Source organism: Ruegeria sp. HKCCD6428 (assembly GCF_013110595.1).
In the GTDB taxonomy this organism is placed as follows: Bacteria; Pseudomonadota; Alphaproteobacteria; order Rhodobacterales; family Rhodobacteraceae; genus Ruegeria.
Genome location: NZ_WVQX01000008.1, coordinates 55,361 through 109,603, shown reverse-complemented (window position 1 = coordinate 109,603; position 54,243 = coordinate 55,361). Strand labels below are relative to the sequence as shown.

Here is a 54,243-nt window from a genome sequence, read left to right as displayed (position 1 = left end):
TGCGCCACACCGACCCCGAAACCCCGGTCGAAAGCTTTGGTCTTTATGGTCTGTCGGGGCGCGCGACCGCTTTTGCGGCCCCGTTGTTGATCGGGATTGCAACAACCGCAACCGGCAGTGCGCGTCTAGGGGTGTCACCAATCATTCTGTTGTTTATTCTGGGTCTATTCCTGATGCGCTGGGTCAGACCTGAAGGGGATCAGAGCAGATGATTTTACTACGTTTTTTGGCACTATTGGTAATAACCGCGCTGGCGAATACGGCATCAGCGCAGCCCTTGGCAAAGCAGTTGTTCGGGGCACAGAAGGTAAGCTCGCAACAAAAAGCAGCGGCGTTCGGCAGTTATTCGCGCGGATGTGCGGCCGGATCGGTTCAATTGCCCGAGACCGGGCCCACGTGGCAGGCAATGCGGCTGTCGCGCAATCGCAACTGGGGGCACCCCGAAGCGATCGATTACGTGCAGGACCTCAGCCGGTTTGCAGCGAAACAGCCGGGTTGGAACGGTCTCTATATCGGGGATATCAGCCAGCCGCGGGGCGGGCCAATGACTTCGGGCCACCGCTCGCACCAGCTGGGGTTGGATATCGATATCTGGATGCTTCCGGGTGACAACATGCGCCTGTCGCGCAAGGCGCGCGAGAATATTTCGTCCATATCGCTGCGCCGCTCGAACGGTGCCTATGTCAACAGCAACTGGACCAAACAGCACCACGCGGTACTGCGCGAAGCCGCCAAGGACAAGCGCGTGGCACGTATCTTCGTTTTCCCCGGGGCTAAGGTACAGATGTGCAACGATGAAAAAGGCAACCGGGCCTACCTGCGCAAGATCAGGCCCTGGTGGGGGCATCACTACCACTTTCACGTACGCCTGAAATGCCCAAGAGGATCAAAGGGATGCGTCAACCAGGATGCACCACCCAAGGGCGATGGCTGTGCCGAGGCTCAACAATGGGTGCGTAACATCCTGAACCCGCCGCCGCCAGACCCGAACGCGCCGGCGCCCAAGAAACGCCGGGAATATGTGCTGGCCGATTTGCCGAAACAATGCGCCTCAGTCTTGCAATCCAAGTAAGTGCGGCACTGTTTTTGGCCACGGCGGCCCCTGGAGTGGATGTAAAAACCGCCACACATCAAAGCAGTTTTGCATGGCGTGACAAGGCGGATTGGTTCGGTGGATTCTCCGCGCTGCTCATTTCGGACAATGGGCAGCAGATGATGGCGCTGAGCGACCGGGCACGGTTGGTGACGGCGCGCATTGACCGTCTTGATGGCGAGATCACCGGCATTCGCATTCTGGGGCAATGGCCGGTTCTGTCCAGCAACGGGCATCTCATGTCCGGCGGCGTTGGCGATTCCGAGGGGATTGCGGCGGCTCCTGACGGTGGATTCTATATCTCATTCGAAGGGGTGCACCGCGTCGCCCATTACCCCGCACCGGGCACGAAGGCGCGTGTATTGCCACGCCCGCAGGCATTTCAGCATCTCGCCGACAACGGGTCCTTTGAAGGTCTGGCCATCGACAGGCGCGGGCGGCTGTATACGCTGCCGGAAACGAACCGCACCTCGGACGGAGATATTCCCGTCTATCGCTGGAATGGCCAAACCTGGTCGACCCCATTTGTTCTGCCCCAGCGTGGTTGGTTCAAACCGGTTGCCGCTGATTTCGGTCCTGATGGGCGGTTCTACGTGTTGGAGCGAAACCTCACGGCAATCGGATTTCGCTCGCGCCTGCGGCGATGGGATCTGACAGGCGACGTGCCAAACGCCGAGGAAACCCTGTTCGAAACCGGAACCGGCGCGCATGACAACCTCGAAGGCTTGTCGATCTGGCGGGATGATCGGGGACGTTTGCGGGCCACGATGATCTCGGATGACAACTTTCTGGCACTGCAACGGACCGAGTTGGTCGAGTATCTGCTGCCCGATTGACACGCGGCAGATGAAGGTCTAAACGCACAGCCTGCCTTGGGACGGTCCCTTGGCCAAGTCGCCGCTACCTTGTCAAAACGGGCATCAAAAAATGCAACGCAACTTTATTCCCGGCATTCTTGCCATGGCCGCCATCGTCGTGGCCTCGAACATCCTGGTCCAGTTCCTGATCTTTGACGGGCTGTTGACCTGGGGTGCCTTCACCTATCCGCTGGCCTTTCTGGTCACCGACATCATGAACCGCGTCTATGGCGTGGGCCCGGCCCGCAAGGTCGTGTTCGCCGGCTTCGTAACCGGCGTGATCTGCTCGCTGATCGGCAGCCAGATCATGCTGCAGGGCGACGGCTTCACCTACGCCGCCGTGCCGTTGCGCATCGCCGTGGCTTCGGGAACCGCGTTCCTGATCGCGCAGCTGACCGACGTCACCGTGTTCAACGCCATGCGTGAAGGCCGCTGGTGGCGTGCGCCGCTGGTGTCCACACTGGTCGGGTCGGCGCTGGATACAGCGATCTTCTTCACAATCGCGTTCTCGGCCTCGGTCACCTTCTTTGGTGCCGATGCAGATGCGGCCATCAATTGGGCGTGGGAGCCCGTGCCCTTCATGCTGTCAGGCCCCGAGGCGCCCCTGTGGGTGACGCTGGCCTTTGCCGACTGGCTGGTGAAGCTGTCGCTGGCCCTGGTCGCGCTGATCCCCTTCAAGGTGATCGTCGCGCGCCTGACCGCACGGCCCGCGTAAAAAAACGCTTTGAGAGTGGCACAAGTTGTGTCACCATCCTTTTCAACCGCAACAGATAGAAAAGGAGGTGATCCAGTGTCGAGAAAGAGATTGGAGAGAGGTGTCGGAACAACCGGGGGGAAAGCCTGCTAGGGCAGCCCTTGGCGGAGCGTTCGCTCCGGCTGGTCGATTGATCTAACCGACCCGACCTCCTGAACTTTCGAAGGGCCGTCCCAAAAGGGGCGGCCCTTTCTGTTTCCACCCGTGCCCTGTAAGGTCGGGCCCATGTTGCGCATCACCGACGATATCATCTTGCAAGACTGGGAAATGACCGAAAGCTTCATGCGTTCCTCCGGTCCAGGTGGGCAGAATGTGAACAAGGTCTCGACCGCGGTCGAGCTGAGGTTCGAGGCCGCGCGCTCACCCTCGCTGCCCGATCCGGTCAAGGCGCGGCTGAAACGGCTGGCCGGGCGCCGATGGACCAAGGATGGCGCGATCATCATTCAATGCGAAGAAACACGCTCCCAAGCCCGCAACAGGGAAATTGCGCGAACAAGGCTGGCCGAGCTGATCGGCAAGGCGCTGGTCAAACCCAAGCGGCGCATCGCGACGAAACCCACCTATGGTTCGGTCAAACGCAGGCTTGCGGCGAAAAAGGCGCGGGGCGACGTCAAGGCGCTGCGCGGCAAGGTGTCCGAAGATTGATCTGGCATCTCGTCCGGGCGTTGATAGTCTGGCCTGCAAAAGGTGCAGGAGAGTAACACCATGAGGCTGGAGGGAAAAACCGCAATCGTCACTGGCGGTGCATCCGGGTTTGGTGCGGGGATCGTAAGGAAGTTCCTGGCCGAAGGCGCGCGTGTCATGATCGCTGACATCAATGGCGATGCTGCGCATGAACTCGCAACCCGGCTTGGGTCCGAGGCGGTTGCCCAGCAGGTCGATGTAGGCGAGGGCGCTTCGGTTCAAAAGATGGCGGATGCGGCTTTCTCAACCTTCGGCCATCTGGACATCCTTGTGAACAATGCCGGTGTGACCCACCTGCCAACGCCGCTGGAGGAGGTCAGCGAAGCGGATTTCGACCGTGTTTTCAACGTGAACATGAAATCCGTCTATCTGACCGCCCGCGCATTGGTTCCACCCATGAAGGCGCGCGGGGCGGGTTCAATACTGAATGTTGCTTCAACCGCGGGCCTGTCACCGCGCCCGAACCTGAACTGGTACAACGCTTCCAAGGGCTGGATGATCACCGCAACCAAAACGATGGCGGTCGAGCTCGCCCCGTCCGGCGTGCGGGTGAACGCGATCTGCCCGGTTGCCGGGGAAACGCCGCTATTGAAATCCTTCATGGGCGAGGATACGCCCGAAATCCGTGCCAAATTCCTGTCGACCATCCCGTTGGGCCGCTTCTCAACCCCCGAAGATATGGCCAATGCCGCCTGTTTCCTGTGTTCGGACGAGGCCAGCATGATCACCGGCGCCGCGCTCGAGGTGGACGGAGGCCGATGCATCTGACCCGCTCTTCATCTGGCCAAAAATATCCCCGCCGGAGGCAGCGCGCGCCAGCGCGCTTTCCCGCTCAACCGCCGAGGCTTGCATGATCCCCGGACCCAGAAACCTGATCACGGATGTCCCCGGCCTGAAGGTCGGCAACGCACAGAACGCAACTTTGAAATCAGGCGTCACCGTCCTGACCGGCGCGCAACCACTCCGAGCCTCGGTGCATGTGATGGGTGGCGCTCCCGGCACGCGCGAGACAGATTTGCTGGCCGCCGACAAGACCGTTGAAAAGGTGGATGCGATCGTGCTTTCGGGCGGGTCGGCCTTCGGGCTGGATGCCTGTTCGGGTGTCATGGACGCGCTGCATGCCCAAGGCCGCGGGTTTCAGGTGGGTTCCGCCGTGGTGCCGATCGTGCCCGGGGCGATCCTGTTCGACCTGCTGAATGGCGGCGACAAGGCGTGGCACGAGAATCCCTATCGCGCATTGGGCCGTGCGGCGTTCGAGTCCGCGTCGGACCGGTTCGAACTCGGAACAGCAGGTGCAGGAACCGGGGCTTTGACCGCGATGCACAAAGGCGGGTTGGGTTCGGCCTCGGTTGTTTTGGACAGTGGTGTTACCGTTGGCGCATTGGTTGCGGTCAATCCGCTGGGCAGTGTCACCACGCCGGGTGACAGGCATTTCTGGGCAGCCCCCTTTGAAGTGGACGGCGAATTCGGCGGGTTGGGGCCTGATTCCAATGCCGGACTTGGCCAACCAACGGTCAGTCGCAAGGCGCAGGTGATGCAGTCCGCGAACCCGGACAAGGCCAATACCACGATTGCCATCGTTGCGACGGATGTGGCCCTGACCAAACCGCAATGTCAGAGACTGGCCGTTGCCGCCCATGACGGTATTGCCCGCGCCATTGTACCCGCCCACACGCCGGGGGATGGTGATCTGGTATTCGGGGTCAGCACGGGCGCGCGGAGTGTCGCCACCGACACCGAACCAGGTGTCATCGGGCATGCGGCCTCGCTGTGCCTGGCGCGAGCTATTGCGCGCGCCGTGTATCTGGCGACTCCGGCCGCGGGCGATCTGTTGCCTTGCTGGTCCGAGGTACATGACAAAAGTTAAGGACATCGTATTTGTCGCAGTGGCACATTAAGCGCGCGCGGCAATCTGCGCGTTGACTCTTTTTTGCGCCGACGGTCCATTCGGTGCAGCCAATTTCTATCGGAGCAAAAGCTATGAATCGCATCCTCGCTACCGCAATCGTCGGCCTTCTGGCCCTTCCTGCTTATGCTGAAGGTGACGCTGAGGCGGGCAAGAAAACCTTCAACAAATGCAAGTCCTGCCACATGATCGCCGACCCGGCAGGCGAAGTGATCGTCAAAGGTGGCAAGACCGGCCCCAACCTCTATGGAATCGCGGGCCGCACCGCCGGTACCGTTGAGGGTTTCAAATACGGAGACAGCATCGTTGCCGCCGGTGAGAAGGGTCTGGTCTGGGACGAAACTACTTTTGTCGAGTATGCTCAGGACCCCAAGGCATTTTTGAAAGCCTATCTGGATGACACATCCGCCAAATCGAAAATGACCTTCAAGCTGAAAAAGGGTGCCGAAGACGTCTATGCCTATATCGCAAGCGTGTCGGGTGAATAACACCTGATACTGTGCACCACTGCACAAGGACCAAAGGCCGCAGCCCCTGCGGCCTTTGGTGCGATTGATAACAGTGTGGAACAGCGACACTTTGAAGTCAGACGGCGGATTGCCAAGCAACGTCGCAAAGTCAAGCCGGTCCGGCAACAGCTATAATCAAAATCAGGGCTCGTCAGGCGGATTGGCAGCAGGAGAGGACAGATGGGTATCATGATCCCAGCTTGGGTCGATGGTGAGTTGACCCCTGTAGACAAGCTTGAAGTTCACGAGAAGGGGCTCAAGCACAAGGCTGTGTCGGTTTTTGTCGTACGGGGGACCGAGATCCTGTTACAGCGTCGCGCATTGGGCAAGTACCACACACCCGGCCTTTGGGCGAACACCTGCTGCACGCATCCCGATTGGGACGAAAGCTCGTCCACCTGTGCCGTGCGCCGCCTGCGTGAAGAGCTTGGGATCACGGGCCTGTATCCAGAATACCGACACCGGCTGGAATATCACGCCGATGTCGGCAACAGCATGGTGGAAAACGAGGTTGTCGACGTCTTTCTGGCCCATGTCCGCGGCCCGCTGAAAATCGCGCCCAACCCGGATGAAGTCATGGATATCCGTTGGATCGACTATCACGATCTGTTGGCCGAGGTGAAACGCCACCCGGACCGGTTTACGCCCTGGTTGAAGATATATCTTCACAACCACGCGGACACGATTTTTGGCCCGGATCTGATCATTTCTGCCAAATCATGACCTCGGCTGGAAATCCGTGCCTTGCAAGGGCGGCGCAAGCCGCCTAAATCAACGCGTCATGGCCAAGCAGAAGACAGACCCGAATTACAAAGTGATCGCCGAAAACCGGCGCGCCCGCTTCGATTATGCCATCGAGGACGACATCGAATGCGGTATCGTTCTGCAAGGATCCGAGGTCAAATCCCTGCGCGCGGGTGGCTCCAACATCGCGGAAAGCTATGCCACCGTCGATGATGGCGAGCTGTGGCTGGTCAACAGCTATATCGCGCCATACGAGCAGGCCAAAGTGTTCAAGCACGAAGAACGCCGCCGTCGCAAGCTGCTGGTGTCCCGCAAACAGATGTCCGATTTGTGGAATGCAACCCAGCGCAAGGGCATGACGCTGGTGCCGCTGGTTTTGTATTTCAACCACAAGGGGTTGGCCAAGATCAAGATCGGCATCGCCAAGGGTAAGAAAACCCATGACAAGCGCGAAACCCAGGCCAAGCGCGATTGGTCACGGCAGAAACAGCGTTTGTTGAAAGACCACAGCTAGAACGCCATCGCAGCCTGTACCGCGCGTTGCCAACGCTCATAAGCCGCATCGCGTTCGGCTTGTTCCTGCGTTGGTTCGAACCGGCGATCCAGCGCCCATGTTTCCGCAAACCCGGCCTGATCCGGATAAATTCCGGCTTTCATGCCTGCCAGCCATGCGGCGCCCAGGGCTGTCGTCTCTTGCATGACAGGGCGGTCCACAGGCGCGCCAAGACAGTTCGACAGGCCTTGCATGGTCCAGTCAGACGCGGCCATCCCGCCATCGACGCGCAGGATGACATCGGCATCGGCGCCCCAGTCGCCCTGCATGGCATGCCACAGGTCGCGGGTCTGGAAGGCGATGCTTTCCAGCGTGGCGCGGGCAATCTCGGCCCGGCCGGAATTGCGCGTCAGCCCGAACAGCGCTCCGCGACAGTCAGGTTTCCAATAAGGCGCCCCGAGGCCGGTGAAGGCGGGCACAAGCACCACATGCTGGTTCGGATCGGCCTGAGCCGCCAGTTCGCCGCTTTGTGGCGCCGCATCAATGATCTGCAACGCGTCGCGCAGCCATTGCACTGCGGCCCCCGCGATAAAGATCGAACCCTCCAGCGCATAAGTTCGTCGGCCGTCCAGTTGATACGCGATCGTCGTCAGCAGGCGGTTATTCGACTGAACCGGCTGCGCGCCGGTGTTCAGCAGCGCAAAGCAACCCGTGCCATAGGTTGATTTCATCATACCGGGCTGGAAACAGGCCTGCCCGATGGTGGCGGCTTGCTGGTCGCCAGCAACGCCCAGAATGGGAATGTCGCCCCCGAGCAAAGTGGTGGTTCCGAAATCCGCGGCGCAATCCTTCACTTCGGGCAAAAGGTTCAGGGGCACATCCAGCAGGTCGCAAATCTCGGCGCTCCACGTGCCCGAGTGAATATCGAACAGCAGAGTACGGGCGGCGTTGGTGGCATCGGTTGCATGAACACGGCCTTCGGTCAGCCGCCAGATCAGGAAACTGTCGATCGTGCCGAACAGCAGGTCTCTGGCTTCTGCGCGCTCGCGGGCGCCCGAAACGGTATCCAGCAGCCATTTGACCTTGGTGCCCGAGAAATAAGGATCTAGCAGCAGACCGGTCTGAGCTGTGACGTCATCCTCGCACCCGGCCTGTTTGTAGCGCGCGCAGATATCGGCGGTGCGGCGGTCTTGCCAGACGATGGCATTGTGGATGGCCTTGCCGGTCTGTTTGTCCCAGACGACCGTCGTTTCGCGCTGGTTGGTGATGCCGATACCGGCAATCTGATCCGCTGAAACACCGGTGGTTTCCATCACCTCGCGGCACACGTGCAGAACGCTGGACCAGATATCCTCGGGGTCGTGTTCAACCCAGCCTTCCTGCGGAAAGTGCTGAGGAAACTCCTGCTGGGCGGTGCCAACAGGCCGCATCTGCGCGTCAAACAGAATGGCGCGCGAGGATGTGGTGCCTTGATCGATTGCCAGAATATGGGTCATTTCCGCTCTCCCCCGGTATCGTTTTGCCGGACTTTAGCGCAAACAATGGCGAAGGGGCCAGTGCAGAAATCAGGCCGGATTGACAGGAATATTGTCGATCAGGCGGACACCGTCGGCCCAGGCCGTGACGAACAGGCGGGCGGGTTGACTTGCGTTGGACAGGCTTTCCAGCGTCTCGGCACAGCGCAGGTCGACATACTCGACTTCGGTGAACCCGACCTTCAGCAGGGTTTCCTTGGCATCCTGCGCCAGCATGGCAAAGTCTGCTCCCTCAGCTAGATCGTCCGCCACCTGCCGCATGACGCTGTTCATTTGCTCTGCGATCTCCAATCCTTGGGGGGAAAGAAGAAGGTTGCGCGACGACATCGCCAGGCCCGAGGGTTCACGCACGGTCGGGCAGCCGATCACCTCTATGGGGATATTCAGATCACGCGCCATCCGGCGGACAACCAGCAGCTGTTGATAGTCTTTTTCCCCGAAATAGGCTCGATCCGCCTGTGTTTGCAGGAACAGCTTGGCGACCACCGTGGCCACGCCTTCGAAATGTCCGGGGCGGAAGGGGCCTTCCATCACGTCGGTCAGACCGGCAACCGACACCGTCGTCGAAAAACCTTCCGGATAGATTTCCTGCGGGTCCGGCACATAGATCGCATCCACGCCATACGGGGCCAGCTTTTGGGCGTCTTCATGTTCGGTGCGGGGGTAATTTGCCAAGTCTTCGGGATTGTTGAACTGCTTGGGGTTCACAAAAATCGTCACGATCACCCGGTCGCAGCCCTGTTTCGCAGCCTGCGCCAGTGACAAATGCCCCTCGTGCAGCGCACCCATGGTCGGAACCACGCCGATCACCTCACCGTTTCGGCGCCATGTGGTGGTGTTGGCACGCAGCTCGGTCAGAGAGCGCAGAATCGGTGCGGTCATGTCTTTTGTCCTTTGGCCGGAGCCTGATCGGCAAAGACATGTTCGTCCGCCGGGAAGGTCCGCGCGCGGACTTCGGCCGCGTATTCCGCAATGGCCGCTTCGGCCAACGGACCAAGCTCGGCATAGCGTTTGACGAATTTGGGTTTGAATGCGGTGAAAAAGCCCACCATGTCGTCCACGACCAAAATCTGCCCGTCACAGCCCGCAGATGCACCGATGCCGATGGTCGGGATCGCAATCTCTTCGGTGATCTGGTTCGCCAGACCTTGGGGCACTTTCTCCAGAACGACCGAGAACGCACCAGCCTCGGTTACGGCGTGGGCGTCTGCCATGACGGCTTCAGCCTGCTCGTCCCGGCCCTGCACCTTGTAGCCGCCCAGCGTATTGATCGACTGCGGCGTCAGTCCGATATGAGCCATCACCGGAATGCCTCGTTTCACCAGAAAGCGGATGGTTTCAGCCATTTCGACTCCGCCTTCCAGTTTGACCGCGCCTGCATTTGTGTGCGCCATCAGGCGTGCGGCGTTGCGAAAGGCCTGTGCCGGGCTTTCCTCATAGCTTCCGAAAGGCATGTCGATGACCATCATCGCACTTTCCAGGCCGCGTGATACGGCCTGACCATGCAGGATCATCATCTCCATCGTGACCCCCAGCGTGGATTCCAGCCCGTGAATCACCATGCCGACGCTGTCACCGACCAGCACGAAATCGCAATGGGCGTCCATCAGGCGCGCCATTGGCGTGGTATAGGCGGTCAAAGAGACCAGAGGTTCGCCGCCTTTTCGGGCGCGAATGTCCTCGGCGTTCGGGGCTTTCTTGCGGGCGGTGGCGCTCATGGATCGCTCCTGCAGTATTATGTTGCAGTGCGGCATAGCAGATCGGGAGGGGCCGAAGAAACCCCGGTTGCGCGAACATTCCCTTGATTGACCTGAGGTTTACAGGAAGACTGTCAGTAAAATGGCCCTGAAAACAAGGGCACAACCCATTTCAGTAGGGAGAATTCACATGACAAAATTCCTGTTCCGGACATTTGCATCGACCCTGGCTGTAGGGGCCAGCCTGCTTGCCACGCAGGCTTTGGCCAAGTCGGACATCATTATCGCGATGCAGCTTGAGCCTCCGCATCTGGATCCGACAAGCGCCGCGGCGCAAGCCATCGACTCGGTGGTTTACACCAATATCTTCGAAGGTCTGACACGTTTCATGGGCGATGGTTCGGTCGTACCCGGCTTGGCGGAAAGCTGGGAGATTTCCGAAGACGGGACGGTCTATACCTTTAGCCTGCATGACGGGGTGATCTTCCATGATGGCACCACCATGGACGCCGAGGATGTCAAATTCAGCCTTGACCGCGCAACCGCGGAAGACAGCGCCAACGCGCAGAAGGCCCTGTTTGCCGGTATCGAAACCGTCGAGGTCGTCGACCCGTTGACCGTGAAAGTCACCCTGTCAGAGCCGAACGGAAATTTCCTGTTCAACTTGGCCTGGGGGGATGCGGTCATCGTCGCGCCGGAAAGCATAGACAACATCAAGACCAACCCGGTTGGTACCGGTGCCTATACCTTTGGAAACTGGGTGCAGGGCGACAGTATCACGCTGAACCGAAACCCCGATTACTGGGGCGAACAGCCCGAACTAGAGACTGCGACATTCAAGTTCATCTCGGACCCGACTGCCGCTTTTGCCGCCATGATGGCCGAGGATGTCGACGTGTTTGACAACTTCCCGGCGCCGGAAAACCTGCCTCAGTTCGAGGCCGACCCGCGCTTTCAGGTCCTTGTGGGGTCGACCGAAGGTGAGACGATCCTGTCTACCAACAACAAGCAACCTCCGTTTGATGATATCCTTGTTCGTCAGGCATTGGCCCATGCCATTGACCGGCAGGCGATCATCGACGGCGCAATGTTTGGCTATGGCACGCCGATCGGAACCCACTTTGCGCCGCACAATCCGGCTTACGTCGATCTGACCGCGCAATCCGCTTACGACCCCGAAAAAGCCAGAGAGTTGCTGGCAGAGGCGGGATTCGAAAATGGGTTCGAGACGACATTGCATTTGCCTCCGCCGTCTTACGCCCGTCGTGGGGGCGAAATCATAGCGGCGCAGCTGGCCGAGGTTGGCATCACGGCCGAGATCATCAATGTGGAATGGGCCCAATGGCTGGAATCCGTGTTCAAGGGCAAGGAATTCGGTCTGACCATCGTCAGCCATACCGAGCCTATGGATATCGGTATTTATGCGCGGCCTGATTATTACTTTCAGTATGACAGCACGGATTTTCAGGCGCTGATGGACACTCTGAACACCACCACCGACCCCGAAGAACGCACCCGTTTGCTGGGTGAGGCGCAGCGCCTGATCGCAAGCGACTATGTCAATGGCTACCTGTTCCAGTTGGCCAAACTGGGCGTTGCGAAAGTCGGCGTTCAGGGCCTTTGGGAGAACGCGCCCACCGCCGCAATCGATCTGACTCAGATCAGCTGGTCCGAGTGATGTTACAGCCCGGGCCGCGCCGGGCGGCCCGGACCTTCCATTGTGTCAGGGTGTTCTCACGTATGTTCTTGCTCCGTGCCATTCCCGTCTTGGTTTTAGGTTTTTTCCTGGTGCTCGGTTCCTCTGTCGCGGCCACGGCGCAGAATGTGTTGGGGGGGCGGCTGGATGCCCTGCCCGGAACGCCCGAGAATCCGTTGAATGTTGGGATCGGCATTCGCATCGACCAGATCACCGGTGTTGATCAAAAGGCCGAAAACTATGGCGCGGTTGTGGTCTTGCGGGTGGAATGGACCGATCCGGCGCTGGCGTTTGATCCTGAGGAACTGGGGAGGGATATCAGGGTCTTCAACCCGCCCGACCTTGCCAATCATGCGGCAAGTATCGGGTCCGTTCTGCCGGCTTTTGTCATTCACAATCAGCAGTCCAACAAGTGGATCCACGAATCCGCCGCATCCCTGCGTTACGACGGGCGGGTGCTGTATGTCGAAAAATCGTCTCTTACACTCCAGGCGCCTCATTTCGATTTCCGAAAATACCCGTTCGACACGCAGGAGTTTCATTTCGAGGTCGTTTCGGTCTTTCCCTCTGAATACGTCACTTACCATCCGTTGAACGAATTCTCGGGCCTCGGAGATCAGCTGGGCGAAGAAGAATGGATTCTGAACAATGCACGGTTGGAAACATCCAGGGTCTTGGGTCTATCCGGCAAAGAAAGCGATCAGGTCGCGCTTGTTTTTGAGGGCAATCGACATCTGACCTATTACGTCATTCGGGTTTTCCTGCCGATGCTTGTCTTGATCTCGGTCGGCTGGGCGCTGTTTTTTCTGGATGAATACCGCCGGAGGATCGAGATTGCGGGCGGCAACCTGCTGGTCTTCGTCGCGTTCAACTGGGCAATATCCGCAGATCTGCCCAAGCTGGGTTATCTGACTTTTCTGGATTTTGTCCTTCAGTGTATGTTCCTGATGACCGGGGCGCTGATCGTGTTCAACGTCGCGCTGCGACGATTGAAAGTGTCCGGCAAGGAGGGGGCGGCGCGCACTTTGGACAATTATGCGATCAAGTGGATCTATCCACTGGGCTATGCCGCGATCGTTGCCTATGCGGTTTCCGCTTTCCTTCTGGTGCCTTAGACGCTGGACCCGTGCCTGATGTGACCCTAACGTGGTGCCAATGCTCCGCTACGTCCTCAAACGACTGATTTCCTTGCTTGTCAGCCTGGCCGTCGCCTCGGTGGTCATCTTCGCCGTGATCGAGGTTGCCCCGGGTGATCCGGCCTCGTTCATGCTGGGCGTCAATGCGCAGGAGGACACGCTGGCGGCGCTGCGGGCCGAGCTGGGCCTGGATGGGTCAAAGATACAGCGCTATTTCCACTGGGTTGGCGGCATGCTGGTGGGCGATTTCGGCACCTCATACACCTATCGCACACCGGTGTCGCAGATGATCGCTGACCGGCTGTGGGTGTCGTTGCCCCTGGCACTTTATGCGCTGACGCTGTCCACGTTGATCGCCTTTCCCGCCGGAATCTATGCCGCTGCGCGTCGGGGCAAACCGGGGGACCTTGCAGTGATGGGGGCGACGCAGCTTGGCATCGCAGTCCCGAACTTCTGGTTCGCGATGATGCTTGTGCTGATCTTCGCCATCAATCTGCGCTGGTTCAATGCGGGCGGGTTTGCCGGTTGGAACGACGGTCTGTGGGTCGGCCTGCATTCCCTGACCCTGCCTGCCGTGGCTCTTGCCTTGCCACAGGCGGCGATTCTGGCGCGCGTCATGCGGTCGGCCTTGCTGGACATTCTGGGTGAGGATTTCATGCGTACGGCTCGGGCCAAGGGTCTGTCCCGTCGTCAGGCCCTTTGGCGGCATGGGGTGCGAAATGCGCTGATTCCGGTGCTGACCATCATCGGCTTGCAGTTTTCCTTTCTGCTGGCGGGATCGATCATCATCGAACAGGTGTTCTATCTGCCGGGCCTCGGGCGGCTGGTGTTTCAGGCCATTTCTGCCCGAGACCTCATCGTCGTGGAATCGGTCGTGATGCTGCTGGTCTTTGCTGTGATAACGGTCAATTTCCTTGTCGATCTTGCTTATGCGGCCGTGGACCCACGACTGAGGAGCAGGACATGAACCGGAACCTGATCCTTGGGGCCTTGTTGTCGTCGCTGGTGGTTCTGGCCGCGTTGGTCTCGTTCATCTGGACCCCCTACGACCATGCCGCGCTGGACATTCCCAATAAATTGCAGCCACCAAACGGGCAGCATTGGTTTGGGACCGATCATTTCGGCCGCGACATGTTCTCGATGATCATGGTCGGTGCGCGTACGTCAATTGCGGTGGCGCTGGTGGCCGTCGGCATCGGCATGGCAATCGGCGTTCCTCTTGGACTGGCGGCGGCCGCGCGCAAAGGCTCATGGCTGGATGAGGTCATCATGCGTGGCAACGATCTGGTCTTCGCTTTCCCTTCGCTGGTGATCGCCATCCTGATCACGGCCGTCTATGGCGCCGGAGCGATCAACGCCATTGTTGCGATCGGTATTTTCAACATCCCCGTCTTTGCCCGTATCACCCGCGGGGCTGCTTTGTCGCTTTGGGAGAGAGAGTTCATCCTCGCCGCCCGTGTGTCGGGCAAAGGGGCCGCGCGGATATCGGCTGAACATATTCTGCCTAACGTGGCCAATCTGCTGATCGTGCAGGGGACCATCCAGTTCAGCCTTGGCATTCTGGCCGAAGCGGGCCTGTCATATGTCGGTCTGGGCGCTCAACCTCCGACGCCCAGTTGGGGTCGGATGCTGGCAGACGCGCAGACGATGGTCAGTTTTGCCCCGCATTTGGCTCTGATTCCGGGTCTGTCGATCATCGTCACGGTGCTGGGTCTGAACGTGTTGGGCGACGGAATGCGGGACTGGCTGGATCCCCGGATCAGGGTGGCGCGGGCATGAGTTTGTTGCAGATTGAAAACCTGTCGCTGACGATCCACGGGAGACCGATTCTGAAACAGGTCAGCTTGTCGATCGACCCCGGCCAGATCGTGGCGGTGACGGGTGAAAGCGGCTCGGGCAAATCGATGACCGCATTGGCGGTGATGCAACTGCTGCCGCATGGGGCCAGCACGGAAGGTGCGATCTGGCTGGACGGTCAGGATCTGTTGACACGGTCAGAGCCCGATTTGTGCGCCTTGCGCGGCGCGTCCGTGGGGATGGTGTTTCAGGAACCGATGACAGCGCTCAATCCGGTGAAAACCATCGGTGATCAGGTGATGGAGACGATCCTGATCCACAAGGCGATGCCCCCGACCCAGGCCCGAACATGCGCCAAAGAGGTGCTGACCCGCGTCGGCCTGCCGCCTGATCGCTTCCCCCTTTCCCGCTATCCGCACGAACTGTCCGGCGGGCAACGGCAACGCGTGGTCATTGCCATGGCCATCGCTCTGCGCCCCAGGCTGCTGATCGCGGACGAGCCGACGACAGCGCTGGACGTCACGACACAGGCGCAGATTCTCGACCTGCTCAAGGGGCTGGTGCGCGAATACGACATGGGGCTGCTGATGATCACCCATGATCTGGCTGTTGTCTCTGACATGGCCGACCAGATCATCGTCATGCGCCACGGAGAAGTGGTTGAAAGCGGGGCCACACAGCACCTGCTGCGTCACATGCAACACCCTTATACCCGAATGCTGTTCGAGGCGTCTGGCCATCAGGTCACTTTGCCGGAACCCGCGCAACCGCAAACGTTGCTGGAGGTAACCCAGGTTGTCCGGGCCTACCGATTACCCCGAAAAGGCCTGTTGGACGCGCCGCGCCATCACCGGGCGGTGGATGGTGTCAGCTTCTGCCTCAACCGAGGCGAGCGGTTGGGGCTGGTCGGGGAATCCGGATGCGGAAAATCGACCCTGACACGGGCAATTTTGGGCTTGGAGGAGGTTCAGTCCGGTCAAATCCAGCTGGGTGGTCAGCCGGTATTCACCGGTCACAAACCCAACCTTGCCGTGCGTCGGAGGATGCAGGTTGTGTTTCAGGACCCATATGGCAGCTTCAACCCCCGCCACCGCGTCGCGCGCCTGATCACCGAGCCTTTCCACCTGCTGGACACCCCGCCCACCGGATCAGATCGACAGGATCGGATCTCGGAAATATTGACGGCCGTCGGCCTCGGCCCCGACGACGCGGGCAAGTACATCCACGAATTCTCGGGCGGGCAACGGCAACGGATCGCCATTGCGCGCGCCCTGATCATCCGGCCCGATCTGATCCTGTTCGACGAGGCGGTTTCGGCGCTTGACGTTTCGGTCCGTGCTCAGATCCTCGATCTGCTCGCTGAACTGTGCGACGCCTATGACCTGACCTATCTGTTCATCAGCCATGACCTGAGCGTTGTCCGCACGATCACCGACCGTGTGCTTGTGATGCAGTCCGGGCGGATCGTCGAACAGGGTCAGACCAAGCAGGTGTTCGAAGATCCGCAACATCCCTATACGCAAACCCTGATTACCGCTGCGCCCCGGTTGCCCGAGATAAGGCCGCTGACGGCATAAAGTTCCTTGTTAGAGCCTGATTGGAGGCCCAAAATGACCCAGAACATTTGGTTTGATCCCACCTTGTGCCTGATCGGCGGGCGCTGGATCCGGGCGGCTGCGGGCGACAGCCTGCCCTTGATCAACCCTTCGGACGGGACCGAGATCTGCCGGATCGCCCGAGGGTTCGAGGCGGATATCGACGCGGCGGTACAAGCCGCCCGTTCTGCGTTGAATGGTGATTGGGGGCGAAAGACGGCGTTGGAACGCGGCCGCATCCTGACCCGGCTAAGCCAGCTGGTGCTGGAACGGGTGGACGATCTGGCGCGGCTTGAGGCGATGGATGTCGGCAAACCGCTGACACAGGCCCGGGCAGACGCGGTCGCCCTGGCGCGCTATTGCGAGTTCTACGGCGGCGCGGCGGACAAGGTGATGGGCGAGACCATTCCCTATCTCGATGGCTACACCGTCTATACCTTGCGCGAACCGCATGGGGTGACGGGCCATATCGTGCCCTGGAACTATCCGATGCAGATTATCGGGCGTTCGGTCGGGGCGGCGTTGGCCATGGGTAACGCCTGTGTTCTGAAACCTGCGGAAGAGGCCTGTCTGACCGCGTTGGCCTTTGCCCATCTTGCGCAACAGGCCGGGCTGCCAGCCGGTGCTTTGAATGTCGTGCCCGGTCTGGGGGTCGAGGCGGGTGCGGCCCTGTCCGGACATTCGGGTGTAAACCACATCTCGTTCACCGGTTCTGTTGCCACAGGGGCCCTTGTGCAGCAGGCGGCGGGACGCAACGTGGTGCCCGTGACGCTGGAACTGGGCGGGAAATCCCCGCAATTGGTTTTTGACGACGCCGATCTGGATGCGGCGCTGCCGTTTCTGGTGAATGCGGGTATCCAAAATGCGGGCCAGACCTGTTCGGCCTCGTCCCGGATCCTGGTGCAGCGGGGCGTTTATGAGCAGGTCAGATCGCGCATGTCCAAGGCCTATGAAGAACTGACCGTCGGCCCGGCGATGCAGGATCTGCGGGTTGGGCCGTTGATCTCGGACCGGCAGAAACAGATTGTCAGGGGTTTTCTGAAAACCGCCACGGACCTGACGATCGCTGCGCAGGGGCAAATTGTCGAAGACGCGCCAGAGACCGGAGCCTATGTCCGGCCCACTTTGTTCGCAGACGTGCCGCCAGATCATCAGTTGGCACAGGACGAAATTTTCGGCCCCGTCCAGGTTCTGATCCCGTTCGACACCGAAGAACAGGCCCTGACCATAGCGAATAGTACAGAGTACGGCCTGGTCGCCAGCGTCTGGACGCGGGATGGCGCGCGGCAGATGCGGTTGGCGAAAGCGCTGCACTCGGGTCAGGTTTTCATCAACAACTACGGTGCAGGCGGTGGTGTTGAACTGCCGTTTGGCGGGGTGGGAAAATCCGGCCATGGCCGCGAGAAAGGGTTCGAAGCTTTGTACGGCTTTTCACAGTTGAAGACAGTTGCCGCGTTTCACGGATAACACTTCCCCAGGCAATTCAGATCAGCTTTGCTTCCAATGTGTGATTGCCCCAAATCTGTGATGTCCGCGTGGCAGAATGCCCGCTGAACCAACCTCCGACGACCTCGTCGGCAACGTTGGCACTGGCGGGGAACTTTTGTCTTCCGCCATCTGCCAGGATCACCAGGTCAAACCAGACCCGAACAGAATACGGCACATTGATCCGGCCTGAATTCAGGTTGTATTTGTGCCAGTGTATCGGGCAGCTCAAGAAAACGACCTTGTTGAAATGTGCCCCCATCTCGGCGGCTTTCATGACGACATTGCAGCCGTGGCTGTGGGCCACCACATCGCAGCCGTGATAAGCCTGAAGATCTATCCAGTTTTTCAAGTGTTTGGCAGCAATATGTCGGCCGCGGTCGGACCACCGGCCCTCCCATTCATAGTAGTTTTGCCCTGAATAGATGTCGTTGCGATGCGGCCTGATGTAATTGTGCAGATCTCCGACATGGGGATAGTACCATGTGGGGTCGGGATTGACTTCGAAGTGTGTGCCATGAACCAGAAGCAACCCCGGCGCACCGGCTTTCTGTTGCGCGGGCGCCGGTGGAATCTTCGAACCCGGCGGGTCTGAAATCAGAGCGGACGACAACACAGTAAGCAAATCTTGCGAGAGCGGCTCCAACTGCGCCCAACGCGCCGTAAACACACCAAGCCAAAGACGTGGCGGAAAAGATTCCGGCGAATACAGTTTGAGGCACGAACTCAGTGCGGCAAGAGCAACAATTGAATCAGGGGCCGCCAGTCCAAGCTTCAAAGCAGCGTCAATATGTTCGACGTTCGGCTGTTCTTCTGCTGCTTTGATCGCCTCGAACAAATGTTGGTAATACCCCTCAGGCTCTGGCGAAGTAAGCAGGTCAACGGGCCTTAGATCGCCGGGGCCATCAAAGAAACGCATGTATTCGTGGGCGGATGTTTGGCGGTCGTCAATTGGCCGGAATCCGAGCATAACAAGCTGTTTGGACAGAACGGCATCGTCGGTTTCTTCCCAATCGCGGCCCAACAGTAAAAGGTCGCTGTCATCGCCTTCGGCTTGCAGAAACTGCGCGCGGGATATCAGGTATGCGGCGTAGGAAAAAAGTGAAAGCTCATCCCGGGATCCGCCGGTATCGTAGAAGTTCCTTGGTTCAAAAATCATTTTATCTCAACCTTAATGCTCAATGAGAATGCCTTCCAAAATAGCATCAGGTGAGGTGCCGATAAATGATGAATGCGCTGCCGTGGTTCAGACGATCACCTCGATCGCCTTTTGCGCTCCGACTCCAAACACCCGCTTGTAGCGTTCGATCTGGTCCTCCGGACCCATAGCCTTTTCCGGGTTGTCCGACAGTTTGACCGTCGGGCGGCCATTGGCGGATACCGCTTTGCAGACCAATGAGAACGGCGCCAGCGCGTCATAGGGGACGAGTCCGCGAAAATCGTTGGTCAGCAAGGTTCCCCAACCGAAGGAAATATTGGCGCGGCCCGCGAACTGGGCATGCAATTCCTGAATTTTCTCGACATCCAGACCATCAGAGAAGATGATCCGTTTCCCTGTCGGGACTTCGCCGCGTGCGTTCCACCAGTCTATTGCGACCTCGGCCGCTGCTGCCGGGTCTCCGCTGTCGATGCGAATGCCGGTCCATCCCGCCAGCCAGTCAGGAGCATTGTCCAGAAACCCCTTGGTGCCATAGGTGTCGGGCAGGATGATGCGGAGGTTGCCGTCATGCTCGTCATGCCAGTCGCTGAGCACGTCATAAGGCGCCTGCGCCAACGCTTCATCCGTATCGGCCAGCGCGGAATAGACCATGGGCAGTTCATGCGCATTGGTGCCGATGGCCTCGACCTCGCGTCGCATGGCGATCAGGCAGTTTGAAGTTCCGGTAAAGGATGCGCCCAGCCCTTCGATCATCGCCTGCACGCACCAATCCTGCCACAGAAAGGAATGCCGCCGTCTGGTGCCGAAATCCGCGATCCCAAGCCCGTTTATCGAGCTCAACTTTTCGATCTTTTCCCAAACCCGGGTCATCGCGCGGGCGTAAAGCACCTGCAATTCGAACCGGCGCATGTCGTTCAGCACCGCGCGCGAGCGCAGCTCCATCAACACCGCCAGCGCGGGGATTTCCCACAACATGACCTCGTGCCACTTGCCTTCAAAGGTCAGTTCAAATTGGTCACCTTTGCGTTCAAGGTGATAGGGCGGCAGTCGCAAATTCTCGAACCACTCCATGAAGTCAGAGCGGAACATCTGCCGTTTTCCATAGAACATGTTGCCGCGCAGCCAGGTGCTTTCCCCACGGCTGAGGCTGAGAGAGCGGATGTGATCTAGCTGTTCCCGCAGCTCGCCTTCATCGATCAAACGCGCCAGAGGTACGTGATTCGACCGGTTGATCAACGAAAAAACGACATCTGTTTGAGGCTTGTTTCGAAACACTGACTGGCACATCAGCAGTTTGTAGAAATCAGTATCGATCAAAGACCGTACAATCGGGTCAATCTTCCATTTGTGATTGTAGACGCGGGTCGCGATGTCGACCATGGGGAACTCCTGCGATTTCCGTAGTTAGATCAATCGACTCTGGAAATAGCAAGAGTCGCTGATTTGGTGACAATGCCAGTTTGACGTCACAATACCGGCATATTGTGCATTGTTTTTACCGGTTAGTGAGAAGAGGGGATGGAAAGTCGAAACTGAGTTTGTGAATGGGTATCGAGTACGATTTTGATATTGTTAACGTAGCGCTGGAAGATCTGGACCCCGAAAAGCTGGGGTCTGCCTCTGATAGGGAACGCCAGGTATGTGCGGTGTTCCGCGATATCAGAGCCGCGGACGCGTTGCGTGGAACATCGCCGAAAATCCGCAAGATTTTCATGGATGCCGGATTCAGCCTCGAGTCGCGCAACAGCGGCATCGTGCCAGGTGTTTTTCCGGCCGAGGATCATGCGGATCGGGTGCGAATTCTGCGGTCGCTGTTTGACAACATCAGGACGCGTGGAATTCAGGGTGAATATTGCGGCGATTTCAACCTTTGGGATTTCCTGCATTATGTGCGAATCGCGCAACCCATGGCTGGGATCGTACGCAGCCGACCGATGCGCGTTCCGCCACCTCCGTCAAACCAAACCAACCCGGAACGTCGGACGATACCAGGGCGCATTGGGTTCGCGCTGGGTCTGGCGGTTGTTCTGTTCGTGATGATCAAGCTTTTGGCTGCCGCAGGGGCCACACCTTAGGTCAAAGCGACTCCGGCGTCCCGCATCGCCTGCTCGGCGGCTGCCAGCGAACCGTCCATGTCAATCGCGCGACAGGCACCCATGCGAACCGTGACATCGAAACCCAACCTGGCGGCATCTACCGCGGAATAACGCACGCAGTAATCGGTGGCCAATCCCACAAGGGTCAAACGGTTGATACCGCGTGTATCCAAATAGCCTTTCAGGCCTGTCGGTGTCTGGTGGTCATTCTCGAAGAATGCGGAATAGCTGTCGATGGCACTGCGGAACCCCTTGCGAAGGATCAGGTCGCCATCCGTGCGCAATTCGGGATGAAACCCGGCGCCGCGCGTGCCCTGCACGCAGTGGTCGGGCCACAGAACCTGTTGGCCATAGGGCATTTCGACCAGGTCGAACGGGTTTTTGCCATCGTGGGAACTGGCAAACGAAGAATGCCCCGCCGGATGCCAGTCCTGAGTCAGGATCACGGCATCGAATTCATCCATCATGGCGTTTATCGGTGCGACGATCTCGTCCCCTTCTGCCACGGCCAGTGCCCCACCTGGGCAGAAGTCGTTCTGGACATCGATCACGAGCAGAGCATGGGTCATGGCGGCCTCCTTTTACCGCTCTATCGGTAGGCGGCGGCGCGCGGGGCGTCAATGCAATCCCTTGCGACTCTGGGTCTGCAAAGGTAGATCGCGCGTATGTACACAATCGCTGCCCTCTATCACTTTACCCGTTTCGCGGATCCGGCCGCGTTGCGCGACCCCTTGCTGGACTTGTGCCGCGCGCAGTCCGTCACAGGTACGCTGCTGCTTGCCCAGGAAGGGATCAACGGCACGATCGCCGGCCCGCGGGCCGGAATTGACGCCGTGCTGTCACATATCCGATCCTTGCCCGGTTGTGCTGATCTGGAGTGGAAAGAAGCGACCTCGGACCACCCGCCTTTCGGCAAGATGAAGGTGCGGCTGAAGAAAGAGATCGTGACCATGGGCCAGCCCGACGTGGACCCGCGCGCCCGTGTGGGCAACTATGTCGACCCGCAGGAGTGGAATGACCTGATCCGTTCTGACGATGTGGTGTTGATCGACACGCGAAACGATTACGAAGTGGCAATCGGGACGTTTGAAGGCGCAATAGACCCTGAAACAGCCAGTTTCCGCGATTTCCCGGCATGGTGGGAACAGAACAAGGACCGCTTTCACAACAAGCGGGTCGCCATGTTCTGCACGGGCGGCATCCGTTGCGAGAAATCCACCAACTACTTGTTGGGGCAGGGGGTCGAAGATGTCTATCACCTCAAAGGCGGTATCCTGCGGTATCTGGAGGAAATCCCCGCCGAAGACAGTTCCTGGCAGGGTGAATGCTTTGTTTTCGACAATCGCGTTTCGGTTGGCCACGGGCTTGTTGAAGGGCCGCACAAGCTTTGTCATGGCTGCCGGCGTCCTATCCTGCCCGAGGATATGAAGCGCCCGGAATACGAGCACGGCGTTTCTTGCCATCAATGCATCGATGAGACGTCCGATGCTGACAAAATGCGCTTTCGCGAGCGGCAGAAGCAGATCCTGCTGGCGCGGGAACGGGGTGAGGCGCATCTGCGGCAGGATTGAATTCGGGTTGCGAGCGATGCCTTTAGGTCGGATGATTGCCCGAAGACCGGATTGAAGGGGCGTTCATGCACCGCAAACCCACGACATTGGACGAATGGAAATCGACGCTGATTGCGGCACTGGGGCTGGTCCTTGCTAGCTTCCTGGCCTGGTATGGCCTGTCCCGCCTGAGCGAGGCGGCTGCAGGCGATACGATTGGCACAGTCGCCTCGATCGGGTTGTTGATCTGGTTGGTGTCACAATCCTGGTACTACATGACACAAGTGAAATCGCCCCGCAGGCTTTTGTTTCTGATGGGTGTTTCGTTCATACAGGTCGTTCCATTCCTGTTCGCCGCAGTTTACGGGGCCTTTGGGTATAACGACCACTGTGTCATTGGTGCGCAGGGTCCGGGGGATATCCTGTATTTTTCCTATGTCACCTTCACCACAGTCGGATATGGCGACATGTCCCCGACCGGTCTGTGCCGTGGGCTCGCCGTGTCCGAGGCCGTAACGGGCTATATCCTGCTGGGGATGTTTGTTGCCGCAGCAGTTTCGCTTTATGCCCGCAACCACAATCCGGATAGACCCTAATTCGGGACTATTTGTTGTGATCGATCCAGCGCGACATCATTTTCTTGTCGCGGAAACACTCGGATGGGATCGGGCGGCGCTTGCTGCGTGAAATCCGCTCGGCAAACGCGACTTGTTTTCCCGTTGGGTAATTGTCGAACTGCGAGGTCCCGTGTGGTTTGTGGGCTGAAATCCAGTCAGACAAAAGCCGCCGGTCGCGCTGTGCCTCAACCGGAATCTCAAGGGCTGACTTCTCGGCAATTGCACGCGCATACCGCATCTGCCGATCGGTGACCGGAAGCAGGTGATAGTCGTTGTTCGGCCCGTTCAGGGCTGTGGGGCGTGTTTGCTGGGTCATCGGTTTGTCCTCTGACTATGTAGAACATAAATAGAACATTAACCAAAAATTTCAAGGTTTGCGGGGTTTGACAGGCGTGAAACCGCCCCTTCGATGATTTTATTGACTGGTCAATCAATAACCGATAGGCCGATTTTCGACTGACCATTTGTCCCGTCCTGACGGGTGCGAAAGAAAAGGACACGGTATGAAGTTTCAGCCCCGGGCCAGCCATTTCATTGACGGCGAATATGTCGAAGATACAAACGGCGCGGCCATCGAAGTGATCTATCCCGCTACAGGCGAAGTGATTGCACGGTTGCATTCAGCGACGCCGGCGATCGTGGAACAGGCTCTAAACAGTGCAAAAAACGCTCAGGCAGCATGGGCGGCCCTGTCCGGGACGGAACGTGGCCGCATCCTGCGCCGCGCCTCTGATATCATGCGCGAACGCAATTACGACCTGTCCGTTCTGGAAACCCATGATACCGGCAAGCCGATTCAGGAAACCACAGTGGCCGATGCCACCTCGGGGGCCGATGCGCTGGAGTATTTTGGTGGATTGGCAGCCTCTCTGACTGGCGAGCATATTCCGCTGGGCGGGGGGGATTTCGTCTATACCATCCGCGAGGCGCTGGGCGTGTGCGTCGGTATCGGCGCCTGGAATTACCCCACGCAGATCGCCTGCTGGAAAGGTGCACCTGCACTGGCTTGCGGCAACACGATGGTATTCAAACCTTCGGAAACCACGCCCCTTTCGGCATTGAAAGTGGCCGAAATTCTTGTCGAGGCCGGCGCACCCAAGGGTGTCTACAACGTGATCCAGGGTTACGGTGATGTCGGTGCTTCGCTGGTCTCTGATCCGCGCGTGGCCAAGGTCTCTTTGACAGGTTCTGTGCCGACGGGCCGCAAGGTCTATGCTGCTGCGGCGGATGGCATGAAGCATGTGACCATGGAACTTGGCGGCAAATCCCCGATGATCGTCTTTGACGATGCCGACATCGAAAACGCTGTATCAGGTGCGATCCTGGGCAATTTCTACTCTTCGGGCCAGGTTTGTTCCAACGGCACCCGCGTCTTCGTTCAGAAAGGTATCAAAGAGGCATTCCTGAAACGTCTGTCGGAACGTCTGGCGCACGCGAAAACCGGCGATCCAATGGACGAGGACGTCAGCTTTGGCCCGATGGTCAGCGAGAACCAGATGAACATCGCCCTGGGCTATATCGAAAAGGGCAAAGCCGAAGGCGCAAGACTGGTTTATGGCGGAGAACGGATCGAAAGAGACGGCTATTTTGTGCAGCCTACGGTTTTTGCTGACGTCACGGACAACATGACCATCGCGCGCGAGGAAATCTTTGGCCCCGTCATGTCGGTGCTGGATTTCGAGACCGAGGAAGAGGTGATGGCCCGCGCCAATGACACCGAGTTCGGTCTGGCCGCAGGTGTCTTCACGAACGATCTGACCCGGGCGCATCGAATCGTGGCCGGATTCGAAGCTGGCACTTGCTATATCAACACCTACAACCTTGCCCCGGTTGAAGCGCCGTTTGGTGGATCGAAGATGTCCGGTGTCGGGCGCGAGAACTCGAAACTGGCGATCAATCACTTCTCGGAAATGAAAACCGTCTATGTCTCGATGAATGATGTTGAGGCTCCGTACTGAATCAAGGACGGTTGTCCGCTGTTTTTGACGTCTCTGTTCCCGGTGTCTGACGCCGGGAGCAGGGGAAACGCCAGCCAGTGGTGTGCAATACTGCACTGGCAATACCGATGCCTGTCAGCGTGCCGGAAAAGGCGGGCTTGCAGAATTTGTGTCCAAAGACGTTGCCATCCCAAGCCGGTTGGCCCGGCCTGATGAGGAGACACGTCCGCGATTTCTCTGACCACGGAACTCATTGAAGGTGCGGAACTTTTACCGCCGTATTTCGGATGTGGCGTCTCGTTTTCACGCATCTGCCGCAAATTCCACGGCACCGGTTGCTTTACGGGCGGTCAGCCGTCGTGACCTTTTTGGTTGAGGAACGTGGCCTGAAATTCGGCGGCCTGTTCTTCTGTGTCATGTCTGGAACACAACATCCTTGAAAGAAGTTGGAGCCATGTTTGCATCCCCGCCTGATCGGGTGTTCTGATTGGACCCGCTTTGAAGCAACTGCGCCGGGCTCCCAACGCTGCCAGCGGTTGAAACGCATCGCAGGGTTTACCGGGACCGGCGTTCACTTTGCCGGGTGCGGCCGGAACAGTCGCGATATACGTCATTTTACCCCAACTGCGTTCAACATCTCGTCGATCCGCTGGCGGGCCGACTGGCTGTCCTTCAACAGGTTTTCCGCATCCGCCAGCGGTTTTTCTGCCAACCGTTCCGGCAGGTCAGACAAGGCTTGGGTCATTTGATTCAATGCCGCGTATTTCCCGCCCGCAGGTTCCAACCTTTTATCCGATACTCCGGCCAGCCAGAAGTACCGGTTTGCCGCTTCGTTTTGTTCGAGATCTCGGAGCATTTCGCCGGCGGCTGCAAAATCTTCTGTTGAAACCATCGCCTGCGCGCGCAAGGCAATCGCCTCTGCGGAATTGTCATCAGCCAGCTCCAGCAGGGCTTGATGAGGGCGCCCCGACAGCAAAGCGGCCCGAGCCCGCAACCGAGCCCGATCCGAGCGCCGAGACTGATCTTCCGGTTTGTTCGCCAGCGCGAATGTCTGCTGAGCAAAGCCCAGATCAGCAAGACGGCTTGCCAATGCAATTGCAGTATTGGTTGTCAGCACTGCCGTCATGTCTGGCTGCATTACCTCCATCGTCTGACGTAGAAAGGTTGCGTCGTCCGATCTTTCGGCAACCAATTGCAGATGCCGATTGATCGTGCCGTCACTATCGGGTCCGGGTGGCTGCGCTTTGATCACGTCAAATGCGCGGTCGAATTCCTGGCTCAGGCTCAGAGCGATCGCATAGGTGCGGTTCATCATCGCGCCCAGCTCCGATCGTTTGAACTCGACCGCATAAGATGCCGCCAGATCAAGCTCCTGAGAAGAAACAGCTTTGCGTTCAGACCAACGTTTTTCCACCAGGCGCGCCAAAGCCAGCGGAGATTCAGCGGCGGCGTCGGTAGAGGTTATAACCTCGGTCAACAACTCTTCTTCACGGTCACTGTCCCCTTCCGCCTTGGCAACGCTGGCTTTGGCCTGAGCGAAACGGGATGTCGTTTCCGGTTCAATCCGGTCAACCGAACGAAGGATTCTGCGGGCAGCCTCTAGTTGTTGTGCGCTCACCAGTATTTCTGATAACCGCGGCCCCAGCTGGCGGCGAAGATGATCCGGCAGTTTTGAATACGCGTTTTCGATTGCTTCCACGTTTGCGTCAGGTGCCAGTTCCCCATCGGACAACACAGCCCAAAGCGCGGCATCGCTGTCACATCGTTGCAGGTCGTTGAATGGATTCCTGGGCAGCGGCGGCCGGTTTTCTACAACCCGCGCAATTGCCGCAACGGGCTCGAAGCCCTTTGGCGGCGTCTCCAACAGCCTCAAGACACTCAACGCTTCGGCTCCGAAACCGAAAGAGGCGTAGAGCCTGGCCAAGTTCATGGCCTTTTCGCCGTCAAGTTTGTCAAACTCTTTGTACAGCCCAGAGCGGAGAGCTGATACCTGATCCGGAAAAGGCGTGTCCCCTGACCAGGCCGCAAAATTCAGCTCAGCAGTCGAGATGCAGGCCGGTCTGTGGTCAATTGGTTGCAGTTCTGCGTTCAAAACATTCTGCAAATCGTCCAGAACCGTGGTGAGACGTACGTTCGAACGCAATTGGGAAGGCACAACGCTTGTACCCGACGGGGCGGTAGTGCGAGGCCCGACAGGAGCAAGCTTCAAATCCAGCAACTTGCGATCGGTCCCTTGCAGAAGACGAGTGGACAGCTGGTCTTTTATCCCCTGCTCAGTCATGGTGAGGAGCGGAAGATGCAACCCTGTCTCAACCGATGGCGGTTTGCCTTCGGCCGTTTTTCCGATCAAGGGTGGCGGTACATTCTCAAGAAGCGGCGGCAACAATTCCCCTGGCGCGATGTCGAGTACGATCATCGAGTTTCTGTACAGAAACGCCGACGCCACGCAGTCGCACCCGAACTCCAGCTCCAAAGCGCTGCCGGGGTTTTCCTGCGACAATGAGGCCAGGCGGTTCGTGGTCAAACGCCCAAAAACCGAGCTGGTTTTGAATGTCACGTCGTCCAGGGCAATGGTAAGGCTGGTGCCGTTCTTCCGTTGCGCCAGCACCCAGCGGGTGTCCGGTGGCACGTCGAAAACCAGACGTGTGAATCCGTCATGCTCACCGGATCGCACCACCACGTCCTGTGCGGTCACGGCAGATGCAGCCGTGACCAAAACAGCAATCAGAAACCCGATGCGCTTCATGCCGCAGCCTGCTTGAGCTCTTTCAATGCGTCTTCCAGCTCGGAAAAGCCCGGGCGGTTATGGGTTGGAGTGTTCTGGCGTCCGACTTCAATGCACATGGCGGCATTGTGGTTGTGCAGGTTGGCCACCAGTACTTCCTTGATCAGCTGATAAAAGTGGTTGTCTTCTTCAACCACGGCTTTCAGTTTGCCTGCGAACGGGCCGACCAGACCATAGGCCAGAAAAACGCCCAGGAACGTGCCTACCAGGGCACCCCCAATCAGCTTCCCCAGCACTTCGGGCGGCTGATCGATTGATCCCATCGTCTTGATCACGCCCAGAACCGCAGCAACGATCCCCAGCGCGGGCAGGCCGTCTGCTACTGTTTGAAGCGCATGGCTTGAGTGCATGGCGTGATGAAAATTCGCCTCCATGCGCTTCTCCAAAACCTCTTCAACCTGATGCGGATCGTCATAATTCATCGCCGCCGACCGCATGGTGTCACAAATCAGGTCGACGGCCTCCTTGTCTGATTGGATCTTGGGGTATGCGGAAAACAAGCTGGAGTTTTCGGGGTCTTCTATATGCTGCTCGACCTCAACAGGGTTGGCGCGGGCAATGCGGATCAACGAAAACAGAAGGCACAGAAGGTCACGATAGTCTTCGGGCTTCCATTTCGGGCCCTTGAAAACCTTGGCCATGTCTTTGATCGTATGTTTCACGCCGCCCATGTCATTGCTGATCAGAAAGGCTCCTACGGCGGCGCCACCGATCATCATCATTTCGAAGGGAAGAGATTTCATGATGATGGTCATCTTGCCACCTGCCGCGAGATAGCCGCCGAAGACCATTACGAAGATGACAACAATTCCAACAATTCCAATCATTTGAGATCTCCAGATGAGTTCTGTGCGTTACCGGGCAACACGGGCGACTACTCCTGTGGGGCAGAGGCGTTGCGTCCGGCCATGACAACGCTGATCGTATAGGCCGCTTCGGGGCTCAGGCCCGCCAGTACGCCAGCCGCTGCGTCCGCCGGCATGCGGGACAGGAACCCTGCGGCAAAGGTCGGGTCCATAGTTTCAAACAACGCGGCTGCGTCCTTGGGTTTCATGTTCTGGTAAACATCCGTCAGGCGCGCCAGATCGTTCTCTGCCGCCTTGTCCGCAACCGCCAACGTGGCACGCAGGGCATCTTCTGCTTCCTTCAGGGCCGTCAGACGCGTTTCAACGGCCTGGGTTGCGATCTCCAGTGCTTTTTCCTGATCGCGCAATTCAGCCTCTCGCTGTTTGACGCGTTCCTCCCGGCGCAAAAGCTCTGCCAGCACAACCTGAACGTCGCGTGTTTCGGATGCGGCAGGCTTGTTTTCCACGACTTCGGGTGTCGCCGGTTTGGCGAGCGCGGGTCCTGCCTCCAAGCCAACGCGAATGGCTGCCGAGCCGATCATCAGCAATGAGATGACAGCAAGCACACCGCCGCGCGGGCGTGTATCGTGTTTGGCGTTGCGCGCAAGGCTCATGCCTGCGCCCCGTTCTGCTTGCGGTCATGGCGGAAGAACATCAGGCCCTCTGGCGCCTTGGGTTGCTCTTCACGCGCACCAGTTTCGGCCGGTTCCGCTGCTTTCTCGTGCTTGGTGCCCTGTTCCTCTTCAGGCTGGGGATCGTCTTGGACAGGCTTTGCCGTTTCCGGGGCAGCAGTTTCTTCTTCGGGTATGACATCATGCAGAGATGCCATCATCAGCTCTAGGTGCTGAGCCACGGTCTCAGCCCTTTGCGTCAGCGCCTTCAGCTGATCCCCCGATTGATCAGAGGCATTTCGCGCGCTGTCGAGGGATTTCTTCAGCTCTTCTGCCTGGGTCGACAACACGGCCACCGCGCCACCGACGCCTTTTTCAAGATCGGTGAACCGCCTGAGGCGGCGCGACAGCACAAAGCAATAAAGTCCCGCGCCCAACGCACCGGCGACCAGCAAAATATCCGCAATCAGCTCCAATTCCGCCTCCTAATTCAGCACAAATTCCATCACCAGCACATCGCGAACGCGCCCTTCGCCAACGACAATTCCAATGCGTCGCAGCAGGTGACCTCGGATGCGCGTCAATGCCAGCGAATCCTCCAGGTCCTTCAATTCAACGGCTCGCAGGTATCCGTTCAGGACATCCATGATTCGTGGCTGCATTTTTTTCACGTCATCCATGTACGGCGCGTTAACTTCGAGCTGAGCGTGGAACTTCAAATGTCGCGACTTGCCGGAATTCACCGATACAACAACCGGCGGCAGATCAATGAACCCGACATCCGCCAGCGCTTTGGCAGGTTCCTCTTTCGCCTTGTCCTTGTCGGCTTCAACCGCGGCCTTGCCACCCAGCGGAATCAATCCGGATGACGTCAGGAAATACCCGCCCGCAGCGCCGGCGATGGCAAGAAGCATCCCGATCAGGATTCCCTTTTTCCCTTTTTTTCCGGTGGGTTCCGCCAGTTCATCGGTTGCGTCGGTCATGACGTCCTCATTCATCCGTTCCGACTCTGTCATAACCGCGCAGGGACTAACCGATTGTTAAGAGCAATCGTCCAAACAGAGGGTGCGTCGGGCAGAATGCCGGCGAGTCGGAGGTGAGCGTGCAGCAGATCGGAACTGTCTGGGCTAATTTGGACAGGCGTAAACAAATCATCGTCGCCGGTGCGGTTGCGCTGGTGTTTCTGGGAATCCTTGGCATGTCGCGCCTTGTGACGGCTCCGTCCATGACGTTGCTTTATGCGGGCCTGGAAAGCGGTGCCGCCGGGGAAATAGTACGAGCGCTGGACCAGCGCGGCGTCACATATGAAATTCGGGGTGGATCGATCTATGTATCCAGCGCGCAGCGCGACGAGCTGCGAATGACCCTGGCCAGCGAAGGCCTGCCCGCAAACGGCAATAAAGGGTACGAACTGCTTGATTCGCTAAGCGGGTTTGGCACCACCTCTCAGATGTTCGATGCTGCTTATTGGCGCGCGAAAGAGGGTGAACTGGCGCGGACGATTGTCGGCAGCCCACATATAAGTCAGGCGCGCGTCCATATTGCCAACGGGACAGCAAACCCGTTTCAGCGCAGCGTGTCGCCAACAGCGTCTGTTTACCTCGTGCCATCCGGGACCGAAATTACCGGGGATCAGGCCAAGGCCATCCGGTTCCTTGTTGCCTCGGCCGTCAGCGGTTTGACGCCGGAGAACGTTACGGTGGTTGATTCGCATGGGGCCGTGATTGGCGGTCAGGATACCGCAGCGCCTGCGAACACTGCGGACGACAAGTCGCGTCAGTTGCGGGAACGCGTTCTGCGCCTGGTCGAGGCGCGTGTCGGTACCGGCAACGCCGTGGTCGAGGTCAGTGTCGATACCGAGACCAAGAAGGAATCCATTCGCGAGCGGCGCTTTGATCCCAAGGGCCGCGTGGCGATCAGCACGGATGTCGAAGAACGTTCGGACAGCGCCCGAAATCAGTCATCGGATGTCACCGTGGCGTCGAACCTGCCGGATGGCGATGCGGCGGGCGGGGACGAATCGAACTCGACGGCTACCCAGACTCGTGAGCGGGTGAACTACGAAGTCTCCGAGACTGAGTTGGAAGTTCATAAGGCTCCCGGCGCGATCAAGCGCCTGACGGTTGCAGTTCTGGTTAATGGGAAAAGATCAGTGGACGCCTCTGGTGCCGAAGTCTTCACGCCCTTGCCCCAGGAAGAGCTGGCCGCTCTGGAAGAGCTCGTGGCGTCGGCAGTCGGGTACGATGCGGCGCGCGGGGACGTTATCACACTGAAATCCATGGATCTGCCGTCGGTCGAACCACAGGGCACCCTGGTTTCGTCGTCGCTCTGGCAGAACATTCATCTGGACGTCATGTCCTTGATACAGATGGCTGTGCTGGCTTTGGTTTCGCTCGTGCTGGCCCTGTTCGTGATCCGCCCGATCCTGACGAATGCAACACCGACACCGGCGCTGCTGGCGGCGGCAGGAGGGGCGGATTCGGATACCCTGGCACTGACAGGTGAAATCGCTCCGGAGGAACCGGCAGAGCTCTCGACCCTGCCGGCAGAGCGTGGTGTTCCGGCTCTCGGCTCGAACGCCACGGAGGATCCTGTCGACCGGCTGCGCGCCATGATCGGTGACAAGCAGGAAGAAACTGTCGAGATCCTGCGCAGTTGGCTTGAAGAAGGTGAGGAGCGGGTGTGATGTCGATTGCCCATCTTCTTGAGGATTTCGCCACCCAGACCGGTACGGGGCCTGTTCTGATCTTGAATGAGGACACGCTGGAAGAACAACGGCTCGCTGCCTTCGAAGACGGGTATGGGGCCGGTTGGGAAGATGCCTCGCGGGCGCAGGAGCAAAGCCGCAGCCAGATTTCGGCTGAATTGGCAAGGTCGCTTGAGGATATGTCTTTCACCTATCACGAAGCCATCGCCCGCATGACCCTGTCGTTGGAGCCCATGTTCACCAGCCTGGTTCAGACCGTACTGCCTGAGATGGCCGAGCGCGGCCTGGCAACCCGCATCGTGGAGCAACTCTGTGAAATGGCGCGTTCGCGGATAGAGCAGCCGACGCAGATTTTGGTTCCGCCGGGATGTGCCGACAGTGTCGCAGAGCTGTTGCCGCAAGATCTGCATTCCACTCCTCAGGTGATCGAACACTCGGACCTGGAGCCGGGTCAGGCCCGCCTTCAGGTCGGCACGAGCCGACGTGAGGTTGATTGCAACGCTTTGCTCGCCGCCATCGAACAGACCTTTGACGCTTATGTCTTTGAGACAAGAGAGGCTTTGTCCAATGAATGACACCCAGATCCCGAAATCTGAAAAACCCAACCCCTTCGACTCGGTCCCGATTGAAGTGACCGTTTCCGTTGGTCGTGCGCGCCCATTGATCAAGGATCTGTTGAACATGGGAGAGAATGCCGTGCTGACCCTGGACAAACGGATCGAAGATCCGGTTGACCTCTATGTTGGGGATCAGTTGGTGGCGCGCGGGCTGTTGGAAGAAATGGAAGGCGATCAGGCAGGGCAGCTTGCAGTGCGCTTGACCGAGATTGCGGATTTGCACAACGGAATCGGTTGATGCGCTATGTAATCTGCCTGGCTTTGGTGGCCGTGTTGACGCCCTCACTGGCCGCTGCCCAGGATTTGACCTTGTCCCTGGGCGAGGGCGGGTCGATTTCCGCCCGGACGATCCAGCTGATTCTGCTGATCACAGTGCTGAGCATCGCTCCGGGGCTGGCGATCATGATCACCTGCTTTCCCTTCCTGATCACCGTTCTGTCGATCCTGCGGCAAGGGATTGGCCTGCAACAATCTCCGCCCAATATGCTGTTGGTCAGCCTGGCGTTGTTCCTGACCTATTTCATCATGGACCCGGTGTTTTCAGAAGCATGGGCGACAGGGATACGACCGATGATGGAAGAGACGATGGAAGTGGAACCAGCGCTGGAGCGCGCGTTGGAGCCGTTCCGTGCCTTCATGGCGGTCCGACTGGATGCAGACACGTTCTATGCCATGGCGGCTTTGCGCCCCGGTGGTGAGGCTGTGGAGTTGTCCGCACAAGCGCCGTTGTCGGTCTTGATGCCGTCCTTCATGCTTTCGGAAATCGCACGGGCGTTTCAGATCGGGTTTCTGATTTTCCTGCCGTTTCTGATCATCGATCTTGTCGTGGCCGCTGTATTGATGTCGATGGGCATGATGATGGTGCCACCGGCCATCGTATCCTTGCCATTCAAGCTGGCGTTTTTCGTGATTGGTGACGGGTGGGCTCTGATTGCGGGCGCATTGGTGCGCAGTTACATGCCGTGACCTCGACACGTAGCCGCGGCGCGCTGAAAAAACAGGCGGTCAGGCGCCTCTGCCCCACTGTTGTCAAAGGCGTAATTCAATGCGTGGCCGCAAGTGAAACGGATCAACCCGTCTTTTTCAGGTCTTTGATCAACTGGTCCAGGTTGCCTTTGCGCGCGTCCAGCATCGCGCCGATTTCGGTGCGTTCGGTCAGCAACAGATTCACGCCTTCGATGAACATGTTGTAGAATTTTTCACGCCCCGACTTGTCCGAAACAAGGAACGTCACATCAAACGGCGCCGAGCCGCGCAGCTTGACCATTGTGCGCACTTCATATCCGGCCTTGATCTTGCGGGCATTGCGCACGTTGACCTCACCGCCGATGAACTCGCGGAAGCGGCGACCATATTTGCGGGAGATATAGCCCTGAAAAGCCTTGGTGAATTGCCTTAGCTGGGATGGGGTGGCCGTACGGGCATCGGCACCGAGGGCATAACGCGCCATGATCGGGACGTCGGCATATTGCACAAAGATCTTCTCGAAATCACGCAGCATCGCATTTTCTGACTTGCCCGATGCGATAACCCTGTTGATGTCGTTGACCACACTGTTGACCAGTGCCTTGGCTGATGCCTCGGTCTGGGCAAACGCAGATTTTGGCAAGACGGCCAAGGCCAGACCAGCTGCGACAAAGCTACGGCGGTTCAACTCGTTATTCAGCATAGGGGTCCTCGTATGGGTCTAAATAGGGGTCCCTGACCGGGTCTGTACCGGTTTCGGCATAGGGGTCGGAATACAAATCCAGATAGGCGTCTTCGTCATCTCTCGCCAGTTCGAAGCGGCGGTTTTGCAGATAGATCAGGCGGGCCTGCGCGTAACTGTCTGCGCTTTCATACAGAATCGAGTCCACGGTATCTGAGAACCGCCCACGATCGCCCATGCGGCGAACGACTTCGGCATAGACGCCCAGATTGTCGGCGGGCCGGACCGGGGTAAAATTGATCGGATTCGAGAACAGGTTGATCACGACCCCGATGGCATCCCTTTGGGTCGACGGGCCGTAGAAAGGCAGTTCAACATAAGCCCCTTCGCCGACCCCCCAGACATGCAGGGTCTCACCGAAATCAGTATCGACGGGCGGCAGGTTCAGCTCATCTGCGGGCGCGGACAGGCCAAAACCGCCCACGGTCATGTTGATTACGAACCGCAGCAGCGCATTCCCCATCTGTTTCGGGTTGCCCTGAAGCAGGTAGTCGACCGCTTGTCCGGGCAACGAGATGTTTTCGGCGAATGTGCTGAAACTGGTGACCATGGGATCAGGAACGATCTTCACGTACCCTTTGGACGCAGGTCGAAACAGAAACCGGTCAACGCCCAGATTGAACTTGTGAATTCCCCGGTTCGCGTTTTCGTAGGGGTCAAACACGTCGCTGCGTGCGGCGCCCTCGGGCGGGGTCGTTGCACAGGCGGACAGAATGGCCATGAGCGACAGGACAACCAGGTGTTTCAGGCAAAATCTGCTCGACACGATCTTTGCTTCTCCCAAATGCCCGACATCCGTTCTGCCGGGCCAACAATCACACATCACCAATACTTACACGCCTGTAAGGCACAAGTTCTTGTCACATAGTCGTTTCAGGTCTCAAATGAAACACCTAGCGTGTAACCTGTTCGTCAGGTCCGGGTAAAGCAATTGAGCATCTGCAAGTCATAATAAGTAAAGATATGCTCAGATCGCATGCAAGCCGGAATTTGCCGCATTCCGTCTTTCCACGGATGTGCTTCCCGGTTAGCGTCCGGCAGAGTCAATCAGGGAAGGACCCTCTCAATGAGCATCGCTGCAAAATTGGAAAGCCTCGGTGTCACGCTGGGCGACGCACCCGCGCCAGCGGCAAATTATGTGCCGTATGTACGTGTGGGCAATATCGTGTACGTGTCCGGCCAGATATCGAAATCAGACGAGCTGATCACCGGCAAGCTGGGCGATGACATGGATGTCGAGGCCGGAGCCGCAGCGGCGCGGGTCTGCGCGATCAATCTGCTGGCACAGGTCAAGGCGGCCTGTGGCGGAGATATCGACAAACTGGTGCGTGTCATCAAGCTGACCGGTTTCGTGAACTCGACCGCAGATTTCACTGCGCAGCCGCAAGTGATCAACGGCGCATCCGACTTTCTGGTCGAAGCGCTGGGCGACGCCGGTCGCCACTCGCGCTCTGCCGTAAGTGCTGCGTCGCTGCCTTTGGGCGTGGCGGTCGAGATCGAAGGCATTTTCGAGATCAAATGATACCGCCCCTGCCAGCTGCGTTTTTGCAGGCCCCGATTGCTCATCGGGCGCTGCATGACGTCTCGAACAACCGCCCGGAAAACAGCCGGGCGGCCATTCGTGCCGCCATTGATGCCGGATACGGGATCGAGATCGACCTTCAGCTGACATCTGATGATCGTGCCGTCGTATTCCATGATTACGACATGGGGCGTCTGACCGGCCAGCCCGGGCCGATCCGGCAGGTGTCGGCGGCGGCGGCGTCCGAATTGACCCTTTTGTATGGTGATGACGGCATTCCAACGCTTGATGAGGTGCTGGATATGGTCGCAGGCCGGGTGCCGCTTCTGATCGAGCTGAAGGATCAGGACGGCGTTATGGGTATGAATATCGGTGCCCTCGAGCACGACACCGTGCGCGCATTGCAGGGCTATGACGGCCCGGTGGCCCTGATGTCCTTCAATCCAAACTCGGTTGCGGAACTGGCGCGGCTGGCCCCGCACCTGCCGCGCGGCATCACGACTTGCGCCTATGAGCCCAGTGTCGAGCTTCTGCCGCATGACGTCTGCGACACCCTGCGCGACATTCCTGATTTTGAACGTGTCGGGGCCGGTTTCATCAGCCACGAGGCGGAAGATCTTTCCCGCCCGCGTGTGGCCGAACTGAAGGCGCAAGGCGTGCCGATCCTGTGCTGGACCGTCCGAACGCCCGAACAAGAGGCAGAGGCCCGCATGGTTGCCGACAATGTGACCTTCGAAGGGTATCTGGCTGCGCATTCAGCTTGAACCTTGCCGCTTCGGTCACAGATAAAGGGCTGGTGCGGAGGAAACATGGATCAGGCCCAAATCGAAGTTCAGGTCATTGGGTCTCTGTCGCGGATTTCAGCGGCCGAGTGGGATGCCTGCGCCTGCCCCGAGGCCGCCGATGGTGGACGGCCCCTTGATCCCTTCACCACGCATCGTTTTTTGCTGGCGCTTGAAGAAAGCGGCTCGGTCGGGCGCGGTACGGGTTGGCAACCGCAATACCTGACCGCCTTTCTTGACGGGATCCTGATCGCAGCGGCCCCGATGTATGCCAAATCGCACAGCCAGGGCGAGTACATCTTTGACCACAGCTGGGCCCATGCCTATGAAAGCGCGGGCGGGCGGTATTATCCCAAGCTGCAAATTGCGGTGCCGTTCACACCCGCCACCGGGCGGCGGTTTCTGGTGCGCCCGGGTTATGACAGGATCGGAATGTCGGCTTTGGTGCAGGGTGCCGTTCAACTGGCGGCCGACAATCAGGTTTCTTCGGTTCACGTGACCTTCTGTACAGAAGCCGAGGCATTGGCCGGTGAGCAGATGGGGCTGATGCTTCGCAGCTCGCAACAGTTTCACTGGCTGAATGATGGCTACGCCGAATTCGATGACTTCCTTGCGGCCTTGTCCTCACGCAAGCGCAAGAACATCCGCAAGGAACGGGCGCAGGCCAATGGCTTTGGCGGTGAAATCCGCACATTGACGGGCGATTACTTGCGCCAGGAACACTGGGATGCGTTTTGGCGGTTCTATCAGGACACCGGGGCGCGAAAATGGGGCTCACCCTATCTGACGCGCCAGTTTTTTGACATCGCACAAGAGACGATGGCGAATGACATGGCCCTGGTTTTGGCTGAACGGGATGGTCATGCCATTGCGGGCGCGCTGAACTTCATAGGCCGCGAAACGCTTTTTGGGCGGTATTGGGGCTGCATCGAACATCATGCCTGCCTGCATTTCGAACTGTGCTACTATAGGGCGATAGACTTTGCCATTGCCCACGGTCTGGCCCGGGTGGAAGCGGGCGCTCAGGGCGAACACAAGCTGGCGCGGGGCTATTTGCCGACGCGCACGCATAGCTTGCACTGGGTCGGCGATCCGGGTTTTGCCGATGCCGTCAAAAAATATCTGGACGCCGAAGGCCGCGCAGTGGGAGAAGAGATCGAGATTCTGACGGATTACGGCCCGTTCAGGAAATCGAACCCGGAGGAACAGCAATGACTGAACTTTTGTCCGCCGAGACCCGTGGCCCGCTGCTGGATCCGCTGTTCAAAAACGGCTGGACCATGGTCGAAGGCCGCGACGCGATCACCAAGACCTTCATATTCGACAACTTCGTGCACGCATTTGGCTGGATGACGCAAGTGGCGATCTGGGCCGAGAAATGGAACCATCATCCAGAATGGTCCAACGTCTACCGCACGGTCGAGGTGGTCCTGTCCACCCATGACGTAGGCGGCCTGTCGTCACTGGACGCCAAACTGGCCCGAAAGATGGACAGTCTGTGCTAGCGGTCGTTGCCTGACCCCTGGCCACCGGCAAGCGACGCAGCCGTGCCCATCTGCTTGAATTCCGCAGGTGTGACGGTGCCATCGCTGACATCGATGGACCTTGGGATACCCGTGGTCTTGTTCCCGATCTGGCGCACGCTGCGAGCCGCTGGGTTGATATCCAGACACCGGTTTTCATAGCAGGTCAAGCCAGACGGATTGATCTGGATGCGGGCCTGTCCGTCAGGCCCCGTCACCACGGGAGCTTGCGGAACGTCACAGGCCGCGGCCAGTGCCAAAGCACCCATTCCGATCCATTTCTTCATAGCAAGCTCCTTCAAGCGGGCTTAGTCCAGTTGACCATTACCATTCTGATCTGCCGCGCCGAAATCTTCATTCATCTGTGCATCATATTCAGATCTTGAGATAAAGCTGTCCTTGTTGCGGTCAACATTCTGGAACTGCTTTATGTCCAGAAACGGCTTGGCCTCGGCCTGACCCAGTGTGCCGTTCTTGTCTTCGTCCATGGCCTGAAACGCATAGTCCGAAAAAGCGTCGAACTCGTCTTTGGACAGGAACCCGTCATTGTTTGCGTCGATGGCATTCAATTCTTTTTCATGCAGCTCGGCCACGGTTTCGGCATTGGTGGCCGAGGCCAGGAATGCAGCTGTGAATACAAAAATCGCCCGTTTCATGTCCAATCTCCTCAGCATGCAAATCTTTGGCCTTCAATGCCACCAGCGGCAGCGCCGGCTGCGGTCAGGATCGTCTTGCCCGATCCGCCGCCGAACTGGTTGCCGATTGCACCGCCGATCAAGGCGCCGCCCAGTGTGCCGCTGAGGCAGGCAATCTCGTGCTGTCGTGCGGCTTGCTGTTGCGGGGTTGGGGCCGGACCGCAGGCTGCCAAAAGCGCTGCGCCGGTCAGGATGGATGAAAATACCTTAAGTTTCATAAAAATCTCCCCAATTTTGTGCGACGAGTATTCGCGCATTGAGACAGTGCTTCAAGTTAAATTGGGTTCACGCGGCCCCGGACAGACCGGGGCCGGCCAAATTCAGATCACCTCCAGCAGGCCTTCACCCGCCGAGATCCCGCAGGCACCGGGGTTTTCTTCCAGGTTCAGGGCCGTGATCTTGCCGTCCTCGACCAGCATCGCATACCGTTTCGAGCGCGCGAACAGGCCAACGGGCGGGGCGTCGAAATCCAAGCCGATGGCTTTGGTGAATTCTGAGGCCGCGTCTGAAACCATGGTCAGTCCGGCCGCGGTCGCGCCGGTGGATTCACCCCAGGCCTGCATGACGAACGGGTCGTTGACCGACAGGCACATGATCTCGTCCACGCCCTTGTCGTCGAACTGCTTTTTGGTGCGAATGAAGCTTGGCACATGTGCGGTGGTGCATGTGCCGGTATAGGCGCCGGGCACAGCGAAAATGACAACCTTGCGCCCTTTGGTCTTGTCTGAAATCCGAACTTCCTCCGGCCCGTCGGCCCCCATCTGGATCAGTGTGGCTTCGGGCAGAGTGTCTCCTGTTGAAATCATTTTTCAGCTCCTGTCGTTTGGATTTGCAGAATTGGGCTAAGCCGCAATATAGGTGGTCAAATCAGAGAGACCACGGGAAAACTGCGGGGTGGGCAAAGCATGAGCCATATTGTCGTGATTGGCGCGGGTCAGGCAGGAGCGTCCTTGGTGGCGCGGCTGCGCAAGGACGGGTTCGACGGAGAGATTACTCTGATCGGGGCCGAGCCGCATCTGCCGTATCAGCGCCCGCCTTTGTCCAAGGCCTATCTTCTTGGAGAGATGGAGCTGGAGCGCCTGTTCCTGCGACCCGAAAGCTTCTATGCCGAAAACAACATCACTCTGCGGCTTGGCCAGCGCGTGACCGGCATCGACCCCAAGGCCAAAACGGTCACTGTTGGGGACGAAGTCATCCCGTATGACGAACTGGCGTTGACCACCGGGTCAGATCCGCGCCGCCTGCCTGCCGCCATCGGAGGCGATCTGGACGGCGTGCACGTGGTGCGCGACCTGGCCCATATTGATGAGATGGAACCCAAAGTGACCGAAGGCGCCCGCGCGTTGATCGTGGGCGGCGGTTACATCGGGCTCGAGGCCGCCGCCGTCTGCGCGAAACGCGGCGTCAAGGTCACCTTGGTCGAGATGGCCGACCGCATCCTGCAACGGGTCGCTGCGCCAGAAACCAGCGCGTATTTCCGCGCGTTGCACAGCGAATACGGTGCCGACATCCGCGAAGGTGTCGGGCTGGATCGTCTGATCGGCGAAAATGGCCGGGTTGTGGGGGCCGTATTGACGGACGGCACGAAGCTGGACGTGGATTTCGTCGTGGTCGGAGTGGGCATCACCCCCTCTACTCAACTGGCCGAGATGGCAGGGCTCGAACTGGACAACGGCATCAAAACCGACGCCCATGGCCGGACCTCTGATCCGTCGATCTGGGCGGCGGGCGATTGCGCCTCTTTCCCGCATGGCGAAGGGCGTATCCGTCTGGAAAGCGTCCCCAACGCCATCGACCAGGCCGAAATCGTGGCGCAGAACATGCTGGGTGCGGCCAAGGAGTATGTGGCGACCCCCTGGTTCTGGTCGGACCAGTACGACGTCAAGCTTCAGATCGCGGGCCTGAACACCGGATATGACCGCGTGGTGACCCGCAAGGGAGAGGGTCAGACCGTGTCCTTCTGGTATTACAAGGGCGACAGGCTGATTGCTGTGGATGCGATGAATGATCCGCGGGCATACATGGTCGGCAAAAGACTGATCGAAATGGGCAAGACCGCTGATCCCGAAGTCGTGGCAGACCCGAACGCGGACCTGAAACCGCTGCTCAAGGCGTGAGGATCATTGCCGGAGAATTCCGGGGCCGGGCGCTGGCCTCGGTCGGCAAGGGTGATGCGGGCGCGCATCTGCGCCCCACCACCGACCGTGTGCGTGAAAGCCTGTTCAATGTGCTCAGCCACCAGATCGAATTTGACGGTTTGCGGGTGCTGGATCTGTTCGCGGGAACCGGGGCGCTGGGGCTCGAGGCGCTGTCGCGGGGGGCGTCGCATGTCACCTTCGTCGATGACGGGCGAGTGGCCCAGGGGTTGATACGCAAGAACATCGACCTGACCCGCAGCGCCGACCGTACGGATTTGATCCGCCGCGACGCGACCCGGTTGGGCGACAATCCCGCCGCGCCTTATGATCTGGTTTTTCTGGACCCGCCTTACGGGAAATCCATGGGGCAGAAGGCCGTCGCCGCCTTGGCCAATGGCTGGATCGCGGATGATGCCTTTTTGGTTTGGGAAGAAAACGCCCCGATGCAGGCGCCGGCCGGATTTAAATTGCATGACAGCCGCAAATATGGCGACACGCATATTTCCTTGATGTGGAAAGGCGTTCCAGATTGAAACGCGCTGCGCGGTTTGGTGCGGAACATGGGTGGACGATGACGGGAAAGCCTTGATAGGCCGAGCGTGAGGCAAAGCAGGAATCCCATATGCACGATCTTGTCATTTTCGATTGCGACGGCGTTCTGGTGGACAGCGAGGTGGTCTCGAACCAGGTGCTGGTGGACAATCTGGCGCAACATGGCCTGCATCTGGCGCTGCATGAATGTATGTCCCTGTTTGTGGGCGGAACCATGGTGGGTGTGCGGGACAAGGCCCGCGCGATGGGTGCCGTTCTGCCCGAAGACTGGATAGATCAGGTCTATGCCGAAACCTACGACCGCCTGCGTGCAGGTGTGCCATTGGTGCCCGGTATCGCAGACCTGCTTGAGGGGCTGGATCAAAAAGGTATCCCCTGTTGCGTCGCGTCGAATGGCAGCCCGGACAAGATGAAGATCACTCTGGGTCAGAACGGGCTTTGGGACCGGTTCAAAGACGTGATGTTCTCGGCCCATGTGCTGGGTATCGGAAAGCCGGACCCAAAGATGTTCCAACTGGCCGCCGAGCACTTTGGCGCAACGGCTCCGGTGGTGATCGAAGACAGTCACAGCGGTGTCACGGCGGCGATCCGCGCCGGCATGCGTTGCCTTGCTTATGCGCCTCATGGCGGCGGCGAAAAGCTGGCGGATCTGGGGGCCGAGGTGATCACGGACATGTCACAGGCGCATGGGGTGTTGGGACTTTGACTCGCGGTTGTGCTAATGTGCCCGCATGGACCGCACCCTGACACCTTTTGCCTGGACCTTTTCCAGTGACACCGAAGCCTCAACTGGCCCCGAGCGCAAACCTATGCGCGCGCCGGCCTTCATCCACGACGCGGTTACGCCGTGGGGGGCTGAAACGATGCTGCTGAAACTTCTACGTGAGCAGGCCGCTGATCAGGACGAATAAGTCGGGTGAAATTTGCCAGCGGGTGACAGGGTAAAGATATCGACCCCATCCGAGGTGACGCCCACCGAATGTTCGAACTGTGCCGACAGCGATTTGTCGCGGGTCACGGCTGTCCAGTCATCGGCCAGAGTCTTGGTTTCGGGACGACCCAGATTGACCATGGGTTCGATGGTAAAGAACATACCCTCTTCCAGCACGGCACCGGTGCCCGGGCGACCATAGTGCAGCACGTTCGGTGGCGCGTGAAACACACGACCCAGACCATGACCGCAGAAATCACGCACGACGCTCATCCGATGTGCTTCGACGTAGGACTGGATGGCATGGCCGATGTCACCAAAGGTATTGCCCGGCTTGACCATCTCGATGCCCTTGAACAGCGCGTCATGGGTCACCTGGATCAGCCGCTCCGCCTTGCGCGGCAGCTTGCCCGCCACATACATGCGTGAGGTGTCGCCAAACCAGCCATCGACGATGACGGTGACGTCGATATTCAGGATATCGCCGTCCTTCAGCTTTTTCTCACCGGGAATACCGTGGCAGACAACGTGGTTCACGCTGATGCAGCTGGCGTGCTGATAGCCTTTATAACCTATGGTGGCCGAGGTCGCACCGGCGTCTTCGACCATCTGCGTGATCAGCCCGTCAAGTGCGCCGGTGGTTTGACCGGGAAACACATGTTCTGCAATATCATCCAGAATCCGCGCCGCCAAAGCCCCTGCCGCGTGCATCCCGGCAAAGTCACCTTGTTCATAGATGCGAATGCCGTCCTTGGTCAGGCGGCCACGATGCTCTTTCATCGACGCTAAGCTCCAAATGTTGCGCGCAGCATTCCTTTTACGCTGCTTGTGCAGAAAGTACCAGAGGGCGAGTGTTCAGACTGCGTAAACCATGCGGGAAACTTGGTTCCGTTGGCTCGGGATTCAAGAGTAGGGGCTGCATTGCAGCATCTCGGACCCCACCGCCTCGACTGCAATCCGTACGGCTACTGGCTTGGACACTTTTCACGGCAGGCGGATCAGTATCTAATGATTGCACTTTTTCTTGAGAAAATCAGGGAACCGGATGCATGTCACAGAAACGAGAATTGATCTCTAACGGAAACCCCATGGAAAGCATCGTTGGGTTCAGCCGAGCGGTTCGGGTCGGGAACTTCATCGCGGTCGGGGGAACCGCACCAGTCGATGCTGAGGGCAACACTGTGGGTGTCGGCGATGTCTATCTGCAAACCAGACAATGTTTCGAAATCATCAAAGATGCGCTTGAGCGTGCCGGGTCAGGGCTGCACGATATTGTCAGAACGCGTGTCATCCTGACCGAAATCGAAAACTGGAAACAGGCGATCGAAGCCCGAAAGCTGTATTGTCTGGATGCTCGCCCTGTAGATACTATCATGGCCATCGAACGATTTGTGAATCCCGAGTGGCTGGTCGAGATTGAGGTTGATGCTGTCGTTGCGGACTGACTCAGCCGGCCAAAATCCTCGTTTCAATCTGCACCCAAACCCCCGACGGCGTTATCCGCGTCCCGCAAACGATCCGTTCCACCCCTTGCGCCTGCGCCGCCTCAAACGCCGCCGCATAGACCGGATCAATATCGGCCGCCAAAGCAAACCGGTCGCAATCGGTTCGCTGAACCAAATACAGCATGATCGCCCGATGCCCTTGTGACGCCATTGCGGCCAACTCGCCCAGATGCTTGGTGCCACGGGCTGTGACGCTGTCGGGAAACTCGGCCAGTCCGGGCTGGCGTGACAGAGTGACGCTTTTCACCTCGACATAGGCATCCGGCAGGCCCGGCCCCGTCAGCAGGAAATCGATGCGGCTGTTGTCGCCGTATTTCACCTCGGGCCGGACGGTGTCATAGGCGGCCAGTTCGGGAATCTCACCGGCTTCCAAAGCAGTGCGCAGCGCCCGGTTCGGGACCGAGGTATCGACCCCGGTAAAATGCCCGTTCTCGTGGTCCACCAGCCGCCATCCGAATTTCAGCTTTTTCTTCGGATCGTCGTTGGGTTCCAGCCAGATCTTTTCGCCGGGCTCGGCCAGCCCCATCATCGACCCCGGATTGGCGCAATGGGCCGTTACCTCACTCCCGTCCTCAAGCCTGCAATCGGCCAGAAAGCGTTTGTAGCGGCGGATCAGCCGGGCGGGGACAAGAGGGGTTTCAAATCGCATGGTTCAGGGCCTATACCTGCCCCTGAGGACGATCAAGAGGGGACAGTGCCATGGCCAATCCAACCGCAGCGATGCTGGTGATCGGGGATGAAATCCTGTCGGGTCGCACCCGCGATGCGAATATGCATTTTCTGGCGCAGGAACTGACCAAACACGGCATCGACCTGAAAGAGGTCCGCATTGTCAGCGATGACGCCCCTGCCATCGAAGCGGCCGTCAAAGCGCTGTCCGACGCTTATGACAATGTCTTCACCAGCGGCGGCATCGGCCCGACCCATGATGATATCACGGCCGATTGCATTGCCCGCGCTTTCGATACACCCATTGATGTGCGCGATGATGCGCGCGCGCTGTTGCAGTCTCATTACGACAAATCCGGGCTGGAACTGAATGCCGCCCGCCTGCGCATGGCGCGTATTCCGGACGGTGCGACGCTGATCGAAAATCCGGTTTCGACGGCGCCCGGGTTCACGCTTGCAAATGTGCATGTCATGGCAGGTGTGCCGTCGGTTTTCCAAGCGATGGTGGCGAGCGTTTTGCCAACATTGACCGGAGGCCGCCCTTTGCTGTCGCAAACTCTGCGTGTGGACCGCGGAGAAGGTGATATCGCCGCAAACCTGGCGGCCTTGGCCGAAGATTTCAGCGACCTGTCCATCGGGTGCTATCCGTTTCAGATCAACGGTGCCTTCGGGGCCAATGTGGTTGTGCGCGGCACCGACGGAGGCCGGATCGACGCGGCCACCACTCGCCTGGCGAAAGAGCTTGAGCTTTGAGCGATAACTGGGCGGAAATAGTCGACGGAACATGGCCCGCCGCACGCTATCAGCGGCTTGGCCCGTTTCTGCTGCGTGAGGGGCAGGGCGGAGGGTCGCGCGTGTCTGCGGCCAGTGCATTGGGCCCGGCCAATGAAGACGATATCGACGCCGCCGAGGCCGCGATGCTGGCCATGGGGCAAAACCGCATCTTCTGCCTGCGGCCCGGGGATGAAGCCCTGGATGCAATGCTGGCCCAGCGGGGATACGACATTCTTGACCCGGTCAACATATATGTCTGCGCCGTCTCTCGGCTGATCGATCAGCCGATCCCACCGGTCATGGTGTTTTCAATCTGGGAACCGCTTGAGATCATGCGCGAAATCTGGGCCTCGGGCGGGATCGGACCCGAGCGGATCGCGGTGATGGAACGTGCCAAGGGCCCCAAGACAGGATTTTTGCTGCGTCACAACGACAAACCCAGCGGCGTGGCTTTTGTGGCGATGCATGCAGACACTGCGATGGTCCACGCGCTGGAAGTGTTGCCCGAACACCGTCGTCAGGGATTGGGCCACTGGACCATGCGCGCGGCGGCATTCTGGGCGCGTGATCACGGTGCGCAGAACCTCAGCGTGATCTGCACCAAGGCCAATGAGGGCGCCAACGGTCTTTATCGTGCCCTCGGGATGGAGATCGCGGGCGAATACCATTACCGTCATCTTGTCTGAACCGAAGAGGCCGCCGTGACACAGAAAGACATGCCTACCGCGCTGAACCTGCCCATGGTCGATCCGCTGCCGCCGGAAACGCAGAAATACTTTGATATCTGTGTCGAAAAACTGGGCATGGTGCCGAATGTGCTGAAAGCCAACGCATTCGATATCGACAAGCTGAACGCCTTCACCGCGATGTATAACGACCTGATGCTGGCTGACAGCGGGCTGACCAAACTGGAACGCGAGATGATCGCGGTCGTCGTCTCGTCGATCAACAAATGCTTCTACTGTCTGGTCGCCCATGGGGCGGCTGTGCGTCAGCTTTCGGGCAATCCGCAACTGGGCGAAATGCTGGTGATGAACTATCGCGTCGCCCCGCTGGAGCCGCGTCAACGGGCGATGCTGGACTTTGCCGCAAAGATGACTACCGCCAGCGCCGAGATTGAAGAGCCCGACCGCCAGCGCCTGCGCGATGCAGGCTTTTCCGACCGCGACATCTGGGACATCGCCAATGTCGCCGGGTTTTTCAACATGTCAAACCGGGTCGCCAGCGCGACGGCGATGGTGCCCAACGAAGAATATCACGCACAGTTTCGATGATCCGCGCCGCCGCCCTTGTTGCCCTGCTGATGACAGGACCTGTTGCCGCGCAGGACCTGACCCTGCCGGCCAGTGCCCGACAGATCAGCGACCGAACATCGCCACTGGACAGCTATGACCTGCCGACGGGGTCTTATGCAAATGGCTCGGTTCCCGCAGAAACGCGCGAAGGGCGGGTGGAGCGCTATACGTGGCGGCTTCAGGCGGGGTCGAGCACGACATTGCAGCTGCTGGCACCGTTGCGGGATCAGATCGAGGCGCAGGGCTACAAGATCCTGTTCGAATGCGACGCGCGGGTTTGCGGTGGTTTCGACTTTCGCTTTGGCACCGAAGTCGTGCCAACCCCAGACATGTATGTCGCCATTCAGGATTACCGGTTTTTGTCGGCCACCAAGGGGCCGGTTGCCCTTAGCCTGCTGGTCAGCCGCAACCCGCCGGATGGCTATGTGCAGATGATCCGGGTCACACCCCAGGACGCGCCGGGCCCGGACCCTGTGGTGGTAGAGCAAGCCGTGGAAGGCTCGGTCGGGGTGTTGGAGGCCTTGGCGACAACGGGCCACGTGATCTTGGATGACCTGCATTTTCCGACGGGCGAGGTTGCCCTGGGCGAAGGGCCGTTTGACTCGCTGACCTTGCTGGCCGGATACTTGACCGCCAACCCGAACACACGCCTGGCGTTGGTGGGGCACACTGACGATACCGGTGCCTTACAGGCAAATATTGCGGTCAGCAAAAGCCGGGCCGAGGCGGTGCGAACCCGCCTGATCGATGCGCATGGCGTGGCACCCGACCGGATCGAAGCGCAGGGTGTTGGCTATCTGTCTCCGCTCACATCGAATGCAACTCCGGAAGGGCGCGATCTCAACCGTCGGGTCGAAGCCGTATTGCTGGTCAACTGACCCACCACAGGTACAGCGGCAATCCGACGGTGATGTTGAACGGAAACGACACCCCCAGCGACAAGGTCAGATAGATCCCGGCCTCGGCCTTTGGAAGGGCGATCTTCATCGCGGCGGGAACCGCGATATACGAAGCCGAGGCTGACAGCACCATGAACAGGAACAAGCTGCCCTGTGGCAAGCCGATCACGGCACCTGCCGCCCAGGCCATAAATGCGCCGATCAGGGGCATCAAAACACCAAAGGCGAACAGGCCAACCGACAGCTTGTCTCGGTTGCTGATCAGGCTGCGCCCTGCCGACAAGCCCATATCCAGCAGAAACAGGCACAGGATTCCGGTGAAAGGCGTCACAATGAAGGGCGCGATCATCTGCATGCCTTCACCACCGGTGATGGCTCCGATCAGGAAGGCACCGGTAAGCAGAACGATCGAGCCGTTGGCCAGCAGATCGCGCCACAGCTTGTCATCCTTGACGCCATTGCTTCCGGTCTTGTGCGCCAACCAAAGCGCCGACAGGATTGCAGGCACCTCCATCGCAGCCGCAACGGCCACCATGAATCCGTCATGGGTCAGCCCCACCAGATCCAGCAAACTGGTAGCTGTAACAAAGGTGACGATCGAGATCGAACCATAGTGCCCTGCCACCGCTGCCGCGTTCAGCGCATCCAGGCGTGTCATCACCCTGAGCAGGCCAAAGGCCACGAATGGGATGGCAAAGGACAAGGCGACACCGCCCAGCAGCGTCAGGAACAGTTGCAGATGAATGCCATGCGCGGCCAGACTGGCACCGCCTTTGAACCCGATGGCCAGCAGCAGGTAAAGCGACATGAACTTGGCCGCGCCCGCCGGAATGGACAGGTCACTGCGTACAAAGGCCGCCAGAAGCCCAAGAGCAAAAAACAGTATGGTCGGCACCAGCAGGTTGCTGGACAGTGTCTCGATCACTCCGGGCATAATTGACTCCTGATCCCTCGTTTTCGGGTTAGGTGCCTTGCAAAACTGATTTCGCCAAATACTATCTTTCTAAGTTATAAATAGTTTTAGGCTATGCAATGCGCCCGACATTACGACAGTTGGAATACATCGTTACGGTCAGTCGCCTTGGGCGATTCAGTTTGGCAGCCGAGGTGCTGAATGTCAGCCAGCCCAGCCTGTCGACGCAAATTGCGACTGTAGAACAAGAGCTTGGCGTTCGGATCTTTGAGCGTAACCGTGGTGGTATCCAGGTGACGGCGAAGGGAGAAGAGTTCATCTTGCGCGCACAGAAGATCCTGGCAGAGGTCAAGGACCTGCGCCACGCCATGTCGAACGATATGCCCGTCGGAGGACGATTGCGACTGGGGGTTTTGCCTTCGATCGGGCCTTATCTGTTGCCGCAAGCCATCAAACAGGTGCACCGGATTCGCCCCGGATTGCGCATTGTGGTGCGCGAGGAAAACACACTGGATCTGGAACAGGGTCTGAAATCCGGTCGCTTTGATCTGATATTGTCCACGCCCGAAGACCATCCGAATACCGTGCAACACCGGTTGTTCAACGAACCTCTTTGGGTCGCGGTTGCCGTTGATGACGTTCTGGCGCGGGATTTGCAGGGTGTCAGCGCCACCGATCTTCAGAACCGGATCTTCCTCACCCTGGATCAAAGCCACCGCCTGTCGCGCATCGTCTATGCATTGGCGGCGGAATGCGGTGGGGTTGTTTCGGATGAGTATGAAGGCACGACGCTTGATTCCATTGTTCTGATGGCGGCTTCGGGTGTTGGTGTTGCGGTACTGCCTGATCTTTATGCTCGCAGACAGGGGATCTACCGCGACGAGGTGCGCTTGCGACCGCTGTCCATCGCCAATGCAAATCGCGATATCGCCCTGTTGGCACGTAGTTCCGAAACCCCACCGCCGGGTCAGAATGTGCTGACGGACAGCTTGCGCACTTCCGCCCGGTCCATGGGACTTTCAGTAATCGACCCTTAAAAAAAGGCCCGCACTTTTACATGCGGGCCAAAGGTTGGTCTTCAGGGAGAAATTACCAGTCCATCGGACCCTTCCCGTGGAAGGAATCGACGAGGAAATCGATGAAGGCCCGTACTTTGGGTTGCGTAAAGCGGCCCGGCGGGTAGACGGCGTAAACGCCTTGAACTTCGTCAGGCAGGGACGGCATTGCATCGACAACCAGCCCGGCCTTCAAGGCTTCAGCGTAAAGATAGCTGGGCAGATAGGCGATACCCAGGCCGGAAACCGCCGCGTTCAACAGGGATTGGCCATCATTGACACTCAACCACCCGGCGGTACGAACCTGACGTTTTTCGCCGGATGGCGCGGTCAGTTTCCAGACATTGCCCGAGGATTGGCTGGAATAATGCAGCAGCTTGTGTTCGTTCAGATCATCGATCTTCTGCGGCCGGCCGAACCTTTCGACATAACTGGGCGCGGCGACCATGCGTTTGACCGTCTCGGTCAGTTTGCGGGCGCGCAGTGTACTGTCTTCCAGCTCACCAATACGCACGGCCACGTCAAATCCTTCGGAAATCAGCTCGACATAGCGGTTGTTCAAAACCATGTTCACAGTGATGTCGGGGTAGGCTGCAAGGAACTCGGACAGAACAGGTGACAGGTGATTGACGCCGAAATCCGTGGCAACGCTGATGCGCAAAAGACCAGACGGGGCCGATTGCATTGACGTGACCAATGAATCCGCTTCTCCGGCATCATTCAACACGCGCCGCGCGCGGTCATAATAGGCCAGCCCGATTTCCGTTGGTGAAACCCGGCGCGTGGTGCGGTTCAACAGCCGCGCTCCCAGGCGCGCCTCAAGGCTTGATACGTGTTTGGACACAGCTGATTTGGAGATGCCCATCTTTTTGGCCGCATCGGTGAAGCCACCCTGGTCCACCACATTGGCGAAGGCTTCCATTTCGGTCAGTCGGTCCATACTCGTTCCCCAGATCTTGATTTCCGTCCTGACTATGGCGCTGAATCTGGGCGGAAACGGGGCAGACATGGGATAATATCAGGGATTTGAATCGGATCGTTTGCGTATGGGAAACGTAGAAACAGTGGTTTCCAAACGCGCCTCAGGCATTGTGATGCTGTGTTTTTCAGACAATCGCGCTAAGATCTCACATTGAGAATGGCATTTTTGTGACCAGGGAGGAGATCATGAGAACCTTTTTCGCCATTGCTGCGCTTTGCCTTTCGGTGGGCTTTGCGCATGCCGGAGGAGAGACCCCATCGAATCCTGATGCAAAGGTCTATTTCGTCAACCTGTCGGATGGCGATACCGTGCAATCACCGGTCACGGTTGTCTTTGGCCTAAGCGGCATGGGCGTCGCGCCCGCCGGAACCGAGAAAGAAAACACCGGGCACCACCACCTGTTGCTTGACCGTCCCCCGCTCGGTGAAGGCGAGGATGGCGCGGATGAGTTGGCAAATGGTTTGCCCGCCGACGATAATCACATGCACTTCGGAGGCGGTCAGACCGAAGTAACGCTGGATCTGGCGCCGGGCCAACACACCCTGCAATTGGTTCTGGGCGACGCCGGGCATGTGCCGCATTCCTCGCCGATTGTATCCGAGGTGATCACGATCACCGTGGAATAGCCGCAGGTCGTTGAAACCGTCCGTTCGGTTCATGTGATGGAAAGGCATTTACATTTTCGGCGCACTTAGTGAATCTGCCTGCATTTGCAGGGGGGTAATAATGTCGCTGGAATTCTTCGTCACATCATTGATTGTTGTTTTGCTGCCGGGTACCGGCGTCATCTATACTTTGGCTGTCGGTCTTGGGCGCGGGTTTCGCGCAAGTCTCGCCGCAGCCTTCGGATGCACACTTGGGATCGTTCCGGCGGCCTTGGCCAGCATCATCGGACTTGCAGCCTTGCTGCACACCAGTGCCGTCGCGTTTCAACTCATCAAATATCTTGGCGTCTTGTACTTGTTCTACATGGCATGGGGTATCCTGAAGGACGGCGGTGCCATGGATGTCGCGGCGGAGAAATCCGCAAAAAGCGACTTTGGAATTGCCGTGACAGGAACGCTGATCAACGTTTTGAACCCAAAGTTGTCGCTATTCTTCCTGGCCTTTCTGCCTCAATTCCTGCCGGCGAGTGCAGCAAATGCAGGAATGGAATTGGCCAAACTGGCGCTGGCCTTCATGGCCATGACATTTCTTGTTTTTGTCGGGTATGGCGCATGCGCCGCACTGGCGCGGGACTATGTGATCCGGCGCCCTGCTGTGATGGCGTGGATAAAGCGGTGTTTCGCAACCGCTTTTGGTGCCTTGGGTGCAAAGCTCGCGCTGTCGGACTGAAGACACTCTGAACGAGTGGCTTCAGAACTCCGCGGCAAGGCGTGTGCCCTGATTGATTGCGCGTTTGGCGTCCAGTTCCGCGGCCACATCCGCGCCGCCGATCACATGCGGGGTGATCCCGCGTTCGATCAGCGCGTCGGCCAGCGACCGCTCGGGCACCTGTCCTGCACACAGAACGATCGTATCCGCCTTGATGACGGTCGGATCGGCTCGCTCTTCTCCGAACGAGACATGCAGCCCCTCGTCGTCGATGCGTTCATAGTTCACGCCGCCGACGAAGTTGACATCCTTCATCTTCAGCGTGGCGCGGTGGATCCAGCCGGTGGTCTTGCCCAGCCCCTTGCCATGCGCCTGCTTCTTGCGTTGCAACAGCGTGACCTGCCGCTTGGGCGCCTCGGGCTGCGGGCCTTCGGGCGCCAGGCCTGCGCGGTGCTGCTCGGGGTCGGCGACGCCCCATTCCTTCATCCACAAGGGCAGGTCGGTGGTGGGCGAGTGGCCTTCCTCCAACAGGTATTCCGACACGTCGAAGCCGATGCCGCCCGCGCCGATCACGGCCACCGATTTGCCCACCGGGGCCTTGTCGCGCAGCACGTCGATATAGTTCACGACATTGTCGCTGTCCTCGCCCGGGATCTGCGGGTCGCGCGGGTTGACGCCCGTGGCGATCACCACCTCGTCGAACCCGACCAGATCGTCGGCGCCGACTTTGCGGCCCAGTTCGACCTTGACGCCCAGATCGTTCAGCATGGTGCGGTACCAGTCCACCAAGCCCCAGAACTCTTCCTTGCCCGGCACCTGCTTGGCCATGTTCAGCTGGCCGCCGATCTCGTCGGCTTTGTCAAACACGGTCACGTCATGGCCGCGCTCCGCCGCCGTCATCGCCGTGGACAGGCCCGCCGGCCCCGCGCCCACGATGGCCACGCGCTTGGGCGTGGCGGCCTTTTCGATCACCAGCTCGGTCTCGTGGCAGGCGCGCGGGTTCACCAGGCAGGAGGTCAGTTTGCCGCTGAAAGTGTGATCCAGACAGGCCTGGTTGCAGGCGATGCAGGGCGCGATCCTGGCCGAGTCACCTGCCATCGCCTTGGCTACGAAATCCGCATCCGCCAGCATCGGCCGCGCCAGAGAGACCATGTCGGCACAGCCCTCGGCCAGCACCTGCTCGGCCACCTCGGGCGTGTTGATCCGGTTCGAGGTGATGACCGGAATCCCCACCTTGCCCATAAGCTTCTTCGTCACCCAGGCAAAGGCCCGGCGGGGCACCGATGTGGCGATGGTCGGAATCCGCGCCTCGTGCCAGCCGATGCCGGTGTTGATGATCGTGGCCCCGGCCTTTTCGACCGCTTGCGCCAGTTGCACCACCTCTTCGAAGGTCGAACCATTGGGTACAAGGTCGATCATCGACAGCCGGTAGATGATGATGAAATCGGTGCCCACCGCCTCGCGGGTGCGGCGCACGATTTCCAGTGGCAGGCGCATCCGGTTCTCATAGGACCCGCCCCAACGGTCTGTGCGCTTGTTGGTGTGGGTCACCAGAAACTGGTTGATGAAATACCCCTCGGACCCCATGATCTCGACACCGTCATAGCCCGCCTTTTGGGCCAGCACGGCGGCGTTGACGATGTCGCTGATCTGCTTCTCGATGCCGTCCTCGTCCAGTTCGTTGGGGGGGAAGGGCGAGATCGGCGACTTCACCGGGCTGGGCGCCACGCATTTCGGCCCATAGGCATAGCGACCCGCATGCAGGATCTGCATCGCGATCTTGCCGCCCGCCTGATGCACACGGTCGGTGACGACGGAATGATTGGCCACGTCCTTGTCGCTGGTCATCATTGCAGCCCCCGGCAGGACCGAGCCTTCGAGGTTCGGCCCGATGCCGCCCGTGACCATCAGCGCCACGCCACCGCGCGCGCGGGCGGCATAGAACTCAGCCACCCGGTTCCAGTCGCCGGTTTCCTCCAGCCCTGTATGCATCGAGCCCATCAGGACCCGGTTCTTCAACGTGGTAAAGCCCAGATCCAGTGGTGCCAGCATGTTTGGGTACACAGTCATGGCAAAACTCT

63 protein-coding genes (1 of these 63 running past the window's edge) are annotated in these 54,243 nt (G+C 58.9%); 40 read left to right on the top strand and 23 right to left on the bottom strand.

Annotated features, from left to right (window positions below):
* The 10 genes from GS620_RS17045 to smpB form a co-directional block, all read left to right on the top strand.
* Positions 1-212 carry the 3' portion of an MFS transporter gene (locus GS620_RS17045; protein ID WP_171117052.1) on the top strand. Its footprint begins 1,156 nt before the window's first position, so only the last 212 of its 1,368 coding nucleotides appear in the window; the start codon falls outside the window, past its left edge; it ends in the stop codon at positions 210-212.
* Positions 209-1,072, top strand: coding sequence for a penicillin-insensitive murein endopeptidase (mepA, locus tag GS620_RS17040; protein ID WP_152459455.1), 864 nt, complete (start codon positions 209-211; stop codon positions 1,070-1,072). The genes GS620_RS17045 and mepA overlap by 4 nt, the downstream gene beginning before the upstream one ends.
* On the top strand, positions 1,045-1,929 hold the full coding sequence (locus GS620_RS17035; RefSeq protein ID WP_171617083.1) for an esterase-like activity of phytase family protein: 885 nt from the start codon (positions 1,045-1,047) through the stop codon (positions 1,927-1,929). The genes mepA and GS620_RS17035 overlap by 28 nt, the downstream gene beginning before the upstream one ends.
* Before the next feature lie 91 nt (positions 1,930-2,020).
* Positions 2,021-2,665 (top strand): queuosine precursor transporter, encoded by a 645-nt coding sequence (locus tag GS620_RS17030; RefSeq protein ID WP_171617081.1) that lies wholly within the window; start codon positions 2,021-2,023, stop codon positions 2,663-2,665.
* 264 nt (positions 2,666-2,929) lie between these two features.
* Positions 2,930-3,349, top strand: coding sequence for an alternative ribosome rescue aminoacyl-tRNA hydrolase ArfB (gene arfB / locus GS620_RS17025; protein ID WP_171117060.1), 420 nt, complete (start codon positions 2,930-2,932; stop codon positions 3,347-3,349).
* 60 nt (positions 3,350-3,409) lie between these two features.
* Positions 3,410-4,156, top strand: a complete 747-nt coding sequence (locus tag GS620_RS17020) for an SDR family oxidoreductase (protein WP_171117063.1) — start codon at positions 3,410-3,412, stop codon at positions 4,154-4,156.
* 82 nt (positions 4,157-4,238) lie between these two features.
* Positions 4,239-5,255, top strand: coding sequence for a P1 family peptidase (locus GS620_RS17015; protein WP_171172091.1), 1,017 nt, complete (start codon positions 4,239-4,241; stop codon positions 5,253-5,255).
* 113 nt (positions 5,256-5,368) lie between these two features.
* Complete coding sequence (locus GS620_RS17010) at positions 5,369-5,782, top strand: cytochrome c family protein (RefSeq protein WP_171617079.1); 414 nt, start codon at positions 5,369-5,371, stop codon at positions 5,780-5,782.
* Positions 5,783-5,983: 201 nt separating this feature from the next.
* Positions 5,984-6,526 (top strand): isopentenyl-diphosphate Delta-isomerase, encoded by a 543-nt coding sequence (gene idi / locus GS620_RS17005; protein WP_171172087.1) that lies wholly within the window; start codon positions 5,984-5,986, stop codon positions 6,524-6,526.
* A gap of 58 nt (positions 6,527-6,584) precedes the next feature.
* Positions 6,585-7,061: an SsrA-binding protein SmpB gene (gene smpB, locus GS620_RS17000; RefSeq protein WP_152459447.1), complete on the top strand. Its 477-nt coding sequence runs from the start codon at positions 6,585-6,587 to the stop codon at positions 7,059-7,061.
* Here smpB and glpK read toward each other — a convergent pair.
* The 3 genes from glpK to panB form a co-directional block, all read right to left on the bottom strand.
* Complete coding sequence (gene glpK / locus GS620_RS16995) at positions 7,058-8,536, bottom strand: glycerol kinase GlpK (RefSeq protein WP_171617077.1); 1,479 nt, start codon at positions 8,534-8,536, stop codon at positions 7,058-7,060. The two genes, smpB and glpK, sit on opposite strands and share 4 nt — an antisense overlap.
* 69 nt (positions 8,537-8,605) lie before the next feature.
* Positions 8,606-9,457 carry a pantoate--beta-alanine ligase gene (gene panC, locus GS620_RS16990; protein WP_171617075.1) on the bottom strand — a complete coding sequence of 284 codons (852 nt, stop codon included), beginning with the start codon at positions 9,455-9,457 and terminating at the stop codon, positions 8,606-8,608.
* Complete coding sequence (gene panB, locus GS620_RS16985) at positions 9,454-10,293, bottom strand: 3-methyl-2-oxobutanoate hydroxymethyltransferase (protein WP_171617073.1); 840 nt, start codon at positions 10,291-10,293, stop codon at positions 9,454-9,456. The genes panC and panB overlap by 4 nt, the downstream gene beginning before the upstream one ends.
* A 169-nt stretch (positions 10,294-10,462) precedes the next feature.
* Here panB and GS620_RS16980 point away from each other — a divergent pair, with 169 nt between their 5' ends.
* From GS620_RS16980 to GS620_RS16955, 6 genes are all read left to right on the top strand, one after another.
* The gene (locus GS620_RS16980; RefSeq protein WP_171617071.1) at positions 10,463-11,950 is read left to right on the top strand and encodes an ABC transporter substrate-binding protein; all 1,488 of its coding nucleotides are present in this window, start codon (positions 10,463-10,465) and stop codon (positions 11,948-11,950) included.
* A 110-nt stretch (positions 11,951-12,060) separates the two neighbouring features.
* Positions 12,061-13,083, top strand: a complete 1,023-nt coding sequence (locus GS620_RS16975; RefSeq protein ID WP_367397107.1) for a hypothetical protein — start codon at positions 12,061-12,063, stop codon at positions 13,081-13,083.
* Positions 13,084-13,123: 40 nt separating this feature from the next.
* Positions 13,124-14,071 carry an ABC transporter permease gene (locus tag GS620_RS16970; protein ID WP_171117079.1) on the top strand — a complete coding sequence of 316 codons (948 nt, stop codon included), beginning with the start codon at positions 13,124-13,126 and terminating at the stop codon, positions 14,069-14,071.
* Positions 14,068-14,883, top strand: coding sequence for an ABC transporter permease (locus GS620_RS16965; RefSeq protein WP_171617069.1), 816 nt, complete (start codon positions 14,068-14,070; stop codon positions 14,881-14,883). Before GS620_RS16970 ends, GS620_RS16965 begins: the two co-directional genes overlap by 4 nt.
* Positions 14,880-16,478: an ABC transporter ATP-binding protein gene (locus tag GS620_RS16960; RefSeq protein ID WP_171617067.1), complete on the top strand. Its 1,599-nt coding sequence runs from the start codon at positions 14,880-14,882 to the stop codon at positions 16,476-16,478. Before GS620_RS16965 ends, GS620_RS16960 begins: the two co-directional genes overlap by 4 nt.
* A 33-nt stretch (positions 16,479-16,511) precedes the next feature.
* On the top strand, positions 16,512-17,963 hold the full coding sequence (locus tag GS620_RS16955) for an aldehyde dehydrogenase family protein (protein ID WP_171617065.1): 1,452 nt from the start codon (positions 16,512-16,514) through the stop codon (positions 17,961-17,963).
* Positions 17,964-17,979: 16 nt separating this feature from the next.
* On the opposite strand, the gene GS620_RS16950 is transcribed toward GS620_RS16955, so the two are convergent.
* Positions 17,980-19,140 carry a hypothetical protein gene (locus GS620_RS16950; protein ID WP_171617063.1) on the bottom strand — a complete coding sequence of 387 codons (1,161 nt, stop codon included), beginning with the start codon at positions 19,138-19,140 and terminating at the stop codon, positions 17,980-17,982.
* A gap of 87 nt (positions 19,141-19,227) precedes the next feature.
* The gene (pncB, locus tag GS620_RS16945; RefSeq protein ID WP_171617061.1) at positions 19,228-20,520 is read right to left on the bottom strand and encodes a nicotinate phosphoribosyltransferase; all 1,293 of its coding nucleotides are present in this window, start codon (positions 20,518-20,520) and stop codon (positions 19,228-19,230) included.
* Between the two features lie 164 nt (positions 20,521-20,684).
* Here pncB and GS620_RS16940 point away from each other — a divergent pair, with 164 nt between their 5' ends.
* On the top strand, positions 20,685-21,215 hold the full coding sequence (locus GS620_RS16940) for a hypothetical protein (RefSeq protein WP_171617059.1): 531 nt from the start codon (positions 20,685-20,687) through the stop codon (positions 21,213-21,215).
* Here GS620_RS16940 and pncA read toward each other — a convergent pair.
* Positions 21,212-21,805 carry a bifunctional nicotinamidase/pyrazinamidase gene (pncA, locus tag GS620_RS16935; protein WP_171617057.1) on the bottom strand — a complete coding sequence of 198 codons (594 nt, stop codon included), beginning with the start codon at positions 21,803-21,805 and terminating at the stop codon, positions 21,212-21,214. The two genes, GS620_RS16940 and pncA, sit on opposite strands and share 4 nt — an antisense overlap.
* Before the next feature lie 96 nt (positions 21,806-21,901).
* Here pncA and GS620_RS16930 point away from each other — a divergent pair, with 96 nt between their 5' ends.
* On the top strand, positions 21,902-22,807 hold the full coding sequence (locus GS620_RS16930; protein ID WP_171617055.1) for a rhodanese-related sulfurtransferase: 906 nt from the start codon (positions 21,902-21,904) through the stop codon (positions 22,805-22,807).
* A gap of 65 nt (positions 22,808-22,872) precedes the next feature.
* Positions 22,873-23,382, top strand: a complete 510-nt coding sequence (locus GS620_RS16925) for a potassium channel family protein (RefSeq protein WP_152459433.1) — start codon at positions 22,873-22,875, stop codon at positions 23,380-23,382.
* Positions 23,383-23,389: 7 nt separating this feature from the next.
* On the opposite strand, the gene GS620_RS16920 is transcribed toward GS620_RS16925, so the two are convergent.
* On the bottom strand, positions 23,390-23,719 hold the full coding sequence (locus GS620_RS16920; RefSeq protein WP_171206694.1) for a hypothetical protein: 330 nt from the start codon (positions 23,717-23,719) through the stop codon (positions 23,390-23,392).
* A gap of 187 nt (positions 23,720-23,906) precedes the next feature.
* On the opposite strand from GS620_RS16920, the gene betB reads away from it, so the two are divergent.
* Complete coding sequence (gene betB, locus GS620_RS16915) at positions 23,907-25,361, top strand: betaine-aldehyde dehydrogenase (protein WP_171617053.1); 1,455 nt, start codon at positions 23,907-23,909, stop codon at positions 25,359-25,361.
* Between the two features lie 589 nt (positions 25,362-25,950).
* Here betB and GS620_RS16910 read toward each other — a convergent pair.
* From GS620_RS16910 to fliL, 5 genes are read right to left on the bottom strand one after another with little or no spacing between them, the layout of a single operon-like run.
* Positions 25,951-28,086, bottom strand: coding sequence for a hypothetical protein (locus tag GS620_RS16910; protein WP_171617051.1), 2,136 nt, complete (start codon positions 28,084-28,086; stop codon positions 25,951-25,953).
* Positions 28,083-28,952, bottom strand: a complete 870-nt coding sequence (gene motA, locus GS620_RS16905) for a flagellar motor stator protein MotA (protein WP_152459429.1) — start codon at positions 28,950-28,952, stop codon at positions 28,083-28,085. The genes GS620_RS16910 and motA overlap by 4 nt, the downstream gene beginning before the upstream one ends.
* A gap of 47 nt (positions 28,953-28,999) precedes the next feature.
* Positions 29,000-29,584 (bottom strand): MotE family protein, encoded by a 585-nt coding sequence (locus tag GS620_RS16900; RefSeq protein WP_171617049.1) that lies wholly within the window; start codon positions 29,582-29,584, stop codon positions 29,000-29,002.
* Positions 29,581-30,057 carry a hypothetical protein gene (locus GS620_RS16895; protein ID WP_171617047.1) on the bottom strand — a complete coding sequence of 159 codons (477 nt, stop codon included), beginning with the start codon at positions 30,055-30,057 and terminating at the stop codon, positions 29,581-29,583. Before GS620_RS16895 ends, GS620_RS16900 begins: the two co-directional genes overlap by 4 nt.
* A 9-nt stretch (positions 30,058-30,066) precedes the next feature.
* On the bottom strand, positions 30,067-30,564 hold the full coding sequence (gene fliL / locus GS620_RS16890) for a flagellar basal body-associated protein FliL (protein WP_253282523.1): 498 nt from the start codon (positions 30,562-30,564) through the stop codon (positions 30,067-30,069).
* 119 nt (positions 30,565-30,683) lie between these two features.
* Between fliL and fliF the strand changes: the two genes are divergently transcribed.
* From fliF to fliP, 4 genes are read left to right on the top strand one after another with little or no spacing between them, the layout of a single operon-like run.
* On the top strand, positions 30,684-32,267 hold the full coding sequence (fliF, locus tag GS620_RS16885; RefSeq protein ID WP_171617045.1) for a flagellar basal-body MS-ring/collar protein FliF: 1,584 nt from the start codon (positions 30,684-30,686) through the stop codon (positions 32,265-32,267).
* Complete coding sequence (locus GS620_RS16880; RefSeq protein ID WP_171617043.1) at positions 32,267-32,863, top strand: ABC transporter ATP-binding protein; 597 nt, start codon at positions 32,267-32,269, stop codon at positions 32,861-32,863. Before fliF ends, GS620_RS16880 begins: the two co-directional genes overlap by 1 nt.
* Complete coding sequence (locus GS620_RS16875; protein WP_152459423.1) at positions 32,856-33,143, top strand: FliM/FliN family flagellar motor C-terminal domain-containing protein; 288 nt, start codon at positions 32,856-32,858, stop codon at positions 33,141-33,143. Before GS620_RS16880 ends, GS620_RS16875 begins: the two co-directional genes overlap by 8 nt.
* Positions 33,143-33,871, top strand: coding sequence for a flagellar type III secretion system pore protein FliP (fliP, locus tag GS620_RS16870; RefSeq protein WP_171617041.1), 729 nt, complete (start codon positions 33,143-33,145; stop codon positions 33,869-33,871). Before GS620_RS16875 ends, fliP begins: the two co-directional genes overlap by 1 nt.
* Positions 33,872-33,974: 103 nt before the next feature.
* Here the strand turns inward: fliP and GS620_RS16865 are convergent, their stop codons facing one another.
* Positions 33,975-34,574 (bottom strand): phospholipid-binding protein MlaC, encoded by a 600-nt coding sequence (locus GS620_RS16865; protein WP_152459421.1) that lies wholly within the window; start codon positions 34,572-34,574, stop codon positions 33,975-33,977.
* Positions 34,564-35,334, bottom strand: a complete 771-nt coding sequence (locus GS620_RS16860) for a VacJ family lipoprotein (RefSeq protein WP_171230055.1) — start codon at positions 35,332-35,334, stop codon at positions 34,564-34,566. Before GS620_RS16860 ends, GS620_RS16865 begins: the two co-directional genes overlap by 11 nt.
* Before the next feature lie 345 nt (positions 35,335-35,679).
* Here GS620_RS16860 and GS620_RS16855 point away from each other — a divergent pair, with 345 nt between their 5' ends.
* Genes GS620_RS16855 through GS620_RS16840 form a run of 4 tightly spaced genes read left to right on the top strand, consistent with a single transcriptional unit; the run spans position 35,680 to position 38,422 of the window.
* On the top strand, positions 35,680-36,135 hold the full coding sequence (locus tag GS620_RS16855; protein ID WP_171617039.1) for a RidA family protein: 456 nt from the start codon (positions 35,680-35,682) through the stop codon (positions 36,133-36,135).
* Complete coding sequence (locus GS620_RS16850; protein WP_171617037.1) at positions 36,132-36,899, top strand: glycerophosphodiester phosphodiesterase family protein; 768 nt, start codon at positions 36,132-36,134, stop codon at positions 36,897-36,899. The genes GS620_RS16855 and GS620_RS16850 overlap by 4 nt, the downstream gene beginning before the upstream one ends.
* A 45-nt stretch (positions 36,900-36,944) precedes the next feature.
* The gene (locus GS620_RS16845) at positions 36,945-38,132 is read left to right on the top strand and encodes a GNAT family N-acetyltransferase (RefSeq protein WP_171617035.1); all 1,188 of its coding nucleotides are present in this window, start codon (positions 36,945-36,947) and stop codon (positions 38,130-38,132) included.
* A complete protein-coding gene (locus GS620_RS16840; protein WP_152459417.1) occupies positions 38,129-38,422 on the top strand; it encodes a 4a-hydroxytetrahydrobiopterin dehydratase in 294 nt (97 codons plus the stop codon). The genes GS620_RS16845 and GS620_RS16840 overlap by 4 nt, the downstream gene beginning before the upstream one ends.
* Here GS620_RS16840 and GS620_RS16835 read toward each other — a convergent pair.
* From GS620_RS16835 to GS620_RS16820, 4 genes are all read right to left on the bottom strand, one after another.
* Positions 38,419-38,727: a hypothetical protein gene (locus tag GS620_RS16835; RefSeq protein WP_171172040.1), complete on the bottom strand. Its 309-nt coding sequence runs from the start codon at positions 38,725-38,727 to the stop codon at positions 38,419-38,421. The two genes, GS620_RS16840 and GS620_RS16835, sit on opposite strands and share 4 nt — an antisense overlap.
* 21 nt (positions 38,728-38,748) lie before the next feature.
* A complete protein-coding gene (locus tag GS620_RS16830) occupies positions 38,749-39,096 on the bottom strand; it encodes a hypothetical protein (RefSeq protein ID WP_170346724.1) in 348 nt (115 codons plus the stop codon).
* An 11-nt stretch (positions 39,097-39,107) separates the two neighbouring features.
* A complete protein-coding gene (locus tag GS620_RS16825; RefSeq protein WP_152459414.1) occupies positions 39,108-39,353 on the bottom strand; it encodes a glycine zipper 2TM domain-containing protein in 246 nt (81 codons plus the stop codon).
* 102 nt (positions 39,354-39,455) lie between these two features.
* Entirely contained in the window at positions 39,456-39,941 is a 486-nt protein-coding gene (locus tag GS620_RS16820) for a peroxiredoxin (protein ID WP_171233427.1), read from the bottom strand.
* Between the two features lie 99 nt (positions 39,942-40,040).
* Between GS620_RS16820 and GS620_RS16815 the strand changes: the two genes are divergently transcribed.
* From GS620_RS16815 to GS620_RS16800, 4 genes are all read left to right on the top strand, one after another.
* On the top strand, positions 40,041-41,252 hold the full coding sequence (locus GS620_RS16815; RefSeq protein WP_171617033.1) for an NAD(P)/FAD-dependent oxidoreductase: 1,212 nt from the start codon (positions 40,041-40,043) through the stop codon (positions 41,250-41,252).
* On the top strand, positions 41,249-41,806 hold the full coding sequence (rsmD, locus tag GS620_RS16810; protein ID WP_171617031.1) for a 16S rRNA (guanine(966)-N(2))-methyltransferase RsmD: 558 nt from the start codon (positions 41,249-41,251) through the stop codon (positions 41,804-41,806). Before GS620_RS16815 ends, rsmD begins: the two co-directional genes overlap by 4 nt.
* Before the next feature lie 89 nt (positions 41,807-41,895).
* Positions 41,896-42,531 carry an HAD family phosphatase gene (locus tag GS620_RS16805; RefSeq protein ID WP_171617029.1) on the top strand — a complete coding sequence of 212 codons (636 nt, stop codon included), beginning with the start codon at positions 41,896-41,898 and terminating at the stop codon, positions 42,529-42,531.
* Between the two features lie 25 nt (positions 42,532-42,556).
* On the top strand, positions 42,557-42,736 hold the full coding sequence (locus GS620_RS16800) for a hypothetical protein (protein WP_171117133.1): 180 nt from the start codon (positions 42,557-42,559) through the stop codon (positions 42,734-42,736).
* Here the strand turns inward: GS620_RS16800 and map are convergent.
* On the bottom strand, positions 42,724-43,536 hold the full coding sequence (map, locus tag GS620_RS16795) for a type I methionyl aminopeptidase (protein ID WP_152459408.1): 813 nt from the start codon (positions 43,534-43,536) through the stop codon (positions 42,724-42,726). The genes GS620_RS16800 and map overlap by 13 nt on opposite strands.
* Before the next feature lie 269 nt (positions 43,537-43,805).
* Here map and GS620_RS16790 point away from each other — a divergent pair, with 269 nt between their 5' ends.
* Positions 43,806-44,201, top strand: a complete 396-nt coding sequence (locus GS620_RS16790; protein WP_253283520.1) for a RidA family protein — start codon at positions 43,806-43,808, stop codon at positions 44,199-44,201.
* Between the two features lies 1 nt (position 44,202).
* Here GS620_RS16790 and sfsA read toward each other — a convergent pair whose 3' ends face one another.
* A complete protein-coding gene (sfsA, locus tag GS620_RS16785; RefSeq protein WP_171617027.1) occupies positions 44,203-44,910 on the bottom strand; it encodes a DNA/RNA nuclease SfsA in 708 nt (235 codons plus the stop codon).
* Between the two features lie 50 nt (positions 44,911-44,960).
* On the opposite strand from sfsA, the gene GS620_RS16780 reads away from it, so the two are divergent.
* Genes GS620_RS16780 through GS620_RS16765 form a run of 4 tightly spaced genes read left to right on the top strand, consistent with a single transcriptional unit; the run spans position 44,961 to position 47,877 of the window.
* On the top strand, positions 44,961-45,683 hold the full coding sequence (locus tag GS620_RS16780; protein ID WP_171617025.1) for a molybdopterin-binding protein: 723 nt from the start codon (positions 44,961-44,963) through the stop codon (positions 45,681-45,683).
* Positions 45,680-46,390, top strand: coding sequence for a GNAT family N-acetyltransferase (locus GS620_RS16775; protein WP_171617023.1), 711 nt, complete (start codon positions 45,680-45,682; stop codon positions 46,388-46,390). Before GS620_RS16780 ends, GS620_RS16775 begins: the two co-directional genes overlap by 4 nt.
* 30 nt (positions 46,391-46,420) lie before the next feature.
* Positions 46,421-46,978 (top strand): peroxidase-related enzyme, encoded by a 558-nt coding sequence (locus GS620_RS16770; protein WP_152459932.1) that lies wholly within the window; start codon positions 46,421-46,423, stop codon positions 46,976-46,978.
* The gene (locus tag GS620_RS16765; RefSeq protein ID WP_171617021.1) at positions 46,975-47,877 is read left to right on the top strand and encodes an OmpA family protein; all 903 of its coding nucleotides are present in this window, start codon (positions 46,975-46,977) and stop codon (positions 47,875-47,877) included. Before GS620_RS16770 ends, GS620_RS16765 begins: the two co-directional genes overlap by 4 nt.
* Here the strand turns inward: GS620_RS16765 and GS620_RS16760 are convergent.
* Positions 47,870-48,832 (bottom strand): sodium-dependent bicarbonate transport family permease, encoded by a 963-nt coding sequence (locus GS620_RS16760; protein ID WP_171617019.1) that lies wholly within the window; start codon positions 48,830-48,832, stop codon positions 47,870-47,872. The two genes, GS620_RS16765 and GS620_RS16760, sit on opposite strands and share 8 nt — an antisense overlap.
* Before the next feature lie 98 nt (positions 48,833-48,930).
* Between GS620_RS16760 and GS620_RS16755 the strand changes: the two genes are divergently transcribed.
* Complete coding sequence (locus GS620_RS16755; RefSeq protein ID WP_152459402.1) at positions 48,931-49,848, top strand: hydrogen peroxide-inducible genes activator; 918 nt, start codon at positions 48,931-48,933, stop codon at positions 49,846-49,848.
* Between the two features lie 52 nt (positions 49,849-49,900).
* On the opposite strand, the gene GS620_RS16750 is transcribed toward GS620_RS16755, so the two are convergent.
* Positions 49,901-50,806, bottom strand: a complete 906-nt coding sequence (locus tag GS620_RS16750; protein WP_152459401.1) for a LysR family transcriptional regulator — start codon at positions 50,804-50,806, stop codon at positions 49,901-49,903.
* 227 nt (positions 50,807-51,033) lie between these two features.
* Between GS620_RS16750 and GS620_RS16745 the strand changes: the two genes are divergently transcribed.
* Both GS620_RS16745 and GS620_RS16740 read left to right on the top strand, forming a co-directional pair.
* Positions 51,034-51,474, top strand: a complete 441-nt coding sequence (locus tag GS620_RS16745) for a DUF4399 domain-containing protein (protein WP_171617017.1) — start codon at positions 51,034-51,036, stop codon at positions 51,472-51,474.
* 100 nt (positions 51,475-51,574) lie between these two features.
* The gene (locus GS620_RS16740) at positions 51,575-52,183 is read left to right on the top strand and encodes a LysE family translocator (RefSeq protein ID WP_171172022.1); all 609 of its coding nucleotides are present in this window, start codon (positions 51,575-51,577) and stop codon (positions 52,181-52,183) included.
* 21 nt (positions 52,184-52,204) lie between these two features.
* Here the strand turns inward: GS620_RS16740 and GS620_RS16735 are convergent, their stop codons facing one another.
* Positions 52,205-54,232, bottom strand: a complete 2,028-nt coding sequence (locus tag GS620_RS16735) for an NADPH-dependent 2,4-dienoyl-CoA reductase (protein ID WP_171617015.1) — start codon at positions 54,230-54,232, stop codon at positions 52,205-52,207.
* Between the last annotated feature and the right edge of the window lie 11 nt (positions 54,233-54,243).

What these genes read in the sequence shown, in the direction of transcription:
- panC (WP_171617075.1), bottom strand. Translation starts at nt 9,457, where the DNA reads ATGACCGCACCGATTCTGCGCTCTCTGACCGAGCTGCGTGCCAACACC.
- fliP (WP_171617041.1), top strand. Translation starts at nt 33,143, where the DNA reads ATGCGCTATGTAATCTGCCTGGCTTTGGTGGCCGTGTTGACGCCCTCA.
- GS620_RS16845 (WP_171617035.1), top strand. Translation starts at nt 36,945, where the DNA reads ATGGATCAGGCCCAAATCGAAGTTCAGGTCATTGGGTCTCTGTCGCGG.
- panB (WP_171617073.1), bottom strand. Translation starts at nt 10,293, where the DNA reads ATGAGCGCCACCGCCCGCAAGAAAGCCCCGAACGCCGAGGACATTCGC.
- GS620_RS16840 (WP_152459417.1), top strand. Translation starts at nt 38,129, where the DNA reads ATGACTGAACTTTTGTCCGCCGAGACCCGTGGCCCGCTGCTGGATCCG.
- GS620_RS16740 (WP_171172022.1), top strand. Translation starts at nt 51,575, where the DNA reads ATGTCGCTGGAATTCTTCGTCACATCATTGATTGTTGTTTTGCTGCCG.
- GS620_RS16940 (WP_171617059.1), top strand. Translation starts at nt 20,685, where the DNA reads ATGGGTATCGAGTACGATTTTGATATTGTTAACGTAGCGCTGGAAGAT.
- GS620_RS16765 (WP_171617021.1), top strand. Translation starts at nt 46,975, where the DNA reads ATGATCCGCGCCGCCGCCCTTGTTGCCCTGCTGATGACAGGACCTGTT.
- pncB (WP_171617061.1), bottom strand. Translation starts at nt 20,520, where the DNA reads ATGGTCGACATCGCGACCCGCGTCTACAATCACAAATGGAAGATTGAC.
- GS620_RS16780 (WP_171617025.1), top strand. Translation starts at nt 44,961, where the DNA reads ATGGCCAATCCAACCGCAGCGATGCTGGTGATCGGGGATGAAATCCTG.
- GS620_RS16960 (WP_171617067.1), top strand. Translation starts at nt 14,880, where the DNA reads ATGAGTTTGTTGCAGATTGAAAACCTGTCGCTGACGATCCACGGGAGA.
- pncA (WP_171617057.1), bottom strand. Translation starts at nt 21,805, where the DNA reads ATGACCCATGCTCTGCTCGTGATCGATGTCCAGAACGACTTCTGCCCA.
- GS620_RS16815 (WP_171617033.1), top strand. Translation starts at nt 40,041, where the DNA reads ATGAGCCATATTGTCGTGATTGGCGCGGGTCAGGCAGGAGCGTCCTTG.
- GS620_RS16965 (WP_171617069.1), top strand. Translation starts at nt 14,068, where the DNA reads ATGAACCGGAACCTGATCCTTGGGGCCTTGTTGTCGTCGCTGGTGGTT.
- mepA (WP_152459455.1), top strand. Translation starts at nt 209, where the DNA reads ATGATTTTACTACGTTTTTTGGCACTATTGGTAATAACCGCGCTGGCG.
- GS620_RS16980 (WP_171617071.1), top strand. Translation starts at nt 10,463, where the DNA reads ATGACAAAATTCCTGTTCCGGACATTTGCATCGACCCTGGCTGTAGGG.
- GS620_RS16860 (WP_171230055.1), bottom strand. Translation starts at nt 35,334, where the DNA reads ATGGCCATTCTGTCCGCCTGTGCAACGACCCCGCCCGAGGGCGCCGCA.
- GS620_RS16805 (WP_171617029.1), top strand. Translation starts at nt 41,896, where the DNA reads ATGCACGATCTTGTCATTTTCGATTGCGACGGCGTTCTGGTGGACAGC.
- betB (WP_171617053.1), top strand. Translation starts at nt 23,907, where the DNA reads ATGAAGTTTCAGCCCCGGGCCAGCCATTTCATTGACGGCGAATATGTC.
- glpK (WP_171617077.1), bottom strand. Translation starts at nt 8,536, where the DNA reads ATGACCCATATTCTGGCAATCGATCAAGGCACCACATCCTCGCGCGCC.
- GS620_RS17030 (WP_171617081.1), top strand. Translation starts at nt 2,021, where the DNA reads ATGCAACGCAACTTTATTCCCGGCATTCTTGCCATGGCCGCCATCGTC.
- motA (WP_152459429.1), bottom strand. Translation starts at nt 28,952, where the DNA reads ATGATTGGAATTGTTGGAATTGTTGTCATCTTCGTAATGGTCTTCGGC.
- fliL (WP_253282523.1), bottom strand. Translation starts at nt 30,564, where the DNA reads ATGACCGACGCAACCGATGAACTGGCGGAACCCACCGGAAAAAAAGGG.
- GS620_RS16875 (WP_152459423.1), top strand. Translation starts at nt 32,856, where the DNA reads ATGAATGACACCCAGATCCCGAAATCTGAAAAACCCAACCCCTTCGAC.
- arfB (WP_171117060.1), top strand. Translation starts at nt 2,930, where the DNA reads ATGTTGCGCATCACCGACGATATCATCTTGCAAGACTGGGAAATGACC.
- GS620_RS17015 (WP_171172091.1), top strand. Translation starts at nt 4,239, where the DNA reads ATGATCCCCGGACCCAGAAACCTGATCACGGATGTCCCCGGCCTGAAG.
- GS620_RS16900 (WP_171617049.1), bottom strand. Translation starts at nt 29,584, where the DNA reads ATGAGCCTTGCGCGCAACGCCAAACACGATACACGCCCGCGCGGCGGT.
- smpB (WP_152459447.1), top strand. Translation starts at nt 6,585, where the DNA reads ATGGCCAAGCAGAAGACAGACCCGAATTACAAAGTGATCGCCGAAAAC.
- GS620_RS16790 (WP_253283520.1), top strand. Translation starts at nt 43,806, where the DNA reads ATGTCACAGAAACGAGAATTGATCTCTAACGGAAACCCCATGGAAAGC.
- GS620_RS16970 (WP_171117079.1), top strand. Translation starts at nt 13,124, where the DNA reads ATGCTCCGCTACGTCCTCAAACGACTGATTTCCTTGCTTGTCAGCCTG.
- GS620_RS16800 (WP_171117133.1), top strand. Translation starts at nt 42,557, where the DNA reads ATGGACCGCACCCTGACACCTTTTGCCTGGACCTTTTCCAGTGACACC.
- GS620_RS16820 (WP_171233427.1), bottom strand. Translation starts at nt 39,941, where the DNA reads ATGATTTCAACAGGAGACACTCTGCCCGAAGCCACACTGATCCAGATG.
- GS620_RS16910 (WP_171617051.1), bottom strand. Translation starts at nt 28,086, where the DNA reads ATGAAGCGCATCGGGTTTCTGATTGCTGTTTTGGTCACGGCTGCATCT.
- GS620_RS16855 (WP_171617039.1), top strand. Translation starts at nt 35,680, where the DNA reads ATGAGCATCGCTGCAAAATTGGAAAGCCTCGGTGTCACGCTGGGCGAC.
- GS620_RS16880 (WP_171617043.1), top strand. Translation starts at nt 32,267, where the DNA reads ATGTCGATTGCCCATCTTCTTGAGGATTTCGCCACCCAGACCGGTACG.
- GS620_RS17035 (WP_171617083.1), top strand. Translation starts at nt 1,045, where the DNA reads ATGCGCCTCAGTCTTGCAATCCAAGTAAGTGCGGCACTGTTTTTGGCC.
- GS620_RS17020 (WP_171117063.1), top strand. Translation starts at nt 3,410, where the DNA reads ATGAGGCTGGAGGGAAAAACCGCAATCGTCACTGGCGGTGCATCCGGG.
- GS620_RS16920 (WP_171206694.1), bottom strand. Translation starts at nt 23,719, where the DNA reads ATGACCCAGCAAACACGCCCCACAGCCCTGAACGGGCCGAACAACGAC.
- GS620_RS16925 (WP_152459433.1), top strand. Translation starts at nt 22,873, where the DNA reads ATGCACCGCAAACCCACGACATTGGACGAATGGAAATCGACGCTGATT.
- GS620_RS16830 (WP_170346724.1), bottom strand. Translation starts at nt 39,096, where the DNA reads ATGAAACGGGCGATTTTTGTATTCACAGCTGCATTCCTGGCCTCGGCC.
- GS620_RS16755 (WP_152459402.1), top strand. Translation starts at nt 48,931, where the DNA reads ATGCGCCCGACATTACGACAGTTGGAATACATCGTTACGGTCAGTCGC.
- GS620_RS16955 (WP_171617065.1), top strand. Translation starts at nt 16,512, where the DNA reads ATGACCCAGAACATTTGGTTTGATCCCACCTTGTGCCTGATCGGCGGG.
- GS620_RS16850 (WP_171617037.1), top strand. Translation starts at nt 36,132, where the DNA reads ATGATACCGCCCCTGCCAGCTGCGTTTTTGCAGGCCCCGATTGCTCAT.
- GS620_RS16745 (WP_171617017.1), top strand. Translation starts at nt 51,034, where the DNA reads ATGAGAACCTTTTTCGCCATTGCTGCGCTTTGCCTTTCGGTGGGCTTT.
- map (WP_152459408.1), bottom strand. Translation starts at nt 43,536, where the DNA reads ATGAAAGAGCATCGTGGCCGCCTGACCAAGGACGGCATTCGCATCTAT.
- idi (WP_171172087.1), top strand. Translation starts at nt 5,984, where the DNA reads ATGGGTATCATGATCCCAGCTTGGGTCGATGGTGAGTTGACCCCTGTA.
- GS620_RS16750 (WP_152459401.1), bottom strand. Translation starts at nt 50,806, where the DNA reads ATGGACCGACTGACCGAAATGGAAGCCTTCGCCAATGTGGTGGACCAG.
- GS620_RS16835 (WP_171172040.1), bottom strand. Translation starts at nt 38,727, where the DNA reads ATGAAGAAATGGATCGGAATGGGTGCTTTGGCACTGGCCGCGGCCTGT.
- GS620_RS17010 (WP_171617079.1), top strand. Translation starts at nt 5,369, where the DNA reads ATGAATCGCATCCTCGCTACCGCAATCGTCGGCCTTCTGGCCCTTCCT.
- GS620_RS16825 (WP_152459414.1), bottom strand. Translation starts at nt 39,353, where the DNA reads ATGAAACTTAAGGTATTTTCATCCATCCTGACCGGCGCAGCGCTTTTG.
- GS620_RS16770 (WP_152459932.1), top strand. Translation starts at nt 46,421, where the DNA reads ATGCCTACCGCGCTGAACCTGCCCATGGTCGATCCGCTGCCGCCGGAA.
- GS620_RS16930 (WP_171617055.1), top strand. Translation starts at nt 21,902, where the DNA reads ATGTACACAATCGCTGCCCTCTATCACTTTACCCGTTTCGCGGATCCG.
- GS620_RS16760 (WP_171617019.1), bottom strand. Translation starts at nt 48,832, where the DNA reads ATGCCCGGAGTGATCGAGACACTGTCCAGCAACCTGCTGGTGCCGACC.
- GS620_RS16735 (WP_171617015.1), bottom strand. Translation starts at nt 54,232, where the DNA reads ATGACTGTGTACCCAAACATGCTGGCACCACTGGATCTGGGCTTTACC.
- GS620_RS16950 (WP_171617063.1), bottom strand. Translation starts at nt 19,140, where the DNA reads ATGATTTTTGAACCAAGGAACTTCTACGATACCGGCGGATCCCGGGAT.
- sfsA (WP_171617027.1), bottom strand. Translation starts at nt 44,910, where the DNA reads ATGCGATTTGAAACCCCTCTTGTCCCCGCCCGGCTGATCCGCCGCTAC.
- GS620_RS16865 (WP_152459421.1), bottom strand. Translation starts at nt 34,574, where the DNA reads ATGCTGAATAACGAGTTGAACCGCCGTAGCTTTGTCGCAGCTGGTCTG.